This window comes from Phytohabitans kaempferiae, assembly GCF_042433955.1.
GTDB lineage: Bacteria > Actinomycetota > Actinomycetes > Mycobacteriales > Micromonosporaceae > Phytohabitans > Phytohabitans kaempferiae.
In genome coordinates this window covers 56615-113052 of record NZ_JBHLUH010000010.1, presented here as the reverse complement: position 1 = coordinate 113052, position 56438 = coordinate 56615, and the positions used below count along the sequence as shown (strand labels likewise).

The window sequence follows — 56438 nt, the reverse complement described above, 5'->3', positions numbered from 1 at the left end:
CATGGTGGTGGCCACGTCGCCGATCACCGGCCAGCCGTCTTCCCAGGTGACCGGGGCGAGGAAGGTCTCCCGCCCGAGCACGTGCCAGCCGGGCGAGCCACCGCGCGGGCGGGTGCCGAGGAAGAGGAGCCACCACGAGCCGTCGGACGCCTGGACCAGGTCGCCGTGTCCGGTGTTCTGGATCGGATGGTCGGTGCTGCGGTGGCTGAGGATCGGGTTGCGCGGGCACGGCTCGAACGGCCCGTCCGGCGCCGGCCCGCGGGCCACCGAGATGCCGTGTCCGGCGTCGGTGCCGCCTTCGGCGATCAACAGGTACCAGAGGCCGCCTACCTGGTAGAGGTGCGGCGCCTCGGGCCACTGCGCGCCCGGCGTACCCGACCAGATCGTGCGGGGCGGGGACAGCGCGGCGCCGGTCGCGAGATCGACCTTGACCTGCCGGATGCCCGCGTAGGTGGCCCAGCAGGTGCCGCCGGCGTCCCAGGCCAGGTCGGGGTCGATGCCCACCTCGGGCAGCCAGACCGGGTCGGACCACGGGCCGGCCGGGTCGGTGCTGGTGACGACCAGCGTGCCGGCGCGCGGCACCACCGACGTGACCAGGTGGAAACGGCCGTCGTGGTAGCGGAGCGTGGGCGCGTACACACCGCCGGAGGAGGGCGTGCTCGGCGGCAGGTCGAGCTGGGTCGTGCGGTCGAGCGCGTTGCCGATCTGCTCCCAGTGGACCAGGTCCTGGCTGCGGAAGACCGGCACGCCCGGGAAGTATTCGAAGCTGGAGCAGGCGAGGTAGTAGTGCCCCCCGACCCGGCAGACGCTCGGATCGGGGTGCATGCCGGCGATCACGGGGTTGGTGAAGGTGCGGATCGGATCCTCCCGTCCGGTGCGTCACGTGGCGCCCGGCGGGCGCCTCCCCGTTGGTGGGCCCTCGCGAAAGCGCGTGCGCCCCCGCGAGGATCCCACCACTCTGGCCCGGCGGCTAGGGCGTGTCTGGTGGATCTTGTGGGTGCGAGGCGAGGTCCAGGCGGCGGTCCGGTGGTGCCGGGCGGAAGGTCGCATACCGGTGTTGTATGTGGCCTTTCGTCCGGTGCCGCCGGGCGCCGTCTGGGCCCGCCGCAGCCCCGCAAAGATCCACCAGACACGCCCTAGCGCCCGGCCACCGCGAGCGTCTGGCTGACGGCCTGGTAGGCCGGCTTCTGCCCGTAGTTCTCGTCGAGCAGGTTGGCCGCGCCCTCACCGTCGAACCAGCCAGGTACCCAGGAGTACTTGTCGGTGAAGCCCCACACGGTGTACGAGGTGCACCGCTTGGCCAGCAGGCAGGCGCGCAGCAGGACGCTGTATCCGTTGGCCTGGGCCTGGAGCTTGGCGTTGTCGGTCGGCATGATCATCCGGACGTCGACCTCGGTGAAGGAGGTCTCCAGGCCGAGCGCCTCGAAGCGCTGGACGTTCTGGAGCGCGCGGCCGTCGAAGCCGTACTGCACGCCGAGGTGGCCCTGCATGCCGAAGCCGTGGATCGGCACGCGGTCCTTCTTCAGCTGCTTGACCAGCGCGTAGTAGGCGTCGGTCTTCGCGTTGAGGCCCTCGACGTTGTAGTCGTTGATGTAGAGCTTGGCCTTCGGGTCGGCCTGGTGCGCCCACCGGAACGCGTCCGCGATGTAGCCGGGGCCGAGCTTCTGCAGCCAGAACGTGTCGCGGAGGTTGCCGTTGTCGTCGATCACCTCGTTGGCGACGTCCCAGGCGTACACCTTGCCGCGGAAGTGACCGGCCACGTCGAAGATGTGCTGCTTGAGGATCTTGCGCAGCTCGGTGGCGTCGATGGAGCCGTCGGCGACGCCCTGGGTGAGCCACTCGGGGTTCTGGTTGTGCCAGAGCAGCGTGTGCCCGCGCACGCCCTGGCCGTTCTGCCGGGCGAACCGGACCAGCTCGTCGGCGGGCCCGAAGTCGAGCACGCCCCGCTCGCGCTCGATCTCCGACCACTTCATGACGTTTTCGGCGGTCACGCTGTTGAACTCGGCGGCCACGCGCTCCTTGTAGGTGGCGTCGTCGGCCAGCGCCGACATGTCGACCGCGGTGCCGATCTTGAGGCCGGCGCGCTTGGCGAGCGCGCGGAGCGTGTCGGCGTTGGCGTTGCCACCGCCCTTGGTCGCGGTGAGGGCGGCGGCGCCCGGCACGGACGCCGGGACGGCGGCGACCCCGCCGGTGGGCGCGGCCGGCGCACCCGTCGCGTTCAGGGAGACGAGGACGGCCGCGGCCACAGCGGCGCCGGCGACCACGCGAGTCACCTTCATGGATGTCCCTTTCCACGTAAGCTTCCGGAACACTTCCGCAACTTGTTCGGAACGCTATGCGTGTCGATGCGGGTCGTCAAGCCCTGGAAGTGCGGCAAGATAGGCGGTGGAAGCCCGTCGGAGGGGCGAGTTCGGCTCGGAAGTGTTTCGGTCGTACGCTGGCCTCCTTAAGACGAAGGAGCGAAACGTGACGGTCGACGAGGGGCGCAGGATCACCATCACGGCGATCGCGCGCGAGGCCGGCGTGTCGGTGCCGACGGTGTCGCGCGTGCTCAACGGGCGCTCGGACGTGGCGCCGCAGACCCGCGAGCGGGTCGAGGAGCTGCTGCGGCGGCACGGATACCGCCGCCGGGCGGCCCGTCCCCGGGTCAGCGCCAGCCTGATCGACCTGGTCTTCAACGACCTCGACAGCCCGTGGGCCGTGGAGATCATCCGTGGTGTCGAAGACGTGGCGCACGCGGCCGGCGTCGGCACCGTGGTCTCCGCGATCCACCGCCGCACCGCTTCCACGCGCCAGTGGCTGCAAAACCTGCGTACCCGGGCGACCGACGGAGTGGTGCTGGTGGCGAGCGATCTCGCCCCGCCCGTACACGCCGAGCTGCGCCGCCTCAACGTGCCGATGGTGCTGGTCGACCCGGCCGGCGTGCCGACGCTCGACATCCCCACGATCGGCGCGACCAACTGGACCGGCGGCCTGCGCGCCACCGAGCACCTGCTCTCGCTGGGGCACGAGCGGATCGGCTTCATCGCCGGCAACCCGCAGATGCTGTGCAGCCGGGCCCGCCTCGACGGCTACCGGGCCGCGCTGGAGGCGGCCGGCCTGCCGATGCACGACGAGCTGATCCAGCCCGGCGACTTCTACCACGAGTCCGGGCTGGAGGGGACCAAGGCGCTGCTCTCGCTCGACAACCCGCCGACGGCGATCTTCGCCTCCAGCGACCAGATGGCGTTCGGGGCGTACGAGGCGGTGCGGCAGCGCGGGCTGCGCGTGCCCGACGACGTGAGCGTGGTGGGCTTCGACGACCTGCCCGAGGCACGCTGGTCCTCGCCGCCGCTGACCACGATCCGGCAGCCGCTGGCAGAGATGGGGCTGCTCGCCGCGCGTACCGTGCTGCGGCTGGCCCAGGGCGAGGCGGTGGAGACGCCCCGGGTCGAGCTGGCCACCGACCTCGTCGTGCGCGACAGCACGAAGGCGCGCTAGCGGCCTGCCCCACGGATTGACACGGGCGCCGGCGAGGCGGTGCGGTGGCATCTGATCCAGGCCGCTGCTTCCGCAGCCTTACCCTCCGCGTTCACAACCCTGCCCTGACCCGTCGGCTGCGGGGTTGGGCCTCCGGACGCACTCGACATCACCCCCAGTAACCACCGCGCCGGTGTCGGTGGTGGCAGATTCGAGATCAAGACGAGTTGTGGCGTCAGTGGCGCCGTGGCGCCATAAGTCGTCTTGATCGGGGTCTCCGTGTGCGGGGGTAGTGACAGGGGAGGCCGGAGGCGAGAGAAAGCACCTCGCGCGGGCAGGCCGAAGCGAGCACACCACCAAGATCCCGACAATTTCCCTGTCTTTGCCGTCTTCCGCCACGGTCGAGGCGGCAAAGTCCCCGACATTGCTGTCACGCGCCGCCGGTCGCGCCCCGGCCACGCACGCCGGGGCGCCGGTCGCGGAGGGTGCGGACGCGGGCAGCGGTCTGGAGCCAACGCCACTCGGCTGTGACGTGCGTATTCTCCGGGACCGCGCGGAGTGTCAGGAACGGCTGGCCCGTCGGGAGCGCATGGATCTTCCTACTCGCATGGGGACCAGGATGTGCCCGACATCATGATCAACTTAAGCGGGGCGGCGGTCCGGACGGCGGCGGACGTCGCGGCAGCCCAGATCCGCGGGTCTGTGTGGCGAGGGCCTGTCGCGGTCGGTGCGCGGCCTGGCGTGCGGCGCCTGGCAGGCCCTTGGTCGGCAAAGGGGGCGAAGCAGGCGTTCGCCCGCTGGGCATCCGAAATTTTCGATGTTGGCCGGTGCCATCTGGCGCGGGCGGTCGTGTCCCGATAAGCTCTGTCCGTTTTCCGGGAGATTACCGATACATCATTGACGAGCGAAGGCCGGCAATCGATACTTGGGAACGCTTCCATTGATGGTGCTGAGCGAGGAGGATGTCCGTACGATGGCTCAGACGCTCCCCGCCCGCACTCGCGGCCGGCGGGCCGCCGTAGGTTCCGCGGCCGCCGCGCTCACCTTCCAGCGGCGGATCGGCGAGTCGTGCGTCGAGGAGGCGTTCCGCACGGCCTGGGCCGCCGGCCCGACCGCCGGGCTGTGCGTCGACACCGGCGTGCGCGTGCGTACCGCCGGGTCCGGCATCCGCGTGCGGCGTGCCGGCGGCGTTCGGTCTCCACGGCACCGCGTGCGCGGCGGGCTGACGGGAGGGCGACACACCTGAGCCCTCGCCCGCGCGGCGGAGGTTCACCGAGACCGGGCACAGCGCGGCAGACTGCCCAGCTGCCGCGCTGTGCCCCCCTTTTGTACGCGTCCCCTTCCTTGCCCCCATATCCGACTTGTCGCGCCTCATCGGGGCGAAACCCCATACGTTAGAAGTGCGCGTGCCCGGGTACTTCGGGGACCCGGTACGAGGTGACGACGCAAAGGGGGGCATCGATGAGGCTCGACGACAATGACATGACCAGCACCGGTGGTGGTCGCGGCGAGGGCCCGGCCGACGGCGGCGCGAACCCGATGGGCCGCGACGGCGGTGCCGACGGCGGCGCGGGCGGCGAGGGCCCCGCGGACGGTGGCGCGAACCCGATGGGGCGCGACGGCGGGGCGGACGGCCAGGCCGGCGGGGAGGGTCCCGCCGACGGTGGCGCGAACCCCATGGGGCGCGACGGCGGCGCCGACGGCAGTGCCGGTGAGGGTCCCGCGGACGGCGGTGCCAACCCCGCCGGCCGGGACGGTGGCGCCGACAGCGGCGCGTCCCGGTCCTGATGGACACCGGTCTTCCGGGCGGCGCGCCGGGCGGGTCCTCCCGCCCGGCGCTCGCGCGGTGCGTGGCGGTGGAGCCGGCCAAGTTCGCCGGGGCGTACTGGGGTCGCGCGCCCCTGCTCTCCCGGGCCACCGAACTCGCCGGCCCGGACGGCTTCCGTGACCTGCTCAGCCCGGAGGACGCCGACGAGCTGCTGAGCCGCCGCGGGCTGCGTACCCCCTTCCTGCGGGTCGCCAAGGACGGCCAGGTGCTGCCGGCGGCACGCTTCACCGGCGGTGGCGGGGCCGGCGCCGAGGTCGGTGACCAGGTGCTCGACGAGCGCGTCCTCGGCCTGTACGCGGACGGCGCCACGCTCGTGCTCCAGGGTCTGCACCGCATCTGGCCGCCGCTGGTCGACCTCGCCCGCGAGCTGGGCGGGCAGCTGGGGCAGCCGTTGCAGGTCAACGCGTACCTGACGCCCGCCGGCAGCCAGGGCTTCGCGACCCACTACGACACGCACGACGTCTTCGTGCTCCAGGTGCATGGCCGCAAGCGGTGGCGCATCCACGAGCCCGTGCTGCCGGACCCCCTGGAACGCCAGCCGTGGGGCGGCCACGCCGACGAGGTGTCGGCCGTCGCCGAGGGCCCGGCCGCGATCGACGAGGTACTGGAGCCGGGCGACGCGCTGTACCTCCCGCGCGGCTGGCTGCACAGCGCCCAGGCGCAGGAGGGCCCGTCGCTGCACCTGACGGTGGGGGTGAAGGCGCTGACCAGGTACGCGCTGGTCGAGGCGCTGCTCGAGCTGGCCGCCGAGGACCCGCGACTGCGCGCCACGCTGCCGTACGGCGTCGACCTCGCCGACCCGGAGCAGGTCGAGCCCGAGCTGACCGAGACCGTCGAGGCCCTCCGCGCCTGGCTCGCCGGAGCCGCGCCCGGCCCGGTCGCCGACAAGCTGCGCGCCCGCGTGTGGCCCGCGGCCCGCCCCGCCCCGATCCGCCCGCTCGCCCAGGCGGACGCGATGGCCGCGCTCGGCCCCGACGACCACGTGAGCCCTCGCCCCGGCCTGCGGTGGCGGATCACCGCCGCGCCCGACGACCGCGTCGCGCTGCACGCCTTCGACCGCACGCTGACCCTGCCCGGCGGCTGCGCACCGGCCCTGCGGGCGCTCCTTGAGGGCGGCGTGACCCGCGTCGGCGACCTGCCCGGCCTGGACACCGACGAGGACCGGCTCGTGCTGGCCCGCCGCCTGCTGCGCGAGGCGGTGCTGGTGCCGGCCTGAGCCCTCGCCCCGTGCCAACCGGCGCGGCGCGCTCTGGCCACGCGTGCCGTGCGGGGCGTCGGTCAGGTGAGGAAGTACAGGGCCACGGTCGTGGTGAGGCCCGTCGCCAGGACGACGGTGATGGTCGTGGCGTCCAGAGCGACGTGGCGGCGGTCGGCGACCACGCGGGCCGGCCAGAGGCCGACGAACGGGGCCACCAGCAGCACGACCAGCGCGAGCACGGGCAGGCCCACCGCGAGGTCGCCGCCGGACTCGCGGCCGGCCCACAGGGTCATCTCGCGCAGGGCGAACGCCACCGCCGCGCCGAAGGCGCTCAGCACGATCAGCCACGGATACTGGGACTGCTGCATGCGGCCGGGGCGCCAGGCCTCGTCGATGGTGCGGGAGCTGTTTTCGATGAGCTGGTCGGGGTTGTACCGCTCACCGGGCTGGAGGCGGACCGGCGGGGGAGCCGCGCCGTAGCGGGCCGCGACCGGGCCGAGGCGGCGTACGGTCGTGCGCCACACCTCGTCGGCCTCCGCGTCGATGCGTTCGACCATCGACATGGCCGTGTCGAGTGCCTCCCGGGCTTCCTCGACCGCGGCGGCGGCCTCCCGCTCGGCGCGGGCGGCGGCGGCGACCTGGCGTTCGTACCACTCGTCGGCCTCGGCCCGCTGGGCGTCGACGCCGGCGTACGCGCGGGCCAGCCGCGCGATCGCCTCGTGATAGGTCATGCCCGTCCGCGCTTCGCCGCTGGACGGGCGGGAGGCGCTCCGGCCGCCGGTCATCCGCTCAGCCCGTACGGGATGACGACCTCGGGCGTGCGGTGGCGGGCGCGGTCGAAGTACAGGGCGCGCCACGGGCGGGGGTACCAGGCGGGGCCGCCCTGCTGCGGGAAGAAGCCGGCCAGGTCGGAGCCCTGCACGTCGAGCGCGATCCACGCGCCGATCGAGTCGGTACGGGAGCCGGGGCCGCCGAGGTCGTCGCGGAGCCGGCCCACGCCGCGCCACCAGCCGAGTACGTGCGTGCGCCGCTCCGGGCCGGTGTTGAGCAGCCGCCGCAGGTGGTCGTGGCCGGAGCGGCCCCCCTCCTTGACCGCTAGGCGGGAGGCGGCGGCGTCGCAGGCGAATATGACGATGTAATGCGGGCGGGAGCCGTCCGGTTCGAGGGAGGCGAGGAGGGCGGGGAGGCTCTCGGCGTCGTACCAGCCGGTGTCGGCGGGCAGGTCGGCGCGGAGCGACTCGGCGGTGGCGGCCGCGTCCGGGTCGAGGCAGGCGACCGAGAAGCGGGCGGTGCCGTCTTCGTGCTGCCGGGCCAGCGAGCGGGCGGCGGCGGCGAGCACGGCGCACGCCTCGTCGACGCGCGTGCCGAGCACGGCCAGGTTGCGGCCGGGCGAGCGGGTCAGCGGCAGGCGGGCCGAGTGGGCCTGTACGTCGATCGACTCGCCGAGCAGCACCACCGGGTCGATCGCCCCCGGCGCCAGCTTGACGAAGTCGGGCGCCTCGGCCAGCCGGGGCACCGCGTCGCCGTCGAAGAGCCGGGGCGCGCCGAGCCACGCTGGCCGGTCCTGCCAGAGGCGGTGCTGCAGGTCGCCCCACACGCGCCGGTCGCTGGCCGCCGGGATGCGCACGATCCGGTTGGCGTCGGGCGCGCCGGAGTCGGCGTTGACCACGGCGTGGTGGCGGGGGAGCGTCTCGGCGGCGGTGTTCGCCTCGTGCAGGATCCGCCGCGCCTTGGGCAGCGCGATCCGGAGCGTGAACTGGGCGACCAGCGCCGGCCGCCCCCACAGCGCCTCGATGCCGGAGACGTCCTGCGAGGCGAGGATGAGGTGGATGCCCTGCGAGCGCCCTCGCCGGGCCAGGTCTTCGAGGAGGGTCGCCGCCTCCTGGGCGAGCGCGTCGCGGCCGGTGAGCAGCACCTGGAACTCGTCGATCACCGCCACGATCCGCGGCCAGTGCCCCTCCGGGTCCTCGTGCCGCAGCTCGGACAGCTTGGTCACCTCGTGCTGCTTGGCCGCGTCGGCCCGCCGCCGCAGCTCGCGGCCGAGGAAGCGGAGCAGCGCCAGCCCGAACTCCCGGTCGGTGTTGACGTTGACCCCGACCAGCCGTACGTGCGGCAGCCAGCTCGGGTCACGCCGCCCCGGCGCGAACCGGGCGAACGACACGCCCTCCTTGAAGTCGAGGAGGTAGAAGGCCAGCTCGGTGGGGGAGTACCGGGCGGCGAGCGCGCCCATCCACGCGTAGATCAGGTTGGTCTTGCCGGTGCCGGAGGGGCCGGCGATCAGCGCGTGCGGCGGGTAGTCGGAGAGCGTCACCGACACCGGCCGCCCCTCCGGGCTGTCGCCGACCGGCGCGGTGAGGCCGCCGGCCGAGTACTCGGTCCAGGTCTCGCCCTCCGGCGGGATGAGGTCGTGGAAGACCGCCGGCGCCGGTCCGACCGCGACCCGGTCGGCGATCCGCCGGCAGGTGGCGGTGACCAGCTCGGGCGGGGGCGGCGGGTCGAGGAGCACCGGCAGGGGGCCGCAGCCGGAAAGCTCCGCGCGGTCGCCCTCGACGCGTACGACCTCCACAGTGGAGTGTGCGGCCACCGGGATGCCGCGCACGATCAGGTGTACGCCGCACGCCGCGCCGGTGCGCAGGATCCGGTCGAGCTGGGCCCGCTCGTGGCGCGAGGGCTCGTCGCCGCCGAGCAGCACGGCGACCCGCCAGGGCTCGGGGCGCCGCCCGGTGGCCAGGGCCATCTCGGCGAGCGAGGCGTAGTCGCCGGCCAGCACCGTCTCGTTGATCCGCCGGATGTGATCGACCAGCCCGTCGAGGAGCGGCGTGAGCCCGCCCGGCCCGACGAACTTGAGCAGCCCCGCGGGCGCCAGTGGCGCGAAGCCGGCCAGGCCGCCGCCGAGCCGCTCCGGGTCGTACCCGGTGATCTCGATCTGGCCCTGCGCGGTGCGGCCGAGGGCGCGCAGCAGGAGGGTGGCGACCACGGCGTCGCCGCCGAGCTGGACGTTGTCGACCAGGGCGACGTGCCCGCGGTCGAAGAGTGGCACGAGCGCCGGGGCCGGACCGGCGCCGGGGACGTGGATCTCGCCGATGCGGAGCAGGTCCGGCGGCTCGCCCCGGGCGGCGGGGGTGGGGTGCCAGGAGGCCCACGCCTCGCCCGCCGCACCGGGGGAGCGCATCGCGCCGGCCACCGCGGCCCGCCTGGCCAGGTCGGCGAGCGTGGCGGCGTGCCGCGCGTCGAGCTCGGCGAGGCGGCGGTCGCGCTCGGCGGCGGCGCGGGCGGGGCGCTGGGCGGCCGCCTGCCGTACCCGCTCCAGCCGCGCCTCGGCGGCCGCGAGGTCGGCCTTCGCCGCGTCCTGGTGGGCCCGGGCGGACGCGCGGGCGCGCGAGAGCTGGGCACGGACCGACTCGACGACCGACGTCCGGACGTCAGGCATGGGTCTCCGTGTCGGGTACGGGCTCGGGGGCCTCGGGGTCGAGCGAGTCGGGCTCGCGGTCGAGCAGCCGCAGCAGTACGCCGGTGACGACGCTGCCCACCACGGCGAAGTCGGCGGGGTGTGGCGGCGGGGCGTCGTGGTCGCGCGGCCGCACCGGAACCCGGCAGATCCGCTGGAGCTGGATCTGGAGGATCTCCGGCGGGAGGCCGGGCAGCAGGTCGCGCACGCGCGGCTCGATCTCGCGGGTGAGCACCGGCAGGTCCTCCTCGCGCGGCCGGTGCCGGAGCAGGTCGCTGGCGAGCCGGTACAGCACCGGTGGGGCGAGCGCGGCGAGCCCCAGCCCGACCGGCGCCTCGACGCCGCCCAGTTCGCGGTGGAGCCGGTCGCGGTCTTCCGAGCGGACGCCCGCCGCGACCCGCCGCATGAGGTCGGGACCGTCGGTGGCCGCCGAGTCGCCGCGCGCCGCGGGGCTGCCGTGGCCGGTCAGCGCGGCGACCCGCTCGGCCCACCACCGCCCCAGCGGTGGCGGCGCGCCGTCGGGGGACGCCGGCTGCGCGGGCGGCGCGCTCTCCGGATCCATGGCGGTGCGCCACGAGCCGTCCGGAGCCGGCGTGCCGTCGTGCGAGAGGCCAATCGAGGTGAGGTACGCCAGCAGCGCGTCCTGCGCCACGCGCAGCGCCTGTGCGGCCTGCTCGGCGTGCTCCATCGCGCCGGCCAGCCGCGGTACGCCGATCGGGTCGACCGACTCCTGGCGGACCCACATCAACAGCTCACCGGCGAGCCGCAACCGCTCCACGGCGACCGCGACCAAGCCGATCGGCAGGTCGTCCGACGTCGCGCGGACGCTGGCGCCGAGCTCCTGGACGAGGGACATGGCCGGGCTAGAGGGCTGCTGAGTACTGCTGTGCCTGCTCGACCGCGGCCATGGTGGCGGCGAGGCACTCTTCCAGCTCCTGCGTGGCCTGCGTCAGTGACGCGTGCGCGGTGCTGACCGCCTCGTGGCCGCTCCCATCCAGCGCGACCGCGAGGCTCTGCTGAGCCTCGGCGAGCTTTTCGCTGGCCGCGTGGACGGCGGCCTGCCCCTCGCTCACCTGTTGGATCGCGGCATCGATGGCCGACTTGACCTCGGCGACGCTCGCCACGGGGGAAACCTCCTGGGGGCTCGGAGGACGCTATTCCTATCACGGTAGACCGGATGCCCCCGCCTCGGCCCCCTACCGATTTGCCGCTCAGCGCGAATGAAAGATTACCCTCCGCCAATATCGGGAGCTTGTGCCCTCCGTGCGGCGAGCCCGGTCGGAGGCGAATGAAATTGAGTGACCACTCAGGACGTGCATCACCCGCGGCGTACGGCGCGCGGGCCCACCACCTCCGCGCCGAGCCCCCGTACCCGCTCGCGCAGCCCTCGGTCGGCGGTCACCACGACCGTGCGCCTCGGCCGGGCCGCCGCGACGACGTCCACGATCGTGTCGTCACCCGATCCGGGTGCGGCGACCACGCGTACCCCGTCGACGCCCTCCACGTCGCGCGCCCTTCCCTCCAGCACCAGGACGACCTCCAGCGGCGGCGGTAGGTCGGGCAGCCCTTCGGCGGCGAGCGGCACGAGGGCGTCGCGGAGGCGGGCGGCCGCGCCGGCCCGGTCACGCCACCAGCCATCCGGACGGGAACCGACCACATTCGCCCCGTCGACGACGACCAGCGTCACGGCTCGACGCTCGGTGCCTCCAGCCCGAGCGCGGCAAGCATCTCCTGCCGGCCGGTCCGGGTCGCCTCCTCGCGGGCCAGCAGGGAGGCGTACTCGGCGAGGACCGCCGCGTCCGGCGTACCGGCGAAGTCGTCGACGAACTGCTCCATGTCCCGGACGGCTCTGGTGTGCAGTTCGGCCGCCTGCCGCGCCCGCAGCAGGATGTCCGCGTCACTCATGCCGCTCCTCGCTTCGCCGCGGGCGGGGATGGGGCTCCGGCCACGCCGTGCCTGATGGTTCGCTCGCTCATCCCACGTTGATATCCGATCGGGCGGCGCGACACACGGGATGTGCCGGGTTTGGCGTGCTTCGCCACCGGACAACTCTGAGCGGTGGGACGATGGAACCCTTGGGGGTGATCTTGTTGGCGGACAACGGCGAGCGGCGCGATCCGGCCCTGGACGCGTTCGCGCGGTGGTGGGACGGCGTGGCCGACGACGACGAGCGGGCCATGATCAAGGCGGCGGTGGCGGGCAGCTACCAGATCCCGCTCAACCTGGCGGAGCGGCTCTCCCAGGCCGGGGCGGTCGTGTCGATGCCGGCGGGCGGCGGGCCGGCCCGCGACCCGCGGCTGCCCGACGCGTACGCCGACTACGCGATCAGCCACCCCAGATAGGCCGGTCGTCGCCGGCCCGAGACGGCTCCGCCTGGTGTCCGGCTCCGCCTGGTGTCCGGCTCCGCCCTGGCGTCCGGCTCCGCCGGGCGAAAGGCGGGACCGGCGGAAAGGCCAGGACGGGCGCGGCCCCTCGTGGCAGCGCGCCCGCCCCGGTGTCCAGGTGGGTTCCTACGGGTTGCTGAAGCCGAGCGTGTAGCTGCCCGAGCCGCTGTACGCGTGCACGTGGTACCGGTAGTAGCCGGCCGTGCCGCTGTAGGTCAGCGTCTCGTCGGGGTTGGGCGTGATGCCGCTGGCGACGTTCGCCCAGGCGCTGCCGTTCCACCGCTGGAGGTACACGTCGAAGTCCACACCGGACGGCCCGTCGAGGCAGGCCCGGTGCGTGCCGGACGCGGACGAGTAGTAGTAGCTGCCGTCCGGCTGGTACACGCTGGCGCCACGCGCGAGCGATCCGCTGCGCGTGAACTCGTACCCGGAGCAGCCGGTGGGCGGGGGCACACCGGGGCCGCCGCCGCTGGTGGTGAGCGTGAGGCCGTACACCGAGAGGATCTCGTTGAGCGGCTGGAAGTACGTCGTGCCGCCGGAGGTGCAGTTGCCCGAGCCGCCGGAGGTGACGCCCTGCGCCTGCTGGCCGGAGAGCCACGAACCGCCCGAGTCGCCCGGCTCGGCGCACGCGTTGGTACGGGTGAGGCCGGTGACGGTGCCCTGCGGGTAGTTGACCGTCGAGTTCTTGGCCTGGACCGTGCCGCACCGCCAGCCGGTGGTGGAGCCGGAGCGGCAGATCGACGCGCCCACGGCCGCCTCGGTCGAGCCGGCGACCGTCACGTTGCCGCCCGCGTAGTTGTTGACCCACGGCTGCGGCGTCCAGTTGGAGTTGACCTGTACCCAGGCGTAGTCGTTGCCCGGGAACGACGAGCCGCGGAACGTGCCCTGCGCGACCTGGTTGAAGCCCTGCGTGGCCGTACCGACGGTGCCGCAGTGGCCGGCGGTGACGAAGCCGCCCGAGACCGCGAAGCCGACCGAGCAGCGCCCGCCCATGTAGTACGCGTCGCCGCCGCGCACGTCGTAGAGCGGCACCGGGGCCTCGCTGGAGGCGACCACGCGCACGGCGTCCGACTTGGCCGTGGCCGCGAACGCGCGGGCCGCCGCCGCGTCGCCGCGCGCCAGCACGACGACCGTGTTGGTGACCACGTCGACGTACCAGCCGGGCACCGCGCCGGCCGGCGCCTTGGCCGCGTTGCGGTCCAGCGTGGACTTGACCGCGTCGAGCTGGGCCTCGCTGCGGGTCACCATCCTGGCGGTGGCGCCGGCGGCGGTGACCTTCGCGGCCTGGGCCTTGGTGGTGACCGCGACGACCAGCGAGTCGGCGCCGGCGGTCAGCCACGCGCCGCCGTACGCCGCGCCGAGGTCCTTGCGCAGCCGCGCGTCGGTGCGGCTGGCGTCGTCTTCGCGGGCCAGCCGGGCCCGCGCCTCGTCGGCGGTGAGGCCGAGGTCGCGCTGCATCGCGCCGAGCATCTGCGCGGAGGCGGCGCCGCCGGCCGGGGGCACGCCGGGGCCGGGCGCCGCGACCGCGGGGGCGGCCGGCAGCGCCACGGCCCCCACGGGCAGCAGCGCCGCCGCCGCGAGCATGGCGAGTCTTCGCTTCATGGGGGTTCTCCTGGGGGTTGGAGTCGAGCCTCGCTCCACCGGGACCAGGCGGCGCTCACGCACCGTCCGGACCCTTGCGGCCCGGGGCCGCAAGGGCGGTGGAGGGAGGTTCATCGAGGTGTACGGCGCGACCCTAACGGCCGTTCAATTGATCGCGGCAGATACCAGGTGGGTAATACCGCGCCGTGTCACTCCCAGGAGAGCCGGTCGGTTTGGGGAGGTCAGATCGGGGCGACCTGCTGGGCGCCGAACGGGGGGTTGTCGCTCAACCAACGCTGGTAGAGCGGGTTGCGGCCGACCATGTCCTCGTACGCGGCGACCGCGTGGCCGAGCACGTCGTCGGCGAACTTGGCGGCCAGCGCCTCGGGATGCCAGCCGAGCAGCAGCCGCCAGCGCAGGGGAGCGCCGGCGAGCGGGCGGGTCACCAGGCCGCTGACCGGGCGGAACGTCGCCTGGCACAGCGCCACCGCCTCGCCCGACTCCACCATGTCGATGCAGCCGCGCACGTCCGTCTCGTACACCTTCCGTGGGGTGAAACCGGACCGGGCGCAGGCCGCCGCGAAGCAGTCGCCGAAGCATCCGTCGCCGGGGGCGGCCACCCACTGCGCCTCGGCGAGGTCGGCCAGGTCGACCTCGTCGTCGGTGGCGAGCGGATGGGCGGTGGGCAGCATGACGAAGACCGCGTCCACGGAGACGACACGCCAGGCGAGGCCGTGCGCCGCCGAGGGCGCCGCGTCGCCGCAGACCCCCACGAGTACGTAGTCGAGCCGCCCGCCGAGCACCATCTGGGCCAGCTCGTCCGCGTACCACGAGGCGTAGGTGCTGATCTGTGCCTCGGGCTGTGCGGCGGAGAGCCGGTGCACCAGGCCGCCGACGATCGGGCTGTTGGCCCCGCCGACCCGGTAGCGGGTCATCACGTCCCCCGTGCCGGCGAGTCGGGCCGCCTCGTCCTGCAGCCCCTTCATCGCCGGCAGTAACACTCGTGCCCGGGCGAGAACCAGCTCGCCGAGGGCGGTCGGGCGCGCACCCCGCCGGTCGCGCTCGAAGAGCGGGCCGCCGAGTGTGCGTTCAATGCGCTGGAGCTGTGCCGTGAGCGCTGGTTGTGCCAGCCCCAGTTGCGAGGCAGCCTTGGTGACGCTGCCCGTCTCCGCGATCGCGACGACCACCTTGAGGTGCCGCAACTCCAGGTTCATAGCGTGACGGTAGGACCAACGTGCGATCACCGAAAGACCTTCGGCCTGTGAAAGCTCCCCCAAACGCCAGGTTGACTGTAACCGAATGGTTAACGGGATGATCAAAAGAGCCGACTGGCGTATCGGCGGAAAAGGATTTCCTCCCGCGTAGGGCGCCCGGTCACCGCGTCCCGGAGGCGGTCGATCAGGCCGAGGGCCGGATCGGTGAGCTTGTTCCACGGTGGAGTGGCCGGCGCGCCGGGATGCGGGCGCGTGGGGGCGGCCTCCTCGGCGGTCTCGATCCGGTTGCCGAGGCGCACCAGGTCTTCGGGAGTGGCGATCTCGGCCAGCCGGTCGAGCAGGCCGGCGGTGGCGTGCGCGTGCCGCCGCAGGGCCGCCGCGGTCTCCGCCGGCCGGTCCTCACGGAGCGTCGCGAGCAGCGCGCGGGTCGCGGCTATCTCGCCGTCGGCGAGGGCGGCCCCGCCGGGGACGGACGACCGGACGGCCGGGTAGACGTACTGCGCCTCGGCGGAGAGGTGCCGGACGGCGGTCGCGGCCAGCACGTCGGCGAGGTCGCGCCGGCGGCGGGGCGGCAGGGACTGGTCGGCCAGCGCGGTGCAGAGCGCGGCGAGCTGCCGGTGCTCGGTGGCGAGCACGTCGGCGGCGGGCCGGCCGGCGGGCGAGCCCGGGGCCGGCGGCAGGGGCGGAAGGCCGAAGGTCACGGCGCGGGTGGTACCCCATCCCGTAACCGCGGAAACCGGTGAAGTTTGTAGGGCTTTTACCGGGACACGCCGCTTAACCATTGCCACCGATATAACTCACAGATTACCGTCTGGTCACCCCGCGCAACTCCGTCATCCCGCGTCCCGGAGGCTCACCCATGTCACTCCCGCGTCGCATGCTGCCCAGCGGCCGATGGCTGCCGGCGCTCGCGGCCAGCGTGGCGGCCACCGTCGCCGCCACGCTGTTCGTGGCCGCGCCCGCTGCCGCCGCCGACCCGTTCCCCTCGTCGATGGCGAGCACGGGCGACTCGATCACCCGCGGTTTCAACGCCTGCGGCTTCTACGTCGACTGCACGTCGCGCTCGTTCAGCACCGGCACCGACGCCGGGGTCAACAGCCACTACCGGCGCATCCTCGCGGCCAACCCGGCGGTCAGCGGGCGCAACCACAACGTCGCCGAGACCGGCGCGACCGTCGCCGACCTGCCCGGGCAGATCGACCTGGCGGTCAGCCACCAGGTCGACTACGTGACCGTGCTGATCGGGGCCAACGACGCCTGCGCGAGCAGCGAGGCGGGCATGACGCCGGTCGCCACCTACCGGGCGCACCTCGACACCGCCCTGGCCCGGCTGAAGGCCGGCCGCCCCGGCGCGCGCGTGTTCATCATGAGCATCCCCGACATCAAGCGGCTCTGGGAGGTCGGCCGGGGCAACTTCCTGGCCCGCAGCGCCTGGTCGCTGTTCGGGATCTGCCAGTCGATGCTCGCCAACCCCACGTCCAACGCGGCCGCCGACGTCGCCCGCCGCGACCGCGTGCGCCAGCGGGTCGCCGACTACAACACGCAGCTCGCGGCCGCCTGCGCCGCCTACGGGTCGCTGTGCAGGTACGACGGCGGCGCGATCTTCAACTACCCGTTCACCCTCTCCCAGGTCTCCGGTTGGGACTACTTCCACCCCGACACCGACGGGCAGACGGTCCTCGCCCAGACGAGCTGGGCGGCCGGCTTCTCGTGGGCGTCGTCGGCACGGCGCGCCCGCCACTGACTCCCCGGTGCGACCCCCCGGCTCCGCCCTCGTGGCGGGGCCGGGGATCGCGTCCGTCCCTGGTATGAAGGGCGCATGAGGGAGCCCAGCGAGCTAACCACCAGCGACCGAGCGTCGGCGACATTGCGCGGGGTCGACGAGGTCGTCGACATCTGTCGCGACCTCCTGCGGATCGACACGACCAACACCGGCGACAACGACACGAGCGCGGGCGAGCGGGTCGCCGCCGAGTACGTGGCGCGGCAGCTCGCCGAGGTCGGCATCGCCTCCGAGATCTACGAGTCGGCGCCGGGTCGGGCCAGCCTGGTGGCCCGCATCGAGGGCACCGACCCCGGCCGCGACGCGCTGCTGGTGCACGGCCACCTCGACGTGGTGCCGGCCCAGCCCGACGAGTGGACGGCGCACCCGTTCGGCGGCGAGATCCGCGACGGCTTCCTGTGGGGGCGCGGCGCGATCGACATGAAGGACTTCGACGCGATGGTCCTCGCCGTCGTGCGCGAGTGGCGCCGCACCGGCGTGCGCCCGCCGCGCGACATCGTGCTCGCCTTCACCGCCGACGAGGAGGCCGGCGGGACGTACGGCGCGCACTTCCTCGTCGAGAAGCACCGCGAGCTGCTCGACGGCTGCACCGAGGCGATCGGCGAGGTGGGCGGCTTCTCGTACACCGTGAGCAAGGACCTGCGCCTCTACCTGGTCGAGACCGCCGAGAAGGGGATCAACTGGCTGCGGCTGCACGCCCGTGGGCGCCCCGGCCACGGCTCGATGGTGCACGACGACAACGCGGTCACCGCGCTCGCCGAGGCGGTCGCGCGGGTCGGTCGGCACCGCTTCCCGGTCGTGGTCACGCCGACCGTGCGGGCCTTCCTGGAGGAGCTCTCCGACGCGCTGGGGATCGAGCTCGACCCGGACGACCCGGAGACCGCGATCGCCAAGCTCGGCCCGATCGCCAGCCTCATCGGCGCCACCGTGCGCAACACCGCCAACCCGACCCGCCTCGACGCCGGCTACAAGGACAACGTGATCCCCAGCCGCGCCTCGGCGACCATCGACTGCCGCACGCTGCCCGGCCAGGCCGACCTCTTCCTCGAGCAGCTCCGCGAGGTGATCGGCCCGGACCTTACGATCGAGCACGTGCAGCGCCAGCCGGCGGTGGAGACCACCTTCGACGGGGCGCTGGTCGACGCGATGTCCGCCGCGCTGCGGGCCGAGGACCCGGGCGCGCGGCCGGTGCCGTACATGCTCTCCGGCGGCACCGACGCCAAGGCGTTCCAGCGGCTCGGCATCCGCTGCTTCGGCTTCGCGCCGCTGCGGCTCCCGCCCGACCTGAACTTTTCCGCACTCTTCCATGGCATTGACGAGCGCGTCCCGGTCGAGGGACTACAGTTCGGCGTGCGTGTACTCGACCGTTTCCTGCGCAACTCCTGACTGACCCCGCTGAAGGGACCCTCCTCACCATGACCGACCAGCACGCGGAGCTGGACGCCGCTCTCGAGCGGGTGATCGAAGCCGCGCGCGGCCACCTCGCCGCCGTCAAGGCCGCCGAGGGCCGCATCGACGACGACGACGTCTGGCAGGCGTACGTCACCCTCAACAACGCCTCGTACGAGTACGACGAGCTGCTGCTCGACGCGTTCGGCGAGGTCACGCCCTGGGATGTCGAGTCGATCGACCCGGACGAGGCCGACGAGCGGTTCGGCGTCGGCCTGGGCGGTGTCGACGGCACCGAGCCCGAAGACGCGCACTCCCACGTCGTCTCCGTACGGCAGCGCCGCGACTACCGCGTGCCGAGCGTGGCCGCGCTGCTCCGGGTCGCCGAGGCGGCCCGCCGCTCCGGCCTGCCCGAGGACGAGGAGGAGGCCGAGCCGGTCGAGACCGTCGGCGAGGCGGTGCTGGAGCTGCTCCAGGCCGGCGACGGCTCGCTGGGAGCGCTCGACATCCCCGAGCTGGAGCCGCTCGACGGCGTCGTGATGGTCTCCGAGGTCGACACGCCGCTCGACCTGGAGGCGTTCGGCGAGGAGGACGCCTCCGGCCCCTTCGCGCCCGGCCCGGAAGACCGCTTGGTCGGCCGCCTCGACGAGCATCCGTTCATGCCGCTCGACGACGAGGTCGAAGCCTCGTCCTGACCCCGCCCCCGGCGCCGCATCCCTCGACCGGGGGTGCGGCGTCGCTGGCATTTCTTGAGAGATCCGGGCTACCGCGACGCCCGTCGTGGTCCGGACCGCCGCTCCCGCGGCCGCACCCTCCGCGTCGCACGATCCGCGAGGGGCCGGCGCGTCCTCGGTCTGGGCTGCCGGTCGCTCACCGCTCGACTGGCGAGCGGGCTCGGGCGCGTGGCGGACGCCGTGGCGGTCGGGCGGGGGCGCTCGCGACCGCGTTCGTCTGGAGCACCGGCGTACGCGGTGCTGGTGGCTTGGCTCTGGTGGGTCAGTAGGAGAGGCCGGGCTGCGGCTGGCTGGCCACCCGGCGGCGGAGCATGACCTTGCGGGTGCCGTCGCGGAAGAGTTGTACGCGCGCGAGCTCCCAGCCGGAGAACTCGGCCTGGATCGCCAGTTGCGCCGCTGCCGCGAGCCGGTCGACATTCGGTGGTAACCGCAGCGGCGCGTATTCGTAGTCCATGCGACCCATCCTGCACACGCGGATCGGCTATCGCTAGCCTTCGCGCTCGGGATAACCCAGTGGAATTGCGGACACATCATCCAGTGCCTGGGTAATCTCCGCCGGAAGCGTCATCTCCTCCACCGTGAGCGCGCCGAGGAGTTGCCCGACCGTACGGGCGCCGAGGATGGGGGCGACCACGCCGGGCCGGTCGCGGACCCAGGCCAGCGCGACCTCGAGCGGCGACACGCCGAGCCCGCCCGCGGCCGTGACCACCGCCTGGACGATGCTGGAGCAGCGCGGCTCCAGGTACGGCGCGACGAAGGGCTCGAAGTGCGGCGACGCGGCCCGCGAGTCGGCCGGGCGGCCGTTGCGGTACTTGCCGGTGAGCACGCCCCGCCCCAGCGGCGACCAGGGGAGCAGGCCCAGCCCGAGCGCGGTGGCGGCGGGCACGACCTCGCGTTCGACGCCCCGCTCCAGCAGCGAGTACTCCATCTGGGTCGCCACGATCGGCGCCCGGCCGGGAAACGCGGCCTGCCAGGTCGCGGCGCGGGCGGTCTGCCAGGCGGAGAAGTTGGAGACGCCGACGTACCGCACGCGGCCGCTGACCACCGCGTGGTCGAGGGCGGTCAGCGTCTCCTCGATCGGCGTCTCGGTGTCGTATCCGTGCACCTGCCACAGGTCGACGTGGTCGGTGCCGAGCCGGCGCAGCGAGGCGTCGAGGCTGCCCAGCAGGTGGGACCGGGAGCCGTCGCGGCGGCGGGACGTACCCGGGCGCAGGCCCGCCTTGGTGGCGATCAGCACCTCCTCGCGGGGCACCAGCGTGCCGAGCAGGGCGCCGATCACCGCCTCGGCCTCGCCGTCCGCGTACACGTCGGCGGTGTCGACGAGGTTGCCCCCGGCGTCGAGGAAGCTCTTGAGCTGCGCGGCCGCGTCGTCGGCGTCGGTGTCCCGGCCCCAGGTCATGGTGCCGAGCGCGAGCCGGGATACCGCCAGCCCGCTGCGCCCGAGCGGTCGCTGTTGCATGGGTGCACCTTATTCAGTCCCGTGTCCCTGTCCAGTGGTCGTCCCCTATTGCGTACCCTGGTGCGACTCGACTTGGGGCCTGTGTTGGGGGAGATGTGCGGTTAGGACTGACTCTCGGGTACCAGACGGCGTGGACGACGCCGGCCGACCACCTGGCGATGGCGCAGGAGGCGGAGCGGCTCGGGTACGCGGTGGTGTGGGCGGCGGAGGCGTACGGCTCCGACTCACCCAGCACGCTGGCCTGGATCGCCGGGCAGACCACCACGATCGACGTGGGCAGCGCGGTCATGCAGATCCCCGCCCGCACCCCGGCCGCCACCGCCATGACCGCCGCCACGATCGACAGCCTCTCCGGCGGCCGCTTCCGGCTCGGCCTCGGCGTGTCCGGGCCGCAGGTCTCCGAGGGGTGGCACGGGGTCCGCTTCGCCAAGCCGCTGGGCCGCACCAGGGAGTACGTCGAGATCGTCAAGCTGGCGATCGCCCGCAAGACCGTCGCGTACGAAGGCGCGCACTACACGCTGCCCCTGCCCGACGGTCCCGGCAAGGCGCTCAAACTGGGCTTCCATTCGCCACGGGAGCGCATCCCGATCTACCTCGCCGCGGTCGGCCCGAAGAACCTCGAGCTGGCCGGCGAGATCGCGGACGGCTGGCTGGCCATCTTCTTCTCCCCGGACACGGCCGCCGACCAGCTCGCCACGGTCGCCGCCGGGCGGGCCCGGGCCGGGCTGGGGCTGGAGGGCTTCGACGTGGTGCCGACCGTGCCCGCGGTGGTCGGTGACGACGTCGCCTCCTGCGCCGAGCTGGTCCGCTGGTACGCCGCCCTCTACGTGGGCGGCATGGGCAGCCGCGAGACCAACTACTACAACCAGCTCGCGGTCCGCATGGGGTACGCCGACGAGGCGCGCGAGGTGCAGGACCTCTACCTCGCCAAGCGGCACCGGGACGCGGCGGCGGCCGTACCGCTGGAGTTCATCGACCGCACCTCGCTGCTCGGGCCGAAGGAGCGGATCGCGGAGAAGCTGGTGGCGTACGCCGAGGCGGGCGTGACCACCCTCTCCGTCTCGCTCTTCGCGGGTGACGCCGAGCACGGCATCCAGACGCTGCGTACCCTCGCGGAGGCGCACGAGCTGTCGGGGGTCGGGGCGTGACCTGGATCGAGGCGATCGTCCTGGGGATCGTGCAGGGGCTCACCGAGTTCCTGCCGGTCAGCTCGTCGGCGCACATGCGGATCACGTCGGCGCTCTTCTTCGACGAGGACGCGGGCGCGTCGTTCACCGCGGTGACCCAGCTCGGCACCGAGGCGGCCGTGCTGATCTACTTCGCCAAGGACATCTTCCGGCTGTCGAAGACCTGGATCGTGGGGCTGTGGGATCGGTCGGTGCGGTCCACACTGGACTACCGCATGGCCTGGTACGTGATCATCGGCTCCATCCCGATCGGCGCGATCGGCTTCCTCTTCAAGGACCAGATCCGCTCCGCCGCCCGCAACCTGTGGCTCGTCGCCACCATGCTCATCGTGTTCGCCCTGGTCCTCGCGTTCGCCGAGTTCTGGGGGCGGAAGGTGCGCACCATCGAGCAGTTCACGTTGAAGGACGGCGTCGTGATGGGCCTCGCGCAGGCGATGGCGCTCGTGCCCGGCGTCTCCCGCTCGGGCGGCGTGGTCACCGCCGGCCTGCTGCTCAACCTCACCCGCGAGACCGCGACCCGGTACTCGTTCCTGCTCGCCATCCCGGCCGTCGTGATGTCCGGCCTGTTCTCGATCCCGGACGTCTTCGACACCAGCGGCGAGGGGCTCACCCCGTCGGTGCCGCAGATGGTGGTGGCGACGCTGATCGCGTTCGGGCTGGGGTACGCGTCGATCGCCTGGCTCCTGCGGTATGTCGCGCATCACAGTCTGTACGCCTTCGTCCTGTACCGGGTCGCGCTCGGCAGCCTGGTGCTCTGCCTGCTCGCCGGCGGTGTCATCTCCGCGACGTAGCCGCGTTGGCGCGCGCGGCCGTCGTAGGGTTGGTGATCGTGGCTACTGTGCTGCTGCTGCGCCACGGGCGCACGACGGCGAACGCGGACGGCGGGCTCGCCGGCCGCCGTCCGGTGGAGCTCGACGAGACCGGGCGGGCGCAGGCCGCCGCCGTGGGCGAGCGACTGCGCCCGCTGCCGCTCGCCGCTGTCGTCAGCAGCCCGCTCATCCGCTGCCGGCAGACACTCGACCTCGCGCTGCCCGCGGCGGAGGTGGCGGTCGAGGAGGGCTTGACCGAGTGCGGGTACGGCGAGTGGGAGGGCCAGCCGCTCAAGAAGCTCGCGAAGGATCCACTGTGGCCGGTGGTGCAGCAGCATCCGAGCGCGGTGGTCTTCCCGGGCGGCGAGGCGATGGCCGCGATGGCGGCGCGGGCGGTCGAGGCGGTGCGCCGGTGGGACGCGCGGGTCACCGCCGAGCACGGCCCGGAGGCGGTGTGGCTCGCCTGCACGCACGGTGACGTGATCAAGGCGATCGTGGCCGACGCGCTCGGCGTACACCTGGATCTCTTCCAGCGCATCGTGGCCGACCCGGCCTCGCTGACCGCGATCAGCTACACCCCGACGCGGCCCTTCCTGCTCCGCCTGAACGACACCGGCGGTGAGATCACCGCGCCGGTCCCACCGAAGCGGCGGCGCCCCCGGCGCACCCGCCCGGCCGACTCCGACGCGGTCGTGGGCGGCCGTGCCGGTTGATCTCCTCGCCCGGCGAGGGCGCGCGGTGGCGGCGTGCCTGAACGCACTGCACACGCGAGCCGCCGGACGGATAGGGTCTTAGGCATGACCCACCAGGTGCACGCATTCGAGCCGCCGGAGCGGTTCGTCGCTGGGACCGTGGGTCCGCCGGGGGAGCGGACGTTCTTCCTCCAGGCCCGCGGCGGTGGCCGGTTGGTCAGCGTCGCCCTGGAGAAGGTGCAGATGTCGTTGCTGGCCGAAAAGCTGGAGGAGTTGCTCGCCGAGGCGCACCGCCGGTTCGGCGCCGAGCTGCCCGAGGCGCCCACGGCCCTCTCCGACAACGAGCCGCTCGACACGCCGGTGGACGAGGAGTTCCGGGTGGGCACGCTGGGGCTCGCCTACGACGTCGACACCGCCACCGTGGTCATCGAGGCGATCGCGGCCGGCGAGGCGGAGGTCGAGGTCGAGTTGGGCGGCGAGGCCGAGCTGACCGAGGACGACGAGGACGAGGAGCCCGACGACGACCTCGACCGCCTGCGCGTGCGCCTCACACCGGCGGCGGCCCGCGCCTTCATCGACCGCGCCCGCCGCGTGCTCGCCGCCGGGCGGCCGCCCTGCCCGCTGTGCGGCCAGCCCCTCGACCCGCGCGGCCACCTCTGCCCCCGCCACAACGGCTACCACCGGTAGCGTCCCGTGGTCAGGTTGATCGTCCCGCGGCCTGCCCCGTGACGAGGCTCGACGTGCAGCCGGTGCTCGACGAGGGAGACGCGCTCCGGCTGCTGCGGCACGGGGAGTTCGAGCTGGAGGGGCGGCTGGTCGACGCCTCCAACACCACGCTGCGGGGCTTCCTCACCCTCGACGGCGTGACGGCCCGCTGCGTGTACAAGCCGGTGCGGGGAGAGCGCCCGCTGTGGGACTTCCCCGACGGCACGCTCGCCGGGCGAGAGGTCTCCGCCTACCTGGTGTCCCGCGCGACCGGCTGGCGCCTCGTCCCGCCCACCGTCCTGCGCGACGGCCCGCTCGGTCCCGGCGCCTGCCAGCTCTGGATCGACCAGCCCGAAGACGGCGAGTCGCTGGTCGGCTTCGTGCCGGTGTACGAGCTGCCCGTCGGCTGGTTCCGCATCGCCTCCGCGCGCGACGAGGAGGGCAACGCGTACGCCCTGGCCCACGCCGACGATCCCCGCCTGGCCCGCATGGCCGTCCTCGACGCGGTCATCAACAACGGCGACCGCAAGGGCGGCCACGTCCTGGTCGGCCCGGGCGGCCAGGTCTTCGGCGTCGACCACGGGGTGAGCTTCAACGTCGACGACAAGCTGCGCACCGTCCTGTGGGGCTGGACCCGCGAGCGCCTGCCCGACGACGCCGTCGAGGTGCTGGAGCGCCTCCTGCCCGCGCTCGACGGCCCGCTGGGCGAGCAGTTGGCCGTCCACCTGACGACCGCCGAGGTGGCCCGCACCCGCGAGCGCGTGGGCCTGCTCCTCGCGGCCGGCCGCTTCCCCGGCCCGTCGGACGACTGGCCCGCGGTGCCCTGGCCCCCGATCTGACCGCACGCCGGCGCCGCTTCTTATGCGCCTCGGCACGTCGGCGGCTTCGCCTCACCAGCGCAAGATCCGAAGAGCCGATCGCCCTCACCCGGCCGGGCCGAAACATCCGAGCCGAACCGCCCCAGCCGCGGCGACCGCGACCGGCGGGCCCACCCCGGCTGGATAGGCTGACCGACATGGAATCTTGGACCGGCCACGAGGTGCCGCGGCTGCCGGGAAGCGGCCAGCCGCTCGCGTTGTTCGACTCGGCGCGGCGTGCCGTGCACCCCACCGGCGGCCCGTCCGGCGAGCGCACCATCTATGTGTGCGGCATCACGCCGTACGACGCGACCCACCTCGGCCACGCCGCCACCATGATCACGTTCGACCTGGTGCAGCGGGCGTGGCGGGACGCCGGCCACTCCGTCACGTACATCCAGAACGTCACCGACATCGACGACCCCCTCCTCGAACGCGCCGAGCGCGACGGGGAGGACTGGATCGTGCTCGCCATGCGCGAGACGGCGCTGTTCCGCGAAGACATGGAGGCGCTGCGGATGATCCCGCCGGCGCACTACGTGGGCGCGGTCGAGTCGATCCCGGCGATCGTGGAGAAGGTGGCGGCGCTGGTCGACCGCGGCGCCGCGTACCGCCTCGACGACGGCACCGGCGACGTCTACTTCCACGTCGCCGCCGCGCCCGCGTTCGGCTACGAGTCCAACCTCTCCCGCGAGCAGATGCTCGCCTTCTTCGCCGAGCGGGGCGGCGACCCCGAGCGCGCGGGCAAGCGCGACCCGCTCGACCCGCTGCTGTGGCGGGGCGCCCGCGAGGGTGAGCCGGCGTGGCCGGGCGGGTCGTTCGGTCCGGGGCGGCCGGGCTGGCACATCGAGTGCGCCTCGATCGCGCTCGACCTGCTCGGCGACACCATCGACGTACAGGGCGGCGGCAACGACCTCCTCTTCCCGCACCACGAGTGCTCCGCCGCGCACGCCGAGGCGCTGACGGGTGCGGCGCCGTTCGCCCGCCACTACGTACACGCGGGCATGATCGGCCTCGACGGCGACAAGATGTCCAAGTCCCAGGGCAACCTGGTCTTCGTGTCCCGGTTGCGGGCCGACCGGGTCGACCAGATGGCGCTGCGCCTCGCGCTCCTGGCCGACCACTACCGGGCCGACCGCCAGTGGACCGACGAGCTGCTCAAGACCGCGGAGCAGCGGCTGGCCCGGTGGCGCGCGGCCGCCACGGCCGGCACCGGGCCGTCGGGGGCCGACCTCCTCGCCGGGCTACGCGCCAGGGTCGCCGACGACCTCGACACTCCCGGCGCGCTCGCGCTCGTCGACGAGTGGTCCGACCGCGCGCTGGGCGGCGCCGGCGACGACACCGAGGCCCCGGCGCTGATGGCCGCGTCGGTCGACGCCCTCCTCGGCGTGAGGCTCTAGACGATCTGGTTCAAGGGACCCTCAGTTCGCGCGAATCTGACGATTTTGCAACAGGCTCCATAGGGTCACCCTTCGCCACGCACGGATCGACCCTCTTGGTCTCTAGCTGTGCCCGCGACGTCCGGGCCTAGCCGAGGGCCAGGCCGGGATCCGGGTCGGGGTCCGGCACCGGCGCGGGGATCTTGTACTCCTCGGTCAGCGTCGTCATCGGCCCGGGCCACGTCGCCTGGGCCACCTCGATCGGCTTGTGCTTCTCGTCGTAGGCCACGTGCAGCAGGTGCAGCACCGGCGTGTCCGGCCGGATCTGGAGGATCTCCGCCTCCTCGCGGCTGGGCTGGCGGGCGCTGATCGTGTCGGTCGCCGACGCGTACCGCCGCCCGGTGACCTCCTCGACCTCCTGGTACAGCGGCCGCCCGAACGCCTCGCGCCGCTCCAGGCCGGTGCCGGCCGCGTCGTCCACGCGAAACCACGAGGCGCCCACCTCGACCGGTACGTCCTCGGTGCGCACGACGTGCCGGCGCACCACCAGCTCGGTGCCGTCCCGGACGCCGAACGCGTCGGCCACCTCGGGCGGCGCGGGCGCGCGTCCCACCTCGTGGAGGTGCTGGCGGTAGCGGGCGGCGAGGTCGGCGTGGTAGCCGCGGTGGGCGCCGTACCGGCCGCGGGAGAGGCGGTTGAGGCGGCGGCGGGTACCCCGGACGTACGTGCCGGAGCCCGGCTTGGTGATCAGCAGCCCTTCGACCCTGAGCTGGTCGACCGTGCGCTGGACGGTCTGCTTCGCCACCCCGAACATCTCCGCGATCGCCGGGATGCTCGGCAGCCGCTCGCCGGGGGCCCAGTCGCCCCGCCGGATGCGTTCCCGCAGTTGGGCGGCGATCTGGCGGTGGGGGAACTCGGCGGCGCCGGGGTTGATGCTCATAGGTTCCTAGGATGCCCCAGAGGAGTGTGACGCGCCACACACGACACACCACACGGACTGGAAAGCGGCTACCAGGAACCCGCGGTCGGACCCGCCGACCCGCCCCGCCGCCGCAGGTACTTCTCGAACTCCTGGGCGATCTCGTCACCGGTCAGCGGCTGGATGCCGGCGTCGCCGACCCGCTCCTCGAGCTCGCGCACGTACTCGCCCAGCTCGGCGTCCTGCTCGGCCGCCGCCCGCACGCGCTGCTCCCACTCGGCGGCCTCCTCGGCCAGGTCGGCCATCGGCACCGGCAGGTCGAGCACGTCCTCGACGCGGTGCAGCAGCGCCTGGGTCGCCTTGGGGCAGGGCGGGTTGTTGGCGTAGTGCGGCACGTGGACCCAGAAGGAGAGCGCGTCGACCTCGGCGCGCGTACACGCGTCCTGGAGGACCCCCACGATGCCGGTGGGACCGTCGTAGCGGGTGGGGGTGAGGCGGTAGCGCTCGGCCGCGTCCTTGTCGGAGGCGCTGCCGCTGATCGGCAGGGGGCGGGTGTACGGCACGTCGGCCAGCAGCGCGCCCAGCAGCACGACCCGGTTGATCTCCAGGCTGTGGCACAGCTCCAGCACCTGCTCGCAGAAGGTGCGCCACCGCATGCTCGGCTCGATGCCCCGGATCAGCACGACGTTGCGCTCGGTGCCGGGCGGGGTGGCCACCATGAAGCGGGTGGTCGGCCACTCGATCCGCCGCGTCTCGCCCTCCGCCATCGTGATCGTGGGGCGGCTCACCTGGAAGTCGTAGAAGTCCTCCGGATCGAGCGCCGCGATCTGCTTGGCTTCCCACACCTGTTCGAGGTGCTCGACCGCCGCGGTGGACGCGTCGGCGGCGTCGTTCCACCCCTCGAAAGCGGCGATGGCCACGGGGGAGCGCAGCGTCGGCAGGCCGTCAAACTCGGTCACATCTCTCAGCCTACGTGCCTGGGCCTGACCTGACCCGACAGCGGGCCGGGCCGGGCGGGTCGAGAGGCGCCCCGACCACCGCACGCGCGACGCGGCCGAGGGCACTAACCTTGGACCGTGCCGAACTCGCTGCTTGACGCGCTAGCCGATCGCATCCTCATCGCCGACGGGGCGATGGGCACCATGCTACAGGCCGCTGACCTGGATGTGGACGACGACTTCCAGGGCCTCGAGGGCTGTAACGAGGTGCTCAACGTGACCCGCCCCGACGTGGTGCGGAGCGTGCACGAGGCATACTTCGCGGCCGGGTCCGACTGCGTCGAGACAAACACGTTCGGTGCCAACCTCGCGGCCCTGGGTGAGTACGACATTCCCCACCGGATCTTCGAGCTTTCGGAGGCGGGCGCGCGCATCGCGCGGGAGGCGGCCGACCGGTTCGCGACGCCCGAGCGGCCGCGCTTCGTGCTCGGCTCGATCGGCCCCGGCACCAAGCTGCCGACGCTCGGCCACGTGCCCTACGCCTCGCTGCGCGACGCCTACCAGGAAAACGCCGCCGGGCTCATCGCCGGCGGTGCCGACGCGCTCATCGTCGAGACCTGCCAGGACCTCCTCCAGACCAAGGCCGCGATCATCGGGGTACGCCGCGCGGCCGCCGAGGCCGGGCGGGCCGTCCCGCTGATCTGCCACGTGACGGTGGAGACCACCGGCACGATGCTGCTGGGCAGCGAGATCGGCGCGGCGCTCACCGCGCTCGAGCCGCTCGGCATCGACCTGATCGGCCTCAACTGCGCCACCGGCCCGGCCGAGATGACCGAGCACCTGCGCTACCTCTCCCAGCACGCGCGCGTGCCGCTCTCGGTGATGCCCAACGCCGGCCTGCCCGAGCTGACCGCCGACGGTGCCCACTACCCGCTCACCCCCGAGGAGTTGGCCGAGGCGCTTGACCGCTTCGTCAACGAATACGGCGTCTCCCTGATCGGCGGCTGCTGCGGCACGACGCCCGAGCATGTACGCGTGGTCTCCGAGCGGCTCGCCGGAGCCCACACCGCGCCGCGGCGGCCGACCATCGAGGCCGGCGTCTCCTCGATCTACCACCACGTGCCTTTCGCGCAGGACGCGAGCGTGCTGATGGTGGGGGAGCGCACCAATGCCAACGGGTCGAAGGCGTTCCGCGAGGCGATGCTGGCCGGCGACTACCAGTCGTGCGTGGAGATCGCCCGGAGTCAGGCCCGCGACGGCTCGCACCTGCTCGACCTCTGCGTCGACTACGTGGGGCGCGACGGCGCCCAGGACATGCGCGAGCTGGCCGGCCGCTTCGCCACCGCCTCGACGCTCCCGATCATGCTCGACTCCACCGAGCCGGCCGTGATCGAGGCGGGCCTGGAGATGCTCGGCGGCCGCTGCGTGGTCAACTCCGTCAACTTCGAAGACGGCGACGGCCCCGAGTCGCGGTACGCCCGGGTGATGCCGATCGTCCAGGAGCACGGCGCCGGCGTGGTCGCCCTCTGCATCGACGAGGAGGGGCAGGCGCGCACCGCCGAGTGGAAGGTGCGGGTCGCCTCCCGCCTCATCGACGACCTCACCGGCCGGTGGGGGTTGCCGGTCTCGGACATCCTGGTCGACTGCCTCACGTTCCCGATCTCCACGGGTCAGGAGGAGACCCGCCGCGACGGCATCGAGACAATCGAGGCGATCCGGCAGATCTCCGAGCGATACCCGGGCGTCAACTTCACCTTGGGGATCTCCAACGTCTCCTTCGGCCTCAACGCCGCCGCCCGTCAGGTGCTCAACTCGGTCTTCCTGCACGAGTGCGTCGAGGCGGGCCTCACCAGCGCGATCGTGCACGCCAGCAAGATCCTGCCGATGTCGAAGATCCCGGAGGAGCAGCGCACCGTCGCGCTCGACCTGGTCTACGACCGGCGGCGCGAGGGTTACGACCCGCTCCAGCGCTTCATCGAGCTGTTCGAGGGCGTCGACGTGGCCTCCGCCCGCGCCAACCGGGCGCAGGAGCTGGCCGCCCTCCCGATCGGCGAGCGCCTCAAGCGGCGGATCATCGACGGCGAGCGCAACGGGCTCGAGGCCGACCTCGACGAGCAACTGCGCTCGATGTCGGCGCTGGCGATCATCAACGACATCCTGCTCGACGGCATGAAGGTGGTCGGCGAGCTGTTCGGGTCGGGCCAGATGCAGTTGCCGTTCGTGCTCCAGTCGGCCGAGGTGATGAAGACCGCGGTCGCCTACCTCGAGCCGCACATGGACAAGGCGGACGACGGGGGCAAGGGCCGCATCGTGCTCGCCACCGTACGCGGCGACGTGCACGACATCGGCAAGAACCTCGTCGACATCATCCTCTCCAACAACGGGTACGAGGTCGTCAACATCGGTATCAAGCAGCCGATCAACGCGATCCTCGACGCCGCCGAGGAGCACCGCGCCGACGCCATCGGCATGTCCGGCCTGCTGGTCAAGAGCACGGTCATCATGAAGGAAAACCTCCAGGAGATGGCCGCGCGCGGGGTCGCCGAGCGCTGGCCCGTCCTCCTCGGCGGCGCGGCGCTCACGAGGGCGTACGTCGAGGACGACCTCCGCTCGATGTTCGCCGGCGAGGTGCACTACGCCCGCGACGCGTTCGAGGGGCTGACGCTCATGGAGCGGGTGATGGCCGCCAAGCGGGGCGAGGCGCCGATCGTCGACCCCTCCCGCGAGGCCGCGCTGGCCGCCCGCCGCGAGCGCCGCGAACGCCAGCGCACCAAGGTCGCCGAGTCGCTGCCCGAGCTGAGCGACGACTCGGTCCGCTCCGATGTGGCCACCGACGTCGACGTGCCCGCACCGCCCTTCTTCGGCACGCGCGTCATCCGCGGCATCCCTCTGGCCGACTACGCGGCGCTGCTCGACGAGCGGGCCACGTTCCTGGGGCAGTGGGGCCTGCGCGGCTCCCGCGGCGGCTCCGGCCCCACGTACGAGGAGCTGGTCGAGACCGAGGGCCGCCCCCGCCTGCGCTACTGGCTCGACCGCCTCACCGCCGACAAGGTGCTTGAGGCCGCCGTGGTGTACGGCTACTTCCCGGCCTACTCGGAGGGCAACGACCTGGTCGTCCTCGACGAGAACGGGCACGCCGAGCGGGCCCGCTTCACCTTCCCGAGGCAGCGCCAGGAGCGCCGCCTCTGCCTCGCCGACTTCTTCCGCCCCCGGGCCGACGGGCTCGACGTGGTCGCGCTCCAGCTGGTCACGGTCGGCCAGCCGATCAGCGAGTACACGGCGAAGCTGTTCGCCCGCAACGAATACCGCGACTACCTGGAGGTGCACGGCCTCTCGGTGCAGCTCACCGAGGCCCTCGCCGAGTACTGGCACAAGCGCGTCCGCGGCGAGTTCACCCTCCCCGGCGGCGGCACGGTGGCCGACAGCGACCCGCGGGACCTGGCCGGCCTGTTGCGCAACGACTACCGCGGCTGCCGCTACGCCTTCGGCTACCCCGCCTGCCCCGACCTGGAAGACCGCGCCAAGATGGTCGACCTGCTCGGCGCCGACCGCATCGGGGTCCAGCTCTCGGAGGAGTTCCAGCTCGTCCCCGAGCAAGCCACCGACGCGATCGTCGTCCACCACCCCGACGCCAACTACTTCAACGCCAAATAACAGGAGGGGCACGCGCACCCGCTCTGACCTGCGGATTCATCGCACCGCCTCCAGGCTTGGGCGCACGGTGGGCACATCGCGCCCAAATGCCGCGTCCACCGCCTGGCGGGCACGGTCCTCGTCGTCCGGCCACAGGTGCGAGTAGACCCGCAGCGTCACCGACGCGTCCTTGTGACCGAGTAGCCTCGCCACCGCCTTCGGGCTCAGCCCGCCCGCGATGAGCATCGAGGCGAACAGGTGCCGCAGGTCGTGCATGCCGACCTCGCCGAGCTGGGCCGCGCGCTGCCGCAGCCCAGCCGCCTTGTCGGCGTCGCGCTCAGCCTTCGCCAACGCCCGGAACGCCGCAGCAGCGGCCCGACGCGCCGGGCCCCAGATCGTCTCGTTGAAGTCGTTGCGGTGCAAGGGGTTCCCGGACGCGTCGGCGAAGATGAAGCGCGCCGTCCGCCGCACCGCTCGCTTGCCGGCCGGGTCGGCGGTTGTATCGAGCACCTCGACCTCACGCGCCGGGAACTCCTTCAAGTGCGCGGCGAGTCGGTCGATCACGGCCTGCCCGAGCGGCATGGTCCGATAGCTGTACTGATTCTTGGGCGCACACACGACGACGCCGCCCCCGGCCGCAGGCTGGACCTGCTGGCACACCTTCGCCGACCTGCGCAAGAAGTCGACGTGCGACACCTCCAGGCCGAACGCCTCGCCCTGCCGTAGGCCGGTACCGGCGTCCACCTCGACCAGCGCCCGGTAGCGCGGGTCCACCGCGGTGACGAGCGCGTCAACCTGCTCCAGCAGCAGCGGCACTACTTCCTTGTGCGGCAGCTCCGGCAGCTTGACGCCGAGCGTCGGGTCCTGGCCGATGATGCGGTCGCGGTGCGCCGCGCCGAAGATGGCGCGCACGGTGGCCCAGAGCGGCCGTACCGAGGAGGGTGCGAGGTCGACGCCGGTCACGAACGCCTGGAGCGTGCTCTGTCGGATGCCGGCCATCGGCTTGTCACCGAGCGCCGGGTACGCGTGCCGGTGCAACTGCGACTTCGTGCGCATCACCGTATTCGGCCGGTGCGGCTGGGCGAGGCGCCACTTCTCACCATACGAGCGGAAGGTCTCCTTGCCGGCGACCGGGTCGACGTACGAACCGATGTTCAGCGAGTGCTCGATCTCGGCCCGGTAGCGGTCGGCATCGACCTTGCGGGCGAAGCCCTTCTTCCGCAGCGTGTTCGACTCGTCACGCCACCGGACAACCCACGGTGTGCGCTTCCGCGTCGGATCCTTGTTAACGCTCGCCATCGCCGGCCGCCCGTACCGCGTCGTCGAACGCCGGATCCGTCACCGGGAGCTTCGGGGCTGGCTGCGCGCCGCTCTTGGCCCAGCTCAGCGCGCCCGTGGTGTCGCGGTTGACCTCGAAGTGGAACGGGCCGGACAACAGTTGATCAACGATTACGGCGGCCGTCGTCTCTGGATCCGCGTCCGAGGCCAGGAGCAGCAGATGCGGCGAGGTGCCCAGCACGCCCGCCAGTGCCACCAGTTCCTCAGCGGTCACGTACGCCCGGCGCCCGTTCTCGAAGTTGGCCACGATCGAGCGATCCCAGCGGGTGCCGGCCGCGGCCATCTCCTCAGCGAGGCGCGCGGCAGACCAGCCACGAGCCGCCCGTAGCTCACGCACTCGGGCGGCGATCCGGCGGTGCAATGACTCAGGTTGTGTCACGCGAGCACAATAGCTACCTGCTGGACACAACGCAATAGCTCACGCTACGGTGCTCGCAGCACACAACCTGAGCGTGAGGAGCACAGGATGCGCGATACGCGCCCACTCGCGACCCCCGCCGAGGTCGCCGAGCACCTGCAGAAGCCTGTCAGAACACTGGAGCAGTGGCGGTACCTGGGGATCGGCCCGAGCTTCATCCGCGTCGGGCGGGACGTCCGCTATCGCTGGCGCGACATCGAACGGTGGGAAGACGCCCAGACCACCGCGACTACGGCGGTGGCATAGACGATGATCACAACAGAAGAACGCCCCGTGACCAGCGGGGCGCTCCTGGAGACGGCCGGCGAGGACGTCAAGCGGGATGGTACACCCGACACCCAGTGGCCAGATGACCACTGGTGGGTGCGCAACTGGGTCTGTGGGGATCTCACCTCGCGGCAGATGGGGCTCCTGCGGGCGATGCTCGACACCGGCCCATGCCGCTACACCGGCGACGGCAGTTGCTTCATGTGCTCCGGCGCGTCGCTGGCGGACATGCTCCGGGCGACTGACGTGCACGGCCTGACGCTGCGCTACTTCGGCCGCGACGACATCGCGGCCATCCGGCGTGTGCTGGAACGGACCGCCGCTGACTGGTTGCAGGGGAAGATCGTTGGCTGACCTGTTCATCCCGGCCGAGCTGCCCGCCGACACGCTCGGCGCCGCCCTGGCGTACGCGGCGGCCGGCTGGTACGTGCTGCCGGTGGACCCGGCCACCAAGCACCCCGGTAGCCGGGTCGGCCACGACTGGCCGGCGAAGTCGACGCGCGACCCGGGCTTGATCCACTCGTGGTACACGACGCGGCCCGGTGACGCGCTCGCCTTGCACGTAGGGCGATCCGGCGCCGTGGTGTTCGATGTGGACAGTGTGGCGCGGATGCCGTACGCGCTCACCCGGGCCGCCCTGGACACCTCCCCGCCGATGCAGTCCACGCGCGTCGGTGACCCCCTGCGCGGGCACTACGTGTTCGCCGCAGCGGTCGGCTCGGTGGGCAACAGCACGGGCGACCTCGGGCCGGGCTGGGGCGACGTGCGGGGCCTCAACGGCATCGTGGTGGTGGCGCCCACTCCGCACAGCAAGGCGGCCGAGGGCGGGCAGTACCGCTGGCTGCGGACCGGGCCTCTGCCCGAGCTGCCGGCCGAGCTCGCGGCGTGCCTGCGTCCGCCCGGCGCCAAGTCCGGGCACAGCTCGGCGCAGGTGCGCGCGTGGCTCGACGCGCTGCCGGACGGGGCGCCGTGTCAGGCGGTGGCCCGGGTCAGCACGTACGTCGAGCCGGTCGACGGCGGCCGGCACGAGGCGATGATCACGGCACAGCAGCGGCTGACCCGGCTCGGCGACCAGGGGCACCGGGGCGTACCGAGCGCGCTGGAGGCGCTGCGCGAGAGCTTCATGGACGCCAAGCCGGAGGGTGAAGACGAGTACGAACGGGCGCTGGAGGGTGCCGTGCGTACCGTGCTGGCCGTGCCCACGGCGCCGGAGAACCGCCGGTGCTGCGGGGGCGACGACGCCGAGGCGTTCATGCGGCTGTTCGGGCTGAGCGCGTACGTACCGCCCGGCGCCCCGCCGGCGCCCACCCCGGAAGCGCGGGGCTCGAGACTCTGGGGCAGCGCGTTGCCGCCGGGCGTCTTCTCGGGCCCACCCCCGCCCACGCCGCCGTACGTGCTCGCGGACCTGGTGCGCGAGGGCGAGTTGGTCGCGCTGGCCTCGGAGGGCAAGGCGGGCAAGTCGCTGTTCACCCTCGACCGCGTGCTCAGCGCCGTGGTCGAGGGTGGGCGGCACGTGCTGTACCTCGACGCTGAGAACAGCCTGCGTGACCTCCACACGCGGGTGCACGCGCTCGGGCGGGCCGACGCCGACCTGTCCGGGCTGACCTACCTGAGCTTCCCGTCGCTGGCGCTGGATGTGCCGGCCGACGCCGCCGAGCTGTTGCGGTTCGTCGCCGAGCTGCCCAGCCTGCCGCACCTGGTGGTGTTCGACACCGCGAGCCGGTTCCTGGCCGGCAAAGAGAACGACAGCGAGCCGTGGTTGGCCATGTACCGGCAGGCGCTGCTTCCGCTCAAGCGGGCGGGCGTCGCCGTGCTCCGGCTCGACCACTTCGGCAAGGACCCGACCAAGGGCCAGCGCGGCAGCTCGGCGAAGACCGGCGACGTGGACGTCGTGTGGGAGCTGACCGCGGACGAGATCCGCAACGGCGGCACCGGGGCGGCCCGGCTCCAGTTGGTCTGCACACACCAGCGCAGCGGTACCCACGAGCACGAGGCCGTCTTCATCCGCACGCCGGTGGGCGCACCCCTGACGCGACACGACCGGGTCGGCTCGGTGGCCGGTGGGGCACTGGTGGGCGACCCGGGCGACCGGGTGGACGCGATCGTGCGGGCGCTCGACGCGGCCGGCGCGCCGGTGAGTGGCAAGGGCTCGGGCCGGGACGCGGCATACGCGGCGCTGCACGCGCAGTTCCCCACGGCGACGGAGAAGCAGTGGACCGAGGCGGTACGCCGCCGGAAGATCCGGGGCGGGCTGACATCGACGCCCGTGAGCGTGGAAGCTGCGCAGGAGATCAACAACGGACCTGCGCGCGCGCAGGACGAATTTCTGCGCGACGCCCGCGCAGGTGGCGCGTTTTCGCAGGTCACACCTGCGCGCGCAGAAACCGCGCAGAACGAGACGAGCCACTCCGCGCAGTTGCGCCAGCCCATAGGGCGCGCAGTTGCGCAGGCTGACCCAGAAAGAGCGGTGAAACACATGAAGGATGCCCCCCCGATGCCGCACCGGTCCGGCTGCTCTGGCCTGGCCGGCGGAGCCTGTGTGTGCGGGGCGGCCGCATGAGCCGGGATCTCCTGATGCTCGACCTCGACGCGCTCACCGCGGATGACGCGGGTCTGCTCGCCGATGCGCTGCTGTCCGCCAGCAACCACCCCCGGGTCAGCCGGAGCGGCGGCGACGCGCTCGCCCACCTGGCCGACCAAATGATCATCCTCAGCCGCAAGGCCAAGAAAGGGAATCGAAAGTGACCACTGAAGACCAGAGCTTGTTTGGCCAGCAGCGGCCGATCCTGCCCGACCCGCCGGAGGGCGAGGAGACCGTGCCCGACAACCTCGGCGCGCTGGCCGACGAGATCCTGTCCGACGCTCCCGCTGTCAACGAGGCCGGCAAGGCGGCCGACAACATCGAAAGGTGGCGCTGACCATGGCCCAGACAACCCCCAAGCTGCCCGAGGCGCTGGACGCGATCCGGGGCATCCTGCCGGCCGACGTGTCCGCCATGCTGGATCGGCTGTTCGAGCTGCGCGCGGCCCGGCGCGCTTCGGTGGTCACCGGCAACCGGTTCAAGGCTGGTCCGCAGCGACCGCAGGCGACTGGTGACCCGGCCGTGGACGGTCCGGCGGCCGAGCAGCACCGGGCGGACCGCCACGCGTACCAGAAGGCCATGCACACCAACAGCGCGATGACCAGCGTGGCACGTGGCCGGCTGTACCAGTGGGCGCGCAGCGAGGGCCAGGCGTTCGTCAAGGGGTCGCTCGGACAGGCGATCGGCGTTCTCGTGGCTGGTGCCAAGCCGTTCATAGCCCAGATCACCAAGACCGGTCTGGACCCGAAGGACGGCGCGGCCATCGCCGAGCGCGGCACGCAGGATCAGGTCCGCGCCTTCCGCAAGATCGCTGATCTTGACCGGGAGTACCAGCCGTTCGCCACCGCAGCCCGCGAGGTGCTCAAGGAGGTGCACGGCAGCAACTTCGCCGCGCGCCGTCAGGCGATGATCGACGTGCCGGCGACGCTCGTGGACGCCGCGGCGAAGTTCGGGCCGATCACCGAGGCCGCCGGGCTCGATGCGGCGGTCGCGCACCTCCGGGCCTCCTGATGGGTAGCTACACGCCCACCATTCGCGAGGTGCTGATCGGCATGTGGTACCTGGTCGCCGAGACGCAGATGGAGACCACCGGACGCCGCAACCCCCAGTACGACCTGTTGCGGGCGGGCAAAGACGTGGTGCTTTCCCGGGAGTCGCTGGCCTCGGCCGCACCGCACAGCGCCATGCCCGACCTCAGCGCGAGCGCGTGGTGGAAGCTCTCCGGCGGAAACACGCTCACGGCGGCCCCAGCGCCCGACTGAGCCCCCGCACCGCCACGCCCCACCCCCGGGGTACCCACAACTGCACAGAGGCTTCTCCGGCCCGCACGGGCCGCGCGCGGTAGGCCAGATCGCGCACCCTCGGCTGGCCACGAGGGCAGGCAACCGCAAGGCGCCCACCACGGGCACGACGTGCGGGTCGGAGGACAAACCCGGTGCGGGCTGGCGCGTCAACGTCAGTCCACTCAGGACACTGGACAGCGATGGTGGGGAGCGTGGTCCCTTCTCCCGCGAAGATCCACCAGCGCGCCGCCCGCACCGACACACATCGATGTTCACACAGCGTGACGGGGGTGGGGGGTGCCCCCCGGGCCGGGGGACGGAACGGCGGCGGGGGTTAGCGTCTGCCAGCCTGTGCAAAACTCAAACCTCCCGCGCCAGTTACAGACCGTGACATACCTACACATAATGTCTAGACATAACGACATGAACCGTTAGGAGGTGGACGAACCGTGAGTACGCTCGCTGACCTGTTGATCAGGGTCGGGATCGACTCGGGCGGCGTGGACAAGGGCGCCCGGGGCATCGCCGGCAAGCTGGAGAAGACCTGGGGCCACATGAAGCAGACCGCGGCGGTGGCCGGTGCCGCCGCTGGCGCCGCGGCGGCCGCCGGGGTGATGAAGACGATGGAGCTCGGCGCGGCCAACGACAAGCTCGCCGCGCAGCTCGGCGCGACCGCCGAGGAGGCCGACCGGCTCGGCAAGGTGGCCGGCGACCTGTATGCCGGTGGCTGGGCCGCCAGCGTCGATGAGGTGAACAACGCGGTCGGCTCGGTGGTCTCCTCGATCGAGGGCATGCGGTCGGCGTCCGGTGCGGCGCTGGAGGACATGTCCACCAAGGCGCTCGCGTTCGCGCAGGCGTTCGAGCTGGACGTGGCCGACGCCGCCCAGTACGCCGGGAGCCTGATCCACAACGGCTTGGCCAAGGACGGTACCGAGGCGTTCGACCTGCTGACCGTCGCGAGTCGCAAGGTGCCCAAGAAGCTGGTGCCCGATGTGTTGGAGGTGGCCAACGAGTACGGCCAGTTCTTCAAGATGGTCGGCTTCTCCGGCAACGAGGCGTTCGGCCTGCTGACCGCGGCGGCCGGCAAGGGCTCGTGGGGCATCGACAAGGCCGCGGACGCCGTCAAAGAGTTCGGGATCTTGGCGACCGAGCTGGACGGCCCGGCAGCCGAGGCGTTCAAGACGCTCGGGTTCAACGCCCGGACCATGTCCACCGACCTGCTCGCCGGCGGCGACACCGCGCGGGCGGCGTTCGAGAAGACCGTTACCGGACTGCTCAAGGTCAAGGACCCGGCCGACCAGGCGCAGTTGGCCCTCAAGCTGTTCGGGGCGCCGTTGGAGGATCTGTCCAAGAGCGAGATCCCCGACTTCCTCAAGACTCTCGACGCTGCGTCGGCGGGGCTGGGCAAGACCGAGGGCGCATCGGCGGGGCTGGTCGATCAACTGTCCGGCAACGCCAAGTCGAGCCTGTTGGCGTTCAAGAACAGCGCGGAGATGGCGCTCGTGGGGGCGCTGGAGAAGGCCGCCCCGTGGCTGGAGAAGACGGCGAAGTTCTTGCAGGACAACGCTTCCTGGGTTGTGCCGCTCGTGGCGACGCTGGCCACGTTCGCCGCCGTCGTATACGCGATCATCGTTGCGATGAAGATCTGGACGGCAGTGCAGGCCGCCTGGGGCATCGTGACGGCGATCAGCCTTGGGCCGATCACGCTCATCGTCCTCGCTATCATCGCATTGATCGCTATCATCGTGCTGATCGCGAAGAAAACCGACTGGTTCGGCAAGCTGTGGGGCGTCATCTGGGGCGCGATCAAGGCCGCCTTCTGGGCCGCAGTCGACTTCATCGTCGGCTACTGGAAGTGGGTCATCGGCCTGATCGTCTCTGTGGCGAAGGCGTGGTGGTCGCTGTTCTCCGGCTTCTGGACCGGCGCCTGGAAGTGGATCACTGACAAGATCGGTGATTTCGTGGGCTTCGTGAAGGGCCTCAAGACGAAGATCACGAGCGCGGCCAAGGGCGTGTTCGACGGTTTCGTCGCCGCGATCAAGGGCGGCATCAACACCGTGATCCGGCTATGGAACCGGCTCGACTTGGGCTGGGAGATCGCCATCCCGTCGTTCGTGCCGCTCATCGGCGGCAAGCGGTTCAGCATCCCCGACCTGATCCCCGACATCCCCATGCTCGCCGACGGCGGCATCGTCGGCGCCCGCCCGGGCGGCACCCTCGCCTTGCTCGGCGAGGGCGGCCAGGACGAAGCCGTGGTACCACTCCCGCGCGGGGTAAAGCGGATGGGCGCAGGCGGAGGCGACACCCACGTCACCGTCCAGGGCGGAGGCGGGTCCAGCGCCGAGCAGAAGATCGTGGACCTCATCCTGTTCCTGATCCGCACCGGCAAGATCAAGCTAAGGGTGCGGTCCAACGGCGACGTCGCGGTGGTGAGCAGCTGACCCAGCACGACGAAGCGGCCCGGTCCTCCATGCGGAGAGCCGGGCCGCTTCGTCGTGCTGGGTCAGTCCGCCTCGGCCAGCCTCAGCGCGAGTTCCAGTGCGGCCATCACCTGGCGGACGATGGCCGGGGGTGCAGGGTCGAGCCCCGACACGCTGATGTCGGTGGAGCTGCGGCGCCCGGTCTCGAAGTCATCGACCGCGCAGAGATCCACGGTCACCTCCGAGTGCCCGTGTTCGCCGGGCACCGCCGGGATACGCAGGATGTCCCCGTAGTGGCTGCGCGATTGGACCATCGCCTCAGCGTCAAGGTGGTCGTCGTGGTCGACGGTGCACCACGCCGGGCAGGGCAGGTTCCGCACAGCCAGCCTCCTCGGTCGCCGCCGCGGCGCCCGGCGCTCGCGGATGGGGTGATGAGGGTACGTCGGTGGGCGAGTGATCCTCACGCCGTCTCACCCGCCCACGCGGTCACCTGCGTGAGCGCGTCGCGCACCTTGCCGGCCGCGTCGAGCGTGATGAGGAACGACAGGTGCACCGCGCCGTCCGTGACGTCCAGGAACACCATGCGCGGCCGGTCGGCGCCGGCGCTCCGGGCCTCCACGAGCTGCACCGCGAGGGGCGCAGCCCGCAGGATGGGCGAGCGGTGCCCCACCTTGGCGCACGTGGCGTGCTCGGGTGCCCGCTGGCACCACGCCGGGGCGCTCACCGGTCACCGCCGGGGTTGTCGCGGTGCGCGGCGGCGTCGCGGTTGCCCTCCTCGACGGTGGCGACCACGCTGGACCACTTCCGGCACGTGCACAGCACGTCGATGCCGGTCGCGCCCTGGCGCATGTACGTCAGGTGCTCCATCGTGCGCGGGAACCGGGCCAGCACCGCGGCGCGCTCCCGGTCGGTCAGCTCGGCGCGGTGCGCCCAGGAGTCGAGCAGGCCGGCCGCGATGACGCGGTCGACGTTGCCCCACGCCAGGATCGCGGCCTCAGCGCGGTCGATGACGGGGTGTTCCCCACGCGGGTACGCCGCCAGTAGCTCGGCGTCGGTGGGATCAGGGATGATAGCCATTGGGTCAGGACTCACTTCCTGATCAAGGCCCCAGCCGGTGGGTAGAGTCGCCGCGCTGGGGCCGCCTACTTGGGGCAGTGTTTGGGCACTCCGTGGGCACAAGCCACCGAGAAATGCCGTGAGATTGTGTGAGTGACTGTGAGCTATACGCCCTGGTCACAGCCCCTTCTCGGGGCGCACTCGCAGGTCAGAGACCTGCCGCAATCTCTTCAACGCCAAGTAGCGGCAGCGCCCGTACGGCAGCGGAGACGGTCGGATTTCCACGATCAGGCCGTCTCCAGGCCGTCCGGCTGGCCAGGGCCCGGTCGATCGCGCCGCGGATGTCGGGGCTACGCGCTGCTCGGACCGCGCTCCAGGGGATGGGGTAGGTCGGAGGGCAGGAGCCGGGCGGGGTTGGTCGCCCCCGCTGCCAGCATGCCAGCCCGGCTGTCCACAGTGGTGCCAGCGACGCGCGCTCTCACCTCGCGTCGTGGTCGGGGCGGAGGAGGGAGTACATCACCAGGTCTCGCCAGCGTCCGGCGCGAAACTGGGTCGAGCGCAACACTCCCTCGCGGGCGAAGCCGATCCGCGCGAGCGCGTGCTGCTCGGCCAGGTTCTCCGTGTCGGTGTACGCCTCGATCCGCTGCGCCGCGGTCGTGTCGAAGAGGTAGCCCACCAGCAGCCGCTGCGCGGCCGTGCCCACGCCCCGGCCGCGGTGGTCGGGGAGGAGCGCGATGCCGATGGTCCAGCACCACCAGGCTGGCATGCCGTACTCCGTTCGACTCCAGGAGACCGTGCCCACGGCGGCGCCGTCGTGGACGACGATGAGCACGCCGCCGTCGGGGCCGACGAGGCCGTCGTCGTCGAAGCGCCGGCGGGTCGCGCGGACGTCGCGGAAGCCGGACCAGTTGAACCTGCCGGCCGCCTCGGGATCGACCGCCTGCCGCTCGAAGAGCCAGAAGTCGTCGGCGGTGACCGGCCGCAACGCCACCTCAGCCTCGTCCACGGCCGCCAGCGTAGACGCGGCACGCCGCGCGGATCCGCTTCGGTCTCGTCGCGGGCGGGTAGAACGGGGGCGTGACGACGAGGTGGGTACGGCTCTCCGGTCTGGTGCTGGCGCTCTTCGCGGCGGCGTGCTTCGTGGGCACCGGGGAGGACCAGGGCGCCCCGCCCGAAGTGCCGCCCGCCTCGCCGGGACAGCAGGAGGACGGCACGATGACCGTCGAGGAGTTCGAGCAGGACACCGAGGGCGCGGTCGAGGTCGCCGAGGCGTACTGGGCGCAGCGCGTGCGCGACTTCGAGCCGGTGCGCCGCATCGTCCCGTACCGGCAGGAGGGCGAGGTCGCGTGCGGCGGCCAGCCGCTGACCCGCAACAACGCGGCGTACTGCTCGGCGGGCGACTTCATCGCCTACGACGTCGAGTGGGCGGTCGGCGCCTTCCGCCAGATCGGCGACGCGTTCATCTTCTACCTGCTGGGCCACGAGTACGCGCACGCCGTCCAGGTGCGCCTCGGCATCCAGTACCGCTACACGATCCAGCAGGAGTTGCAGGCCGACTGCATGGCCGGCGCGTACATCGGCGACTCGGTCAAGGCCGGCGGCCTCACGCTGGCGCGCGGCGACCTCGACGAGTTCCGGCGGGGGCTGCTGGCGGTGGGGGACGACCCGGGGCAGCCGTGGTTCGCGCCCAACGCGCACGGCACGGCCCAGCAGCGCACCAACGCGTTCTTCGAGGGGTACGAGGGCTCGCTCGAGCCGTGCGACCTCTGAGGCGTCGGCCACACCGGCGCGTACGCCGTGCCAGCCGCCGCGCCGGATCGGGGAGGATCGACCGGTGACGCAGAGCAACCCGGGTCTCGCCGCCGTTTTGTTCGACATGGACGGCACGCTCGTCGACAGCGAGCGGTTGTGGGATGTCGCCCTCCGCGAGCTTGCCATCGAGTACGGGGGAAGCCTTTCCGACGCCGCCCGGATCGCGATGGTCGGCAGCGACGCCGCCACCTCGATGCGGATCCTGCACGCCGACATCGGCCAGGAATGGCGCGAGCTTGACGCCAGCCGCGACTGGATCACGCGCCGGATGAGCGAGCTGTTCCGCACCGGGCTGGTGTGGCGGCCGGGCGCGCTGGGGCTGCTCCAGGCGGTCCGCGCGGCGCCGCTGCCCACCGCGCTGGTCACCTCCACCGCCCGCCCGCTGGTCGAGGTGGCGCTAAAGACGCTGGGCCGCGACAACTTCGACGTGGTCGTCGCCGGTGACGAGGTGCGCGCCCCCAAACCCGACCCGGAGCCCTACCGCACGGCCGCCCGCCTGCTGGGCGTGCCGATCGAGCGCTGCGTGGCGATCGAAGACTCCCGGGCGGGCGTGACGAGCGCGCTGGCCGCCGGGGCGGCGGTGCTGGGCGTGCCGAGCGAGGTGCCGCTCGACCCCTGCGAGGGCCTGCACCTGCTGGAGAGCCTGGCCGGCGTCGACCTGACCCTCCTGGGTACGCTGCTCGCCCCCGCCGAGGTCACGCGGTAGAGCGCCGCGGCCGGCCCAAACGGTGGCAGAGCGCGGCGAGCCCAAGGCGGCGGCCGAGCACCGCCGGGCGAGAGCTCAAGGAAACGTCGATGGGGGCGGCCCGCCCGAGCCGCCCCCATCTGTCCCCCGTCGGGCTATTCGTGGGCGATCGCACCGAGCACGTTCAAGCGCGCGGCGCGGATCGCGGGCAGGATCGCGGCGACCACTCCTACGATCGCTGCCAGTACCACGGCCAGCCCCATCTGGGACCAGGGAAGGACGAGGTCGGTGATGCCGTCGTCCCGGAGGGCGCGGACCACCGCGGCGCCAAGACCGGTGCCGACCACGATGCCGAGGATCGCCCCGAACATCGAGATCACCACGGCCTCGACCGTGACCATGCGCATCGTCTGCGCGCGGCGCAGGCCGATGGCGCGCAGCAGACCCAGCTCGCGGGTCCGCTCCAGCACCGACAGCGCCAGCGTGTTGACGATGCCGAGTACGGCGATCAGGATCGCCAGCGCCAGCAACACCTGGATCATGAGCAGGATCTGGTCGAAGCCGCTGGTCTGCTGCTCGATGAACTTGCTCCGGTCGGCCACCGACACCTCGGGGCTGTCCGCGAGCAGGCGGTCGACCTGCGGCTCCACCTGGCTGACCGGCGTGCCCGGGGCGAGCTGGATGAAGCCCTGCATCGGCTGCGGGTTGGCGAAGTCCCTGGTCGCCTCCTGCGGCAGCACGAAGCCGCCGTACAGGTCGGACTCCTTGTAGATGCCGGAGAGCGTGTAGGTCTGCGCGTCGCCCCGGGAGAGCTGGACCGTGAGCGTCGAGCCCACCGACAGACCCAGGTCGGCCGCGGTCTTGGAGTCGACCAGCAACTGGTTGGGCGCGAGCGAGCCGATGTCGCCGGCCGAGACCTCGGCCCGGTAGACGTCACGCAGCGCGGCGACGTCGGTGACCGCGGTGAGGTACTCCCGCTCGCCGTTGACCTCGCCCAGGTCGGCGTACATGCCGGCCGCGGCCCGTACCCCCGGAATGCTTCTGGCCTGGTCGATGACCGCGGCGTCGAAGGACGGCGGGCGCGGCCCGCTCTGCACGCCGGAGATGACCAGCTCCGCGTTGATCGTGTTCTCGGCGAGCTTGGTGATGCTCGACTTCGCCGAGTCGAGCAGCACCGTGACGCCGGTGACCAGCGCGATGCCGACCATCAGCGCGGCCGCCGTGATGGCTGTCCGCCGCGGGTTGCGGCCGGAGTTGAGGCGGCCCAGCTTGCCCGGCACCGACCAGGAGAAGATCCGGCCGAGCAGGCTCACCACGGGCCGGCTCACCAGCGGGGTGAGCAGCGCCACGCCGATGAACGTGACCAGTACGCCGCCCAGGATCGTCCACAGTGTCGCGTCGCCGCCGGCGTTGCCGGTGAGGCCGAGCGCGAGCAGCGCACCGCCCACGGCGCCGACGATCGCGCCGGCGACGGTGATCTTCGTGAGCGGACGGTCGGGCGTGGCGACCTCCTGCATCGCGGCGACCGGCGGGATGCGGGAGGCCCGCAGCGCCGGGAGCACCGCGGCGACCACCGTCACCAGCAGGCCGACCAGGAAGGAGCTGATCACCGCCGAGGCCGGCACGCCGACCGACGCCATCTCGAGGCCGCCCACCTGGCCGAAGACGAAGGCGAGCAGCGCGCCCACCCCGACGCCGGCGCCCAGGCCGAGCACGGAGGCGACCAGGCCGATGACGACCGCCTCGATGAGCACCGAGCCGATCATCTGCCGGCGGCTGGCGCCGACCGCGCGCATCAGCGCCAGCTCGCGCGTGCGCTGGGCCACGATGATCGAGAACGTGTTGAGGATCAGGAAGATGCCGACGAACAGCGCCACGCCGGCGAAGCCGAGCAGGATGTTGTTGAAGAAGCTCAGCCCCTGCTTGAGGCCCCCGGCGGCGTCGTCGGCGAGCTGCTGGCCGGTCTTCACCTGGTAGTCGCCGCCGAGCGTGGCGGCGATGTCGTCGCGCAGTTGCTCGTGCGTGACGCCGCTGGCGGCCTTGACGGTGATGCCGTTCCACATGCCGGTCTCGCCGAGCATCAGCTTCTGCGCCACCGGCTCCGTGAACTGCACCTGCTGCACGCCGCCAAGGCTGTCGCGACCACCGCTGTAGCCGAAGACGCCGACGATCGTGAAGTCCTGGCGCGGCTCGCGGGTGAGGACGCCGACCGTGTCGCCCACCTTCACCTTGGCCGCGTCGGCGAGCGTGGCGTTGATGGCGATCTCGTTGTCGGCGGCCGGACCGCGCCCCTCGCGCAGCTCGATGAGCTCGTCCTGCGCGTTCCAGCTCTCGCCGAGCTGCGGCGGGCCGAACGAGGTGACCACCTTGCCGTTGGTGCCGATGAGGCGGGCGCCGTCGGTGGAGACGAAGCCGGTGGCCTGGGCCACGCCCGGCACCGCCTTCACCTTGTCCACAGTGGAGGCCGGGAACGGTGCGGCGGCCTGCTCGCCCTCGAACTCGCTCACCGACACCTTGGGCTTGGCGGCCACGCCCACGTCGGTGTGCGCGTACGCCGTGGAGAAGATCGAGTCGAACGAGCGGCCGAGCGTGTCGGTGAGCACGAAGGCCCCGGACACGAACATCACGCCCAGGACGACCGCCAGCCCGGACAGGATCAGCCGGAGCTTGCGCGCCATGAGGCTCTTCATGGTTGCGCGGATCATGGCGTCGTCACCTCCGTCAGGGCGTGGCCCGCGGCGCCGGAGGGCGCGGCGGATCGGGCGGGAAACGTCTTCACTGGGCTGCCTCGCCGGCCAGCACGTCGAGTCGCTTCATCGTGTCGAGCACCGTCTCCGGGGTCGGGTCGTAAAGCTCGGAGACGATCTGGCCGTCGGCGAGGAAGACCACGCGGTCCGCGTACGAGGCGGCCACCGGGTCGTGGGTCACCATGACGATCGTCTGCCCGTACTCCCGGACGGAGCGCTGGAGGAACGCGAGCACCTCGGCGCCGGATCGGGAGTCGAGGTTGCCGGTCGGCTCGTCCGCGAAGATCACCTCGGGGCGGGAGACGAGCGCGCGGGCGCACGCCACGCGCTGCTGCTGGCCGCCGGAGAGCTGGTTGGGGCGGTGGCCGAGGCGGTCGCCGAGCCCCACCGTGGTGATCACCGTGTCGAACCACTCCTGATCGGGCTTGCGCCCGGCGATGGAGAGCGGCAGCAGGATGTTCTCCTTCGCGGAGAGCGTGGGCAGCAGGTTGAACTGCTGGAAGATGAAGCCCACCTTGTCGCGGCGGAGCTTGGTCAGGCCGGCGTCACCGAGCCCGGTGACCACCGTCTCGCCGATCGCCACCTGGCCCCGGGTCACCGAGTCGAGCCCGGCGAGGCAGTGCATCAGCGTGGACTTGCCGGAGCCGGACGGCCCCATGATCGCGGTGAAACGCCCCCGGTCGAACTCGGCGGTCACCCCTCGCAGCGCGACCACCTGGGCCTCGCCGGCGCCGTACACCTTCCACACGTCGGTGGCGCGGGCGGCCACGTGCGTGTCGCGGGCTGCCGTCGTTGTCACTCGTCCCCCTCAAGAGAATCTGGTCCGGCCGGACGCGTTGGACCGGCCGGCAGCATCCATGTTCACGGCGAGGCCGGGGAGAATCGTCCGCCTCCGGGGGGAACCCGTTCCCCACCTTTGGATGCGGGCGCCCCCCGAGGAACGCTCAGGGTTGCCCCTGAGCGCGCCTCCGCACATGGCCTCTGCCGAGGCCATCCCCCGATCGCTCATGCCCGTCCTCGCTGCGCCGCGGGCGGGCACGAGGCTCCAGTTGCACTGTGCCCAATGACTCGCTCGCTCCGCTCGCTCATGACGGATCTCACGCTAGGTCACTAAAGGGCCCGAGCCGTCGTGCTTGCGGAGAGTCTTCGGGTACGTCGTGCGCAATGCGCCGGGTACCCGATGTCACCCCGGAGGAGTAGGGCGCGGTCCCCCTGGAGACGAGCGCTACGCGCCGGGGCGGACGAGGCCGGTCTCGTAGGCGAGTACGACCGCCTGCACGCGGTCCCGGAGGCCGAGCTTGGTGAGCACATGCCCGACGTGCGTCTTGATCGTGGTCTCGCTGACCGACAGCTCGCTGGCGATCTCCGCGTTGGAGAGCCCTTTCGCCACCTGTACGAGCACCTCCCGCTCCCGCTCGGTCAGCGAGTCGAGCGCCTTCGGCGGGGTGGCGGAGGGGTCGGGCAGGCTCTCCGCGAACCGGTCGAGCAGCCGCTTGAGGATCCGCGGCGCCACCACCGCCTCGCCGGCCGCCACCGTGCGGATCGCGGTCACCAGGTCCTCCGCCGGTACGTCCTTGGCGAGGAAGCCGCTCGCGCCGGCCCGGAGCGCGCCCACCACGTACTCGTCGAGGTCGAAGGTGGTGAGGATGAGCACGCGCACCGGCAGGCGGGCGTCGACGATCGCGCGGGTCGCCGCCACCCCGTCGAGGCGGGGCATCCGGATGTCCATCAGCACCACGTCGGGCAGCAGCCGGCGGGCGAGGTCGACCGCCTCGGCGCCGTCGCCCGCCTCGCCGACGATGTCCAGGTCCTCCTCGGCGCCGAGCACCATCCGGAACCCGGTCCGCAGCAGCGGCTGGTCGTCGGCGAGCAGGATCCGCACCGGCCGTTCCTGAGTCACGCTGGTCTCCTCTGCCGCGGTCACGCCTGTTCCATGGGGATCTTCGCGTATACCCGGAAGCCGCCGCCGGGCCGGGGGCCGGTGCGGAGCGTGCCGCCGTACAGGGCGACCCGCTCGCGCATGCCGACGAGCCCGTGCCCCACCGACTGGTCCGAGCCGGGCGCGGGGCCGCGGCCGGTGTCGAAGACCTCGACGATCAGCCAGTACACGCCGAAGCTGAGCCGCACGTGGGCGGTGGCGTTGCCGGCGTGCTTGAGCGTGTTGGTGAGCGCCTCCTGCACGATCCGGTAGATCGCGAGCGCGACGCCGGAGTCGAGCGGGCCGGGCGTGCCGTCGACCCGCAGTGTGACCGGGAGGCCCGCCTCGCGTACCTGCTCTACCAGCGCCTCGATGCCCGCCAGGCCGGGCTGCGGGGACATCTCGGCGGCCGGTTCGGCGTCGGTGCGGAGCACGTCGAGCAGGCGGCGCATCTCGCGCAGCGTGGTGCGGCTGGTGTCCTCGATCGTGGCGAGCGCCTCGTCGGCCGCCTCCGCGTCCCGATTGAGCACGCGGCGCGCGCCGGTCGCCAGTACCCCCATCACGCTCACGTGGTGGGCGACCATGTCGTGCAGCTCGCGCGCGATGCGCCGGCGCTCGTCGCCGACCGCCTGCTCGGCCAGGGCCCGCTGGTTGGCCTCGGCGGCGATCGCCCGCTCCTCCAGCGCCAGGGTCGAGGTGCGGCGGGAGTGCACCGTACGTCCGATGAGGAAGGTCACCAGCGCCATCAGGCCGTTGATGAACATGAGGTAGGCGGCGGACATGCCGTCGAGCCGGTAGTCGGAGGGGGTGGCCAGGTTGAGCACGAGCACGGGCAGCCACAGCACCACCGCGGTCGTGGCGGCCCGGCGCAGCGGGAGGCGGGCCGCCACCGTGTACGTGACCAGGAAGATCGCGATCGCCGCCGTCAGCGGCTGGTGGACGGTCACGACCGAGAGGAAGAGCGAGCCGAGCGCGACGACCGCGGCCGTGAACGTGGCGACCCGACGCAGCACCAGCGCGAGCCCGCCGAGCAGGCTCAAGCCGACCATCGCCGGCCAGCCGGTCGCGCGCATGTCGGGCGGGCCGAACGCGGTGAGCAGCAGCTCCGCCGCGATGACGCAGACGGTCAGCAGCGTGTCGGCCCCGAGCGCCCGCGTGTCGGCCGGGCTGAGCCGCAGCCGCGCGCGCCAGCCCTCCACCACCGGGCCACCGGCGGGCGCAGCCTCGACGCGAGCCATCCCTACCACGCTCCGTCGCTCGGCGCTCGTCCGCCGTCGTGGTTGAGCGCCGTAGCCTCGCGACTCCCGCTCATCCCTACCACGCTCCGTCGCTCGGCGCTCGTCCGCCGTCGTGGTTGAGCGCCGTAGCCTCGCGACTCCCGCTCACGCCGACCACGCTCCGCCGTCGTGCGCACGGCCCGTGGCCTCGTGACTCCCGTTCATACGAGCGAAACTATCCGCTGCGGGGCGCTTCTCCTTCGTCGCCCGCGGTGAGCCGGTCATCCTCCTGCGGGATGAGGGCGCTCGCCGCCGCCTCGTCGCCGGGCTCCGGGTAGGGCGGGGGCGTGCCGCCGTAGGCCGGGCAGAGCGCCTGGTGGCTGCACCAGTCGCAGAGGCGGCTCGGCTTGGGCCGGAAGTCGCGCTCGGCGGTGGCCCGGTCGATCGCCTGCCAGAGCGCCAGCAGCGTGCGCTCGAAGCGGACCAGCTCCTCCGGGTCGGGCGCGTAGTCGCAGATCTCCCGGTCGCGCAGGTAGAGCAGGCGCAGCACGCGCGGCACGACGCCCCGGGTGCGCCACAGCACCAGCGCGTAGAACTTCAGCTGGAACAGCGCCCGCGCCTCGAACGCCTCGCGCGGCGCGCCACCGGTCTTGTAGTCGACCACGCGTAGGTCGCCGGCGGGGGAGACGTCGAGGCGGTCGACGTAACCCCGGATCAGCAGCCGCTCGTCGACCACCGTCGAGATCAGAGCCTCCCGCTCGGCGGGCTCGAGGCGGCGCGGATCCTCGACCGTGAAGTAGCCCTCCAGCAGCTCGGCCGCCGAGGCCAGGAAGGGCTCCCGCTCGCCCTCGGGGAGCAGCTCGGCCAGCGGCGGCGCCTCCTCGACCAGCCGCTCCCACTCAGGAGTGACCAGGCCGGCCGCGGCCGCCGCGGTGCGCCTGGCCGCGGGCAGGTCGAACAGGCGCTCCAGCACCGCGTGCACCAGCGTGCCGCGGGCCTGGTCGCGAGTGGGCTGCTCGGGGAGGCGATCGATCGTGCGGAAGCGGTAGAGCAGGGGACAGGTCTTGAAGTCGGCCGCGCGCGAGGGGGAGAGCGTGGGATAGGCGGGCTGCTGTGCCGCAGTCTCACCGAGAGTCTCACCGAGCTCCGCGACCGTCATGCACAAGAGGCTATGGCACGGGTACGACATCCCCGCGCAGCGCCGCCCGGTAGGAGAGTCTCGCCGCGCGCTCGCGAACCCGTAGCATCGAGGGGTGGAGGATCGCGCGCGGCAAGACCGGACCGACCGCCGACCGGGTCTCGCCGTGGGGCGGGTGCTCGGCGTGCCGCTGTACCTCAATGCGTCGATGCTCCTGCTCGCCGTCCTGGTGACGGTGATCTACGGCGAGTTCGTCCGCCGCGAGCTCAACCTCTCCCAGGCCGCGGGCTACGCGATCGGGTTCGGTTTCGTCGTCTGCCTCCTCGGATCGGTACTCCTGCACGAACTCGGCCACGCGTTGACGGCACGCCGGTACGGTATCGGCGTGCGCGGCATCACACTGGAGCTTCTCGGCGGCTACACCGAGATGGACCGGGACGCGCCCACCCCCAAGGTCGACCTGTACGTCTCGCTGGCCGGGCCGGCCGTGTCGCTGGTGCTCGGCGTGCTGGCCACCGCGGCGACGCTCGCGCTGCCCGACCGCACGCTGCTCAACCAGCTCGCCTTCCAGCTCGCGGTGAGCAACGTCGTGGTCGCCATCTTCAACTCGCTGCCCGGCCTGCCGCTCGACGGCGGGCGGGCGCTGCGCGCGGCCGTGTGGGCGCTCAGCCGTGACCGCCACCTCGGCACCGAGGTCGCCGGCTGGGTCGGCCGGGCGGTCGCGGTCGGCACCGCCGCCCTGGTCGCGCTGCTGACCGCGGTCGGCTGGCTCTCCACGTTCGGGCTGGTGTTCATGCTGCTCGTGGCGTTCACGATGTGGCAGGGCGCCGGGCAGGCGATCCGGGTCGCCCGGATCAGCCGCCGCTTCCCGCTGATCGACGTCGCGCGGCTGGCCCGGCCCGTCTTCGCCGTACCCACCGGTACGCCGCTGGCCGAGGCGCAGCGGCGCGGCACGGACGCCGGGCGCGCGGACGCCTCGCTGGGGGTCTCCGACTCCGCCGGGCGGCTCGTGGCGCTGGTCGACCGGTCGGCGGCCGCGGCCGTGCCCGCCGAGCGCCGCCCGTGGGTCGCGGTCGACGCCGTGGCCCGGGGGATCGACGGTATCCACACCATCCCGGTCGGCACGAGCGGCGAGCAGGTGATCAAGGCGGTCCAGGCACACCCCGGCGCGCAGTACCTCGTGACCGCGGGCGACGATGTCGTCGGTGTGCTCCACGTGAGCGACCTCGCCCAACTGTTGGAACCCAACCGGAAGATGACCACGTGAGCGAGCTTGTGAGCGAACCATTGGGCTCAGCACCGCGCGGAAGCGGCGCGTCGGAGCGAAGCGAAGAGGCGCCGTGACCGCCGCGCTTTCCACCGTCGACTCCGTGCCCGCCCACCGTGGGCCCTTCCGCCCCGGCGACCGGGTGCAGCTCACCGACCCCAAGGGTCGGATGCACACGATCGTGCTGGAGCCGGGGCGCTCGTTCCACACTCACCGCGGGGCGCTGGAGCACGACGCGCTCATCGGCCTTCCGGACGGGAGCGTGGTGACATCGAGTGGTGGCACGGCCTACCTGGCGTTGCGGCCGCTACTCTCCGACTACGTGCTCTCCATGCCGCGTGGTGCCCAGGTGATCTACCCCAAAGACTCCGCCCAGATCGTCGCGATGGGCGATATCTTCCCTGGTGCGAAGGTTCTGGAGGCGGGCGCAGGCTCCGGCGCGCTCTCCTGCTCACTGCTGCGCGCGGTGGGCACCTCGGGCGAGCTGCACTCGTGGGAGGTGCGCGGCGACTTCGCCGCTATCGCCCGCAAGAACGTCGAGGCGTTCTTCGGCGGTCCCCATCCCGCGTGGCACCTGCGCGTCGGCGACGTCGTCGAATGCGACGAAACCGGATTCGACCGGATAATCCTCGACATGCTCACGCCGTGGGAGGCCCTCGACCTGGTCGAGCGGGCGCTCGTCCCCGGCGGCGTCTTCATCGGGTACGTCGCGACCGTGCCCCAGCTCTCCGAGCTGGTCGAGGCCCTGCGCGAGCGGGGCTGCTTCACCGAGCCGCGGGCGTGGGAGAGCCTGGTGCGCGACTGGCACGCCGACGGGCTCGCGGTCCGCCCCGACCACCGCATGATCGCGCACACCGCCTTCCTGGTGTCGACCCGCCGCCTCGCGCCCGGGGTCACCGCCCCGCCGCGCCGCCGCAAGCCCAGCAAGGGCGCCGAGGCGTACGCCGCTCTGCGAGCGCGAGGAGTGAGCTCCCGTGGCCCGCAGCCGCCCCGCGGCGCGGGAGATGCGAGCCCCGTGGTCGGGAGCGAAGATGGGCTCGGTAAGGCCGCCGCCGCGGGCGTGCCTCCCGGTCCGCCGCCCTCCCCGGCGGCGCCCGGCCGGGGTGAGGAGGCCGGCACGAGTGGCTAGGCCGGCGTTCGGAGGTGGTGAGCTGCCCGCGGTCTTCCCCGACTGGTCGCCGTACCAGGATCTGGACTCGGCGGCCCGGGCCTACCTGCGCGACCCCGACGTGGCCCTGGAGGCCCTGGGCGGGGTGCTGCGTGGCGCCACCGTGCTCGGCTTCACGCTCGAACGCTTCGTCAACGAGGTCAACGGCGTCTGGCAGGAGGTCGTGGTCTGCGACGGCAGCCGCCTCATCCTGTGGCACGGCGAGGACGTGGCGCCCGGCGACGGGCCGCCCGGCTCGATGACCTCGTCGCTGCGGGTCGTGCCGCTCTCCACGGTCACCGAGGTAGGCTGCCGGAGGCGCCTCACGCGCACGCCCAACGGCCAGGCGCGGGTCGACAGCATCGACGTCTACCTGCTGCTCAGCTCGCTCGACGAGGCGGGTCCCAATCCCGCCGCGCCCGCCGAGGAGCAGGCAAACTCGGTCCGGCACGACGCGCTCCGCTTCGGCAAGACTCTCGACGACGGCGGTGCGGGGCAGATCACCCGGCTGGAGGAGTTCGCGCGGCTCGTCGCGTCGATGGTCGGACGTCCGACACTCTGAGGAATGCAGCGCTGCTCGGCGGGCATTACACATGCTGCTCACCCGGGATTGCAGATCAAGAGTCAGTGACGAGGGTGTTGCGTAGGTTCGATTAGCCGTAACAGCGGTTAGTGTTATGGCAGTACGTTCAAGCCCCCCGGGGAGGTGGGACGTGGCACGCAGCGACGACGCGGACTCGCGCGCCGCACGGTGGGAGAAGGAGGCCCACGATCTCTCCACTCAGGTCGCGTTCCTTCAGGAGGAACTCGCTCTGGTGCGGCGCAAGCTGACCGAAAGCCCACGACACGTCCGGCAGCTCGAGGAGCGGCTAGCGGCAACGCAGGCGCAGCTGGCCCGACTGACCGAAAACAACGAGCGGCTCGTGAGCACTCTGAAAGAGGCCCGAGCCCAGATCGTCACGCTCAAGGAGGAGATCGACCGCCTGGCGCAGCCGCCGAGCGGTTACGGCGTCTTCCTGGCCAAGCACGACGACGGCACCGTCGACGTGTTCACCGGCGGGCGGAAGCTCCGCGTGGCGGTGTCCCCGTCGCTCGAGGTCGACGAGCTGCGTCGCGGGCAGGAGGTCCTGCTCAACGACGCGCTCAACATCGTCGACGCGTTCGGTTACGAGCGGGTCGGCGAGGTGGTCATGCTCAAGGAGGTGCTGGAGCACCCCGCTGGCGGTCCGGGCGACCGGGCGCTGGTGGTGTCCCACGCCGACGAGGAGCGGATCGTCCACCTCGCGGAGACGCTCATCGGCTCGCCACTGCGCGCCGGCGACTCGTTGATGATCGAGCCCCGCTCGGCGTACGCGTACGAGCGGATCCCCAAGAGCGAGGTCGAGGAGCTCGTTCTGGAGGAGGTGCCCGACGTCGGATACGAGGACATCGGCGGCCTGCACAACCAGATCGAGCAGATCCGGGACGCGGTCGAGCTGCCGTTCCTGCACGCCGACCTCTTCCGCGAGCACCACCTGCGGCCGCCGAAGGGCATCCTGCTCTACGGCCCGCCCGGCTGCGGCAAGACGATGATCGCCAAGGCGGTGGCCAACTCGCTGGCCAAGAAGATCGCCGAGGGCCGGGGCGAGGAGAGGCACACCAGCTACTTCCTCAACATCAAGGGCCCTGAGCTGCTCAACAAGTACGTCGGCGAGACCGAGCGGCACATCCGGCTGATCTTCCAGCGGGCTCGCGAGAAGGCGGGCGAGGGCACGCCGGTCATCGTGTTCTTCGACGAGATGGACTCGGTGTTCCGCACCCGCGGCTCCGGCGTCTCCTCCGACGTGGAAAACACGATCGTCCCGCAGCTGCTCAGCGAGATCGACGGCGTCGAGGGGCTCGAAAACGTCATCGTGATCGGCGCCTCCAACCGCGAGGACATGATCGACCCGGCCATCCTGCGCCCCGGCCGGCTCGACGTGAAGATCAAGATCGAGCGCCCGGACGCCGAGGCGGCGAAGGACATCTTCTCGAAGTACATCCTGACCGGGCTGCCCCTGCACCCCGACGACCTCAACGAGCACGGCGGCGACTCGAAGGCCACCGTCGGCGCGATGATCGAGGCGGTCGTCCTGCGCATGTACTCCGAGACCGAGGAAAACCGCTTCCTCGAGGTCACGTACGCCAACGGCGACAAGGAGGTCCTGTACTTCAAGGACTTCAACTCCGGCGCCATGATCCAAAACATCGTCGACCGCGGCAAGAAGATGGCCATCAAGGAGTTCCTGTCGTCGGGTCGCAAGGGCCTGCGGCTGCAGCACCTGCTGGACGCCTGCGTCGACGAGTTCCGGGAGAACGAAGACCTGCCCAACACCACCAACCCGGACGACTGGGCCCGGATCTCCGGCAAGAAGGGCGAGCGGATCGTCTACATCCGCACGCTCGTCTCCGGCGGCAAGGGCGCCGAGGCCGGCCGCTCGATCGACACGGTCAGCAACACCGGCCAGTACCTGTAACCCCGCTTCGAAAGGCCCCGCACGCTCCGGCGCGCGGGGCCTTTCTTCGCTTCGAGTCCCTTTGATTCCGAGCTACCGCGATGCCCATCGTGGTCCAGGCCGTCGCTCCCGCGGCCTCACCCTCCGCGTCTGCTCGGGCGTCGCGAAGCGACGCCCGAGGGGTTTGGGCCTGTCCCGCGGCCCCGGCAGCGGAGGTCGGGGATTTCGGGGAGCGCCAGCGAGCCGCCGACCTCCGCGGTGCCCGCGGGAGCATGCGGTCCGCGGGTGACGCGAACCGGGGCACATCTCAGCCGCTGCCGCCGGGGGACGGGGTCGGCTCGGGGGACGGGCGTTGGAAGGCGGGTAGCAGGCCCTTGGCGGTCCGGTCGAGGAGCACCGCCACCGCCACCACGAGGGCGGGCAGCATCGGCAGCTCGTACCGGAACATGGTCATGTAGGGCGCGATGAGGAAGATGCCGATGGCGCCGGCCCACGCGGAGGCCACGAGCCACGGCACCACCGTGCGCCAGGCGACCACGCTGGCCACGATGGACAGGACCAGGAGCAGCACCAGCGGCCAGCTGGAGAGGACGGCGGTGGCCTCGCGGGCGATGGCGGTGGGGACCACCTCGCGGTACCACGGCATCGCCTCGCCCAGGGTGCGGGCGCGGCCCTGGGTCATGCTGAAGAAGTGGTCGCGGCTGCTCAGTGGGGCGCTGACCTCCTTGCTCCAGATGGCGCCGGCGATCACGCCCACCGCGGCGCCGGCCGCGGCGGCGGTCCAGGAACGCCAGCGTTCGCGTTCGCGCCACATCGCCCAGAGCCAGACGGCGGCCACCGTGGCGACCGTGTACGGGGTGATGACCCGCGCGGTGCCCACCAGGAACGCCACCAGCGCCAGCCCGGCCACCGTCCACTTGGTGGCCGGCTTGCGCCAGGGGAGCAGCAGGAGTGTCGCGGTGTGCAGCATCAGCGCGAGCGAGTCGGTGAGGCCGCCCACGCACCACTTGGCGATCAGCGGGGACACCACCGCGAGCACGCCCGCGGCGACCGAGGCCGGCACCGAGGCGTGGA

At 72.3% G+C, this 56438-nt stretch carries 56 protein-coding genes (2 of these 56 running past the window's edge); 29 read left to right on the top strand and 27 right to left on the bottom strand.

Annotated elements, in window-relative coordinates; genetic code table 11:
- Both ACFFIA_RS09320 and ACFFIA_RS09315 read right to left on the bottom strand, forming a co-directional pair.
- Positions 1 to 837 carry the 5' portion of a glycoside hydrolase family 43 protein gene (locus ACFFIA_RS09320; protein WP_377248596.1) on the bottom strand. It extends 633 nt beyond the left edge of the window, so only the first 837 of its 1470 coding nucleotides appear in the window; the start codon lies at positions 835 to 837; its stop codon lies beyond the left edge, outside the window.
- 299 nt (positions 838 to 1136) lie between these two features.
- Positions 1137 to 2279, bottom strand: coding sequence for an endo-1,4-beta-xylanase (locus tag ACFFIA_RS09315; RefSeq protein ID WP_377248593.1), 1143 nt, complete (start codon positions 2277 to 2279; stop codon positions 1137 to 1139).
- 187 nt (positions 2280 to 2466) lie between these two features.
- Here ACFFIA_RS09315 and ACFFIA_RS09310 point away from each other — a divergent pair, with 187 nt between their 5' ends.
- From ACFFIA_RS09310 to ACFFIA_RS09295, 4 genes are all read left to right on the top strand, one after another.
- Complete coding sequence (locus ACFFIA_RS09310; protein ID WP_377248590.1) at positions 2467 to 3480, top strand: LacI family DNA-binding transcriptional regulator; 1014 nt, start codon at positions 2467 to 2469, stop codon at positions 3478 to 3480.
- A 952-nt stretch (positions 3481 to 4432) separates the two neighbouring features.
- Positions 4433 to 4705, top strand: coding sequence for a hypothetical protein (locus tag ACFFIA_RS09305; protein WP_377248587.1), 273 nt, complete (start codon positions 4433 to 4435; stop codon positions 4703 to 4705).
- A 215-nt stretch (positions 4706 to 4920) separates the two neighbouring features.
- A complete protein-coding gene (locus tag ACFFIA_RS09300) occupies positions 4921 to 5247 on the top strand; it encodes a BatC protein (protein ID WP_377248584.1) in 327 nt (108 codons plus the stop codon).
- Positions 5247 to 6503 carry a cupin domain-containing protein gene (locus tag ACFFIA_RS09295; protein ID WP_377248581.1) on the top strand — a complete coding sequence of 419 codons (1257 nt, stop codon included), beginning with the start codon at positions 5247 to 5249 and terminating at the stop codon, positions 6501 to 6503. Before ACFFIA_RS09300 ends, ACFFIA_RS09295 begins: the two co-directional genes overlap by 1 nt.
- Positions 6504 to 6565: 62 nt before the next feature.
- Here the strand turns inward: ACFFIA_RS09295 and ACFFIA_RS09290 are convergent, their stop codons facing one another.
- From ACFFIA_RS09290 to ACFFIA_RS09265, 6 genes are all read right to left on the bottom strand, one after another.
- Positions 6566 to 7216, bottom strand: a complete 651-nt coding sequence (locus tag ACFFIA_RS09290) for a hypothetical protein (RefSeq protein WP_377248578.1) — start codon at positions 7214 to 7216, stop codon at positions 6566 to 6568.
- A gap of 50 nt (positions 7217 to 7266) precedes the next feature.
- Positions 7267 to 9915: an FtsK/SpoIIIE domain-containing protein gene (locus tag ACFFIA_RS09285; RefSeq protein ID WP_377248575.1), complete on the bottom strand. Its 2649-nt coding sequence runs from the start codon at positions 9913 to 9915 to the stop codon at positions 7267 to 7269.
- Entirely contained in the window at positions 9908 to 10789 is an 882-nt protein-coding gene (locus tag ACFFIA_RS09280) for a hypothetical protein (RefSeq protein ID WP_377248572.1), read from the bottom strand. Before ACFFIA_RS09280 ends, ACFFIA_RS09285 begins: the two co-directional genes overlap by 8 nt.
- A gap of 7 nt (positions 10790 to 10796) precedes the next feature.
- Positions 10797 to 11057 (bottom strand): hypothetical protein, encoded by a 261-nt coding sequence (locus ACFFIA_RS09275; protein ID WP_377248569.1) that lies wholly within the window; start codon positions 11055 to 11057, stop codon positions 10797 to 10799.
- A gap of 194 nt (positions 11058 to 11251) precedes the next feature.
- Positions 11252 to 11620: a PIN domain-containing protein gene (locus ACFFIA_RS09270; protein ID WP_377248567.1), complete on the bottom strand. Its 369-nt coding sequence runs from the start codon at positions 11618 to 11620 to the stop codon at positions 11252 to 11254.
- On the bottom strand, positions 11617 to 11838 hold the full coding sequence (locus ACFFIA_RS09265) for a hypothetical protein (RefSeq protein WP_377248564.1): 222 nt from the start codon (positions 11836 to 11838) through the stop codon (positions 11617 to 11619). Before ACFFIA_RS09265 ends, ACFFIA_RS09270 begins: the two co-directional genes overlap by 4 nt.
- 176 nt (positions 11839 to 12014) lie before the next feature.
- On the opposite strand from ACFFIA_RS09265, the gene ACFFIA_RS09260 reads away from it, so the two are divergent.
- The gene (locus ACFFIA_RS09260; protein ID WP_377248561.1) at positions 12015 to 12275 is read left to right on the top strand and encodes a hypothetical protein; all 261 of its coding nucleotides are present in this window, start codon (positions 12015 to 12017) and stop codon (positions 12273 to 12275) included.
- 168 nt (positions 12276 to 12443) lie between these two features.
- Here ACFFIA_RS09260 and ACFFIA_RS09255 read toward each other — a convergent pair whose 3' ends face one another.
- The 3 genes from ACFFIA_RS09255 to ACFFIA_RS09245 all read right to left on the bottom strand — a co-directional run bounded on the left by ACFFIA_RS09255 (position 12444) and on the right by ACFFIA_RS09245 (position 15813).
- The gene (locus tag ACFFIA_RS09255; protein WP_377248558.1) at positions 12444 to 13919 is read right to left on the bottom strand and encodes a S1 family peptidase; all 1476 of its coding nucleotides are present in this window, start codon (positions 13917 to 13919) and stop codon (positions 12444 to 12446) included.
- Positions 13920 to 14140: 221 nt separating this feature from the next.
- Complete coding sequence (locus tag ACFFIA_RS09250) at positions 14141 to 15112, bottom strand: LysR family transcriptional regulator (RefSeq protein WP_377248556.1); 972 nt, start codon at positions 15110 to 15112, stop codon at positions 14141 to 14143.
- A 101-nt stretch (positions 15113 to 15213) separates the two neighbouring features.
- Entirely contained in the window at positions 15214 to 15813 is a 600-nt protein-coding gene (locus ACFFIA_RS09245; protein ID WP_377248554.1) for a hemerythrin domain-containing protein, read from the bottom strand.
- A gap of 158 nt (positions 15814 to 15971) precedes the next feature.
- Between ACFFIA_RS09245 and ACFFIA_RS09240 the strand changes: the two genes are divergently transcribed.
- The 3 genes from ACFFIA_RS09240 (at position 15972) to ACFFIA_RS09230 (ending at position 18979) form a co-directional block, all read left to right on the top strand.
- Positions 15972 to 16856: a GDSL-type esterase/lipase family protein gene (locus tag ACFFIA_RS09240; protein ID WP_377248552.1), complete on the top strand. Its 885-nt coding sequence runs from the start codon at positions 15972 to 15974 to the stop codon at positions 16854 to 16856.
- Between the two features lie 75 nt (positions 16857 to 16931).
- Positions 16932 to 18281 (top strand): M20/M25/M40 family metallo-hydrolase, encoded by a 1350-nt coding sequence (locus ACFFIA_RS09235; protein WP_377248550.1) that lies wholly within the window; start codon positions 16932 to 16934, stop codon positions 18279 to 18281.
- 29 nt (positions 18282 to 18310) lie between these two features.
- Positions 18311 to 18979, top strand: a complete 669-nt coding sequence (locus ACFFIA_RS09230) for a hypothetical protein (RefSeq protein WP_377248548.1) — start codon at positions 18311 to 18313, stop codon at positions 18977 to 18979.
- Between the two features lie 301 nt (positions 18980 to 19280).
- On the opposite strand, the gene ACFFIA_RS09225 is transcribed toward ACFFIA_RS09230, so the two are convergent.
- Together ACFFIA_RS09225 and ACFFIA_RS09220 are read right to left on the bottom strand one after the other, a co-directional pair.
- Positions 19281 to 19472 carry a DUF5703 family protein gene (locus tag ACFFIA_RS09225; RefSeq protein WP_377248546.1) on the bottom strand — a complete coding sequence of 64 codons (192 nt, stop codon included), beginning with the start codon at positions 19470 to 19472 and terminating at the stop codon, positions 19281 to 19283.
- Positions 19473 to 19505: 33 nt separating this feature from the next.
- On the bottom strand, positions 19506 to 20477 hold the full coding sequence (locus ACFFIA_RS09220) for an aldo/keto reductase (RefSeq protein WP_377248543.1): 972 nt from the start codon (positions 20475 to 20477) through the stop codon (positions 19506 to 19508).
- 95 nt (positions 20478 to 20572) lie between these two features.
- Here ACFFIA_RS09220 and ACFFIA_RS09215 point away from each other — a divergent pair, with 95 nt between their 5' ends.
- The 6 genes from ACFFIA_RS09215 to mshC all read left to right on the top strand — a co-directional run bounded on the left by ACFFIA_RS09215 (position 20573) and on the right by mshC (position 26127).
- The gene (locus tag ACFFIA_RS09215) at positions 20573 to 21625 is read left to right on the top strand and encodes an LLM class F420-dependent oxidoreductase (RefSeq protein WP_377248541.1); all 1053 of its coding nucleotides are present in this window, start codon (positions 20573 to 20575) and stop codon (positions 21623 to 21625) included.
- Positions 21622 to 22455, top strand: coding sequence for an undecaprenyl-diphosphate phosphatase (locus ACFFIA_RS09210; protein ID WP_377248539.1), 834 nt, complete (start codon positions 21622 to 21624; stop codon positions 22453 to 22455). The genes ACFFIA_RS09215 and ACFFIA_RS09210 overlap by 4 nt, the downstream gene beginning before the upstream one ends.
- Before the next feature lie 29 nt (positions 22456 to 22484).
- A complete protein-coding gene (locus ACFFIA_RS09205; protein ID WP_377248537.1) occupies positions 22485 to 23186 on the top strand; it encodes an Rv2135c family putative phosphatase in 702 nt (233 codons plus the stop codon).
- Between the two features lie 84 nt (positions 23187 to 23270).
- Positions 23271 to 23852, top strand: coding sequence for an Rv2134c family protein (locus ACFFIA_RS09200; RefSeq protein WP_377248535.1), 582 nt, complete (start codon positions 23271 to 23273; stop codon positions 23850 to 23852).
- 38 nt (positions 23853 to 23890) lie between these two features.
- Positions 23891 to 24709, top strand: a complete 819-nt coding sequence (locus ACFFIA_RS09195) for an Rv2133c family protein (RefSeq protein WP_377248533.1) — start codon at positions 23891 to 23893, stop codon at positions 24707 to 24709.
- Positions 24710 to 24885: 176 nt separating this feature from the next.
- Positions 24886 to 26127 (top strand): cysteine--1-D-myo-inosityl 2-amino-2-deoxy-alpha-D-glucopyranoside ligase, encoded by a 1242-nt coding sequence (mshC, locus tag ACFFIA_RS09190; RefSeq protein WP_377248531.1) that lies wholly within the window; start codon positions 24886 to 24888, stop codon positions 26125 to 26127.
- Between the two features lie 127 nt (positions 26128 to 26254).
- On the opposite strand, the gene ACFFIA_RS09185 is transcribed toward mshC, so the two are convergent.
- Both ACFFIA_RS09185 and ACFFIA_RS09180 read right to left on the bottom strand, forming a co-directional pair.
- Positions 26255 to 27046, bottom strand: coding sequence for a GntR family transcriptional regulator (locus ACFFIA_RS09185; protein WP_377248528.1), 792 nt, complete (start codon positions 27044 to 27046; stop codon positions 26255 to 26257).
- 68 nt (positions 27047 to 27114) lie between these two features.
- Positions 27115 to 27984 carry a PAC2 family protein gene (locus ACFFIA_RS09180; RefSeq protein ID WP_377248525.1) on the bottom strand — a complete coding sequence of 290 codons (870 nt, stop codon included), beginning with the start codon at positions 27982 to 27984 and terminating at the stop codon, positions 27115 to 27117.
- A gap of 129 nt (positions 27985 to 28113) precedes the next feature.
- On the opposite strand from ACFFIA_RS09180, the gene metH reads away from it, so the two are divergent.
- Positions 28114 to 31617, top strand: coding sequence for a methionine synthase (gene metH, locus ACFFIA_RS09175; protein ID WP_377248612.1), 3504 nt, complete (start codon positions 28114 to 28116; stop codon positions 31615 to 31617).
- Between the two features lie 36 nt (positions 31618 to 31653).
- On the opposite strand, the gene ACFFIA_RS09170 is transcribed toward metH, so the two are convergent.
- Positions 31654 to 32895 carry a tyrosine-type recombinase/integrase gene (locus ACFFIA_RS09170; protein WP_377248522.1) on the bottom strand — a complete coding sequence of 414 codons (1242 nt, stop codon included), beginning with the start codon at positions 32893 to 32895 and terminating at the stop codon, positions 31654 to 31656.
- On the bottom strand, positions 32882 to 33313 hold the full coding sequence (locus ACFFIA_RS09165; RefSeq protein ID WP_377248519.1) for a helix-turn-helix domain-containing protein: 432 nt from the start codon (positions 33311 to 33313) through the stop codon (positions 32882 to 32884). Before ACFFIA_RS09165 ends, ACFFIA_RS09170 begins: the two co-directional genes overlap by 14 nt.
- Before the next feature lie 87 nt (positions 33314 to 33400).
- On the opposite strand from ACFFIA_RS09165, the gene ACFFIA_RS09160 reads away from it, so the two are divergent.
- The 8 genes from ACFFIA_RS09160 (at position 33401) to ACFFIA_RS09125 (ending at position 39924) form a co-directional block, all read left to right on the top strand.
- Positions 33401 to 33598 (top strand): helix-turn-helix domain-containing protein, encoded by a 198-nt coding sequence (locus ACFFIA_RS09160; protein ID WP_377248516.1) that lies wholly within the window; start codon positions 33401 to 33403, stop codon positions 33596 to 33598.
- Positions 33599 to 33601: 3 nt separating this feature from the next.
- Positions 33602 to 33973, top strand: a complete 372-nt coding sequence (locus tag ACFFIA_RS09155) for a hypothetical protein (protein WP_377248513.1) — start codon at positions 33602 to 33604, stop codon at positions 33971 to 33973.
- On the top strand, positions 33966 to 36179 hold the full coding sequence (locus ACFFIA_RS09150; RefSeq protein ID WP_377248510.1) for a bifunctional DNA primase/polymerase: 2214 nt from the start codon (positions 33966 to 33968) through the stop codon (positions 36177 to 36179). Before ACFFIA_RS09155 ends, ACFFIA_RS09150 begins: the two co-directional genes overlap by 8 nt.
- 14 nt (positions 36180 to 36193) lie before the next feature.
- Complete coding sequence (locus ACFFIA_RS09145) at positions 36194 to 36364, top strand: hypothetical protein (protein ID WP_377248507.1); 171 nt, start codon at positions 36194 to 36196, stop codon at positions 36362 to 36364.
- Entirely contained in the window at positions 36361 to 36537 is a 177-nt protein-coding gene (locus tag ACFFIA_RS09140; RefSeq protein ID WP_377248504.1) for a hypothetical protein, read from the top strand. Before ACFFIA_RS09145 ends, ACFFIA_RS09140 begins: the two co-directional genes overlap by 4 nt.
- A gap of 2 nt (positions 36538 to 36539) precedes the next feature.
- On the top strand, positions 36540 to 37211 hold the full coding sequence (locus ACFFIA_RS09135; protein WP_377248501.1) for a hypothetical protein: 672 nt from the start codon (positions 36540 to 36542) through the stop codon (positions 37209 to 37211).
- Between the two features lie 29 nt (positions 37212 to 37240).
- Entirely contained in the window at positions 37241 to 37462 is a 222-nt protein-coding gene (locus ACFFIA_RS09130; RefSeq protein WP_377248498.1) for a hypothetical protein, read from the top strand.
- 470 nt (positions 37463 to 37932) lie between these two features.
- The gene (locus ACFFIA_RS09125; protein ID WP_377248495.1) at positions 37933 to 39924 is read left to right on the top strand and encodes a phage tail tape measure protein; all 1992 of its coding nucleotides are present in this window, start codon (positions 37933 to 37935) and stop codon (positions 39922 to 39924) included.
- Between the two features lie 62 nt (positions 39925 to 39986).
- Here ACFFIA_RS09125 and ACFFIA_RS09120 read toward each other — a convergent pair whose 3' ends face one another.
- The 4 genes from ACFFIA_RS09120 to ACFFIA_RS09105 all read right to left on the bottom strand — a co-directional run bounded on the left by ACFFIA_RS09120 (position 39987) and on the right by ACFFIA_RS09105 (position 41965).
- Positions 39987 to 40283 (bottom strand): DUF6907 domain-containing protein, encoded by a 297-nt coding sequence (locus tag ACFFIA_RS09120; protein WP_377248493.1) that lies wholly within the window; start codon positions 40281 to 40283, stop codon positions 39987 to 39989.
- Between the two features lie 80 nt (positions 40284 to 40363).
- Positions 40364 to 40627: a hypothetical protein gene (locus ACFFIA_RS09115; protein WP_377248490.1), complete on the bottom strand. Its 264-nt coding sequence runs from the start codon at positions 40625 to 40627 to the stop codon at positions 40364 to 40366.
- Entirely contained in the window at positions 40624 to 40980 is a 357-nt protein-coding gene (locus tag ACFFIA_RS09110; protein ID WP_377248487.1) for a hypothetical protein, read from the bottom strand. The genes ACFFIA_RS09115 and ACFFIA_RS09110 overlap by 4 nt, the downstream gene beginning before the upstream one ends.
- 457 nt (positions 40981 to 41437) lie before the next feature.
- Entirely contained in the window at positions 41438 to 41965 is a 528-nt protein-coding gene (locus tag ACFFIA_RS09105; RefSeq protein WP_377248485.1) for a GNAT family N-acetyltransferase, read from the bottom strand.
- A 71-nt stretch (positions 41966 to 42036) separates the two neighbouring features.
- Here ACFFIA_RS09105 and ACFFIA_RS09100 point away from each other — a divergent pair, with 71 nt between their 5' ends.
- The gene (locus ACFFIA_RS09100; RefSeq protein ID WP_377248483.1) at positions 42037 to 42729 is read left to right on the top strand and encodes a neutral zinc metallopeptidase; all 693 of its coding nucleotides are present in this window, start codon (positions 42037 to 42039) and stop codon (positions 42727 to 42729) included.
- Between the two features lie 64 nt (positions 42730 to 42793).
- Positions 42794 to 43477: an HAD family hydrolase gene (locus ACFFIA_RS09095; protein WP_377248481.1), complete on the top strand. Its 684-nt coding sequence runs from the start codon at positions 42794 to 42796 to the stop codon at positions 43475 to 43477.
- Between the two features lie 134 nt (positions 43478 to 43611).
- On the opposite strand, the gene ACFFIA_RS09090 is transcribed toward ACFFIA_RS09095, so the two are convergent.
- From ACFFIA_RS09090 to ACFFIA_RS09070, 5 genes are all read right to left on the bottom strand, one after another.
- Positions 43612 to 46161, bottom strand: coding sequence for an ABC transporter permease (locus ACFFIA_RS09090; protein ID WP_377248478.1), 2550 nt, complete (start codon positions 46159 to 46161; stop codon positions 43612 to 43614).
- Between the two features lie 70 nt (positions 46162 to 46231).
- Positions 46232 to 47002 (bottom strand): ABC transporter ATP-binding protein, encoded by a 771-nt coding sequence (locus tag ACFFIA_RS09085; protein ID WP_377248475.1) that lies wholly within the window; start codon positions 47000 to 47002, stop codon positions 46232 to 46234.
- A 426-nt stretch (positions 47003 to 47428) separates the two neighbouring features.
- Positions 47429 to 48103, bottom strand: a complete 675-nt coding sequence (locus ACFFIA_RS09080; RefSeq protein ID WP_377248472.1) for a response regulator — start codon at positions 48101 to 48103, stop codon at positions 47429 to 47431.
- 20 nt (positions 48104 to 48123) lie between these two features.
- Entirely contained in the window at positions 48124 to 49359 is a 1236-nt protein-coding gene (locus ACFFIA_RS09075; RefSeq protein WP_377248469.1) for a sensor histidine kinase, read from the bottom strand.
- 214 nt (positions 49360 to 49573) lie between these two features.
- Positions 49574 to 50497, bottom strand: a complete 924-nt coding sequence (locus ACFFIA_RS09070) for a RecB family exonuclease (RefSeq protein ID WP_377248466.1) — start codon at positions 50495 to 50497, stop codon at positions 49574 to 49576.
- A 154-nt stretch (positions 50498 to 50651) separates the two neighbouring features.
- On the opposite strand from ACFFIA_RS09070, the gene ACFFIA_RS09065 reads away from it, so the two are divergent.
- The 4 genes from ACFFIA_RS09065 (at position 50652) to arc (ending at position 55385) form a co-directional block, all read left to right on the top strand.
- Positions 50652 to 51743 (top strand): site-2 protease family protein, encoded by a 1092-nt coding sequence (locus tag ACFFIA_RS09065; RefSeq protein ID WP_377248610.1) that lies wholly within the window; start codon positions 50652 to 50654, stop codon positions 51741 to 51743.
- Between the two features lie 73 nt (positions 51744 to 51816).
- Complete coding sequence (locus ACFFIA_RS09060; RefSeq protein ID WP_377248463.1) at positions 51817 to 52872, top strand: tRNA (adenine-N1)-methyltransferase; 1056 nt, start codon at positions 51817 to 51819, stop codon at positions 52870 to 52872.
- Entirely contained in the window at positions 52865 to 53452 is a 588-nt protein-coding gene (locus ACFFIA_RS09055; protein WP_377248460.1) for a hypothetical protein, read from the top strand. The genes ACFFIA_RS09060 and ACFFIA_RS09055 overlap by 8 nt, the downstream gene beginning before the upstream one ends.
- Positions 53453 to 53603: 151 nt before the next feature.
- Positions 53604 to 55385 (top strand): proteasome ATPase, encoded by a 1782-nt coding sequence (arc, locus tag ACFFIA_RS09050; RefSeq protein ID WP_377248457.1) that lies wholly within the window; start codon positions 53604 to 53606, stop codon positions 55383 to 55385.
- A gap of 286 nt (positions 55386 to 55671) precedes the next feature.
- Here arc and ACFFIA_RS09045 read toward each other — a convergent pair whose 3' ends face one another.
- Positions 55672 to 56438, bottom strand: the 3' portion of a protein-coding gene (locus ACFFIA_RS09045) for a glycosyltransferase family protein (protein ID WP_377248454.1). Its footprint extends 493 nt past the window's final position; 767 of the gene's 1260 nt are visible here — the last part of the coding sequence; its start codon lies off the right edge, out of view — the gene reads right to left on this strand; its stop codon occupies positions 55672 to 55674.

What these genes read in the sequence shown, in the direction of transcription:
- ACFFIA_RS09220 (WP_377248543.1), bottom strand. Translation starts at nt 20,477, where the DNA reads ATGCAACAGCGACCGCTCGGGCGCAGCGGGCTGGCGGTATCCCGGCTC.
- ACFFIA_RS09155 (WP_377248513.1), top strand. Translation starts at nt 33,602, where the DNA reads ATGATCACAACAGAAGAACGCCCCGTGACCAGCGGGGCGCTCCTGGAG.
- ACFFIA_RS09110 (WP_377248487.1), bottom strand. Translation starts at nt 40,980, where the DNA reads ATGGCTATCATCCCTGATCCCACCGACGCCGAGCTACTGGCGGCGTAC.
- ACFFIA_RS09280 (WP_377248572.1), bottom strand. Translation starts at nt 10,789, where the DNA reads ATGTCCCTCGTCCAGGAGCTCGGCGCCAGCGTCCGCGCGACGTCGGAC.
- ACFFIA_RS09285 (WP_377248575.1), bottom strand. Translation starts at nt 9,915, where the DNA reads ATGCCTGACGTCCGGACGTCGGTCGTCGAGTCGGTCCGTGCCCAGCTC.
- ACFFIA_RS09135 (WP_377248501.1), top strand. Translation starts at nt 36,540, where the DNA reads ATGGCCCAGACAACCCCCAAGCTGCCCGAGGCGCTGGACGCGATCCGG.
- ACFFIA_RS09315 (WP_377248593.1), bottom strand. Translation starts at nt 2,279, where the DNA reads ATGAAGGTGACTCGCGTGGTCGCCGGCGCCGCTGTGGCCGCGGCCGTC.
- ACFFIA_RS09265 (WP_377248564.1), bottom strand. Translation starts at nt 11,838, where the DNA reads ATGAGTGACGCGGACATCCTGCTGCGGGCGCGGCAGGCGGCCGAACTG.
- mshC (WP_377248531.1), top strand. Translation starts at nt 24,886, where the DNA reads ATGGAATCTTGGACCGGCCACGAGGTGCCGCGGCTGCCGGGAAGCGGC.
- ACFFIA_RS09200 (WP_377248535.1), top strand. Translation starts at nt 23,271, where the DNA reads ATGACCCACCAGGTGCACGCATTCGAGCCGCCGGAGCGGTTCGTCGCT.
- ACFFIA_RS09160 (WP_377248516.1), top strand. Translation starts at nt 33,401, where the DNA reads ATGCGCGATACGCGCCCACTCGCGACCCCCGCCGAGGTCGCCGAGCAC.
- ACFFIA_RS09070 (WP_377248466.1), bottom strand. Translation starts at nt 50,497, where the DNA reads ATGACGGTCGCGGAGCTCGGTGAGACTCTCGGTGAGACTGCGGCACAG.
- ACFFIA_RS09185 (WP_377248528.1), bottom strand. Translation starts at nt 27,046, where the DNA reads ATGAGCATCAACCCCGGCGCCGCCGAGTTCCCCCACCGCCAGATCGCC.
- ACFFIA_RS09170 (WP_377248522.1), bottom strand. Translation starts at nt 32,895, where the DNA reads ATGGCGAGCGTTAACAAGGATCCGACGCGGAAGCGCACACCGTGGGTT.
- ACFFIA_RS09290 (WP_377248578.1), bottom strand. Translation starts at nt 7,216, where the DNA reads ATGACCTATCACGAGGCGATCGCGCGGCTGGCCCGCGCGTACGCCGGC.
- ACFFIA_RS09250 (WP_377248556.1), bottom strand. Translation starts at nt 15,112, where the DNA reads ATGAACCTGGAGTTGCGGCACCTCAAGGTGGTCGTCGCGATCGCGGAG.
- ACFFIA_RS09230 (WP_377248548.1), top strand. Translation starts at nt 18,311, where the DNA reads ATGACCGACCAGCACGCGGAGCTGGACGCCGCTCTCGAGCGGGTGATC.
- ACFFIA_RS09225 (WP_377248546.1), bottom strand. Translation starts at nt 19,472, where the DNA reads ATGGACTACGAATACGCGCCGCTGCGGTTACCACCGAATGTCGACCGG.
- ACFFIA_RS09305 (WP_377248587.1), top strand. Translation starts at nt 4,433, where the DNA reads ATGGCTCAGACGCTCCCCGCCCGCACTCGCGGCCGGCGGGCCGCCGTA.
- ACFFIA_RS09295 (WP_377248581.1), top strand. Translation starts at nt 5,247, where the DNA reads ATGGACACCGGTCTTCCGGGCGGCGCGCCGGGCGGGTCCTCCCGCCCG.
- ACFFIA_RS09075 (WP_377248469.1), bottom strand. Translation starts at nt 49,359, where the DNA reads ATGGCTCGCGTCGAGGCTGCGCCCGCCGGTGGCCCGGTGGTGGAGGGC.
- ACFFIA_RS09145 (WP_377248507.1), top strand. Translation starts at nt 36,194, where the DNA reads ATGCTCGACCTCGACGCGCTCACCGCGGATGACGCGGGTCTGCTCGCC.
- ACFFIA_RS09090 (WP_377248478.1), bottom strand. Translation starts at nt 46,161, where the DNA reads ATGATCCGCGCAACCATGAAGAGCCTCATGGCGCGCAAGCTCCGGCTG.
- ACFFIA_RS09300 (WP_377248584.1), top strand. Translation starts at nt 4,921, where the DNA reads ATGAGGCTCGACGACAATGACATGACCAGCACCGGTGGTGGTCGCGGC.
- ACFFIA_RS09235 (WP_377248550.1), top strand. Translation starts at nt 16,932, where the DNA reads ATGAGGGAGCCCAGCGAGCTAACCACCAGCGACCGAGCGTCGGCGACA.
- ACFFIA_RS09240 (WP_377248552.1), top strand. Translation starts at nt 15,972, where the DNA reads ATGTCACTCCCGCGTCGCATGCTGCCCAGCGGCCGATGGCTGCCGGCG.
- ACFFIA_RS09255 (WP_377248558.1), bottom strand. Translation starts at nt 13,919, where the DNA reads ATGAAGCGAAGACTCGCCATGCTCGCGGCGGCGGCGCTGCTGCCCGTG.